Below are 57,671 nucleotides of genomic sequence, written 5' to 3' on the forward strand. Positions count from 1 at the left end.
GAGCACATCCGCAGCAATATGGAGATGCTGAAACCGGGCGTGAATCTGCAGGAGCTGTCGCGCAGCTGCCATCTGCTGGATGCTCAGTTCCAGAAACAGAAATACGGCTGCATGATGCACGGTGTCGGGCTCTGTGATGAATGGCCGCTGGTCGCCTATCCCGATCAAATGGTCGAGGGCGCTTTCGACTATGAGCTGGAGCCGGGCATGGTGCTCTGTGTCGAGGCACTGGTCAGCCCCGAAGGCGGCGATTTCTCGATCAAGCTGGAGGATCAGGTGCTGATTACCGAAACCGGCTATGAGAACCTCACCACCTACCCGTTCGATCCGGCGTTGATGGGCACGGCGGGCGGGAAGTGACCCGCAGGGCGTCGCGCAAAGAGCCTGGGCAGAGCGCCCACCGGCGGGCGCTTTCCCGCTGGGGGAGAGACCGCTGAACCCGTGGCGCCGTCAGGTGCCTCCGCTTTGCCACCGGGCGAGTTTATCTTTCAGGATCAGCACACTGGGCGCGGAACTATATTGCGACAGCTCTGCCAGCGGCACCCAGGCCAGCGCCTTTGATTCCGCAGTGGCCCGGATTTCGCCTGCCTCGGCGCGAAACAGGTAGCGCACATCGTAGTGCAGATGCGCCGCCTCGCGGCCATTGGCCGGGATTTCGTGAATGTCGATGTCGAACACCTGCTCCCCAATACGGCTGATCCGGCTGAGCCCGCTTTCCTCATAGGCCTCTTTCCAGGCGGTGAACCCTGCATCGGCGATGCCGTCGCAATGTCCGCCCAACTGTAACCACCGGTCCAGTTTGGCATGATGGGTGAGCAGCACCGCAGAGAGATCCTGCGACAGCACAAAGGCGGATCCGGTCACATGGCCGATTGCCGGATCCCGTTCAAACGCCCTTGGCTCGCGCGCGCAAAACGTGGTCAGGCGCTGCCACATCTGCCGGTCACGCGCATCCAGCGGGGTGAATGCGCCGATCCCCGCGCAGTGATCCAGGGTCGTATTTGTTGTCAATATCTCTCACCTTCCCGTGACGTCGGGGCCTGATGGCTTGTACCTGCCCGGCTGTCGCCGCACCTTAGGGCGACCCCCAGATAAAGGCCATTCCTATGCCCACCGAACGCATTTCCTTTTCCGGTCACTCCGGTGACCAGCTGGCTGCGCGACTGGATCTACCCGAAGGGCCGATCCTGTCAACGGCGCTGTTTGCGCATTGTTTCACCTGTTCCAAGGATATCCCGGCAGCGCGGCGCATCTCGGCCCGTCTGGCGGCGATGGGAATTGCCGTCCTGCGGTTTGATTTCACCGGTCTGGGTCATTCCGATGGCGAGTTTTCCAATACCAACTTCAGCTCAAATGTCGCCGATCTGGTGGCGGCGGGACAATATCTGGCGGGGCGCGGGCTGGCGCCTGCGCTGCTGATCGGTCATTCGCTGGGCGGCGCTGCGGTGCTGCGCGCCCGTGCAGGCCTGCCGTCGGTGCGCGGCGTGGTGACGCTTGGCGCGCCCTCCGATCCGGCCCATGTGGCGCATCAGTTTGGCGAGGCGCTGGAGCAGATCGAGACCGAAGGTGCCGCCGAGGTCTGTCTGGCCGACCGCCCGTTCCTGATCCGCAAGCAATTCGTCGACGACATCCGCAGCGAGGCGCTGACCAGCGCCGTTGCTGATCTGGATGCCGCGCTTCTGGTGATGCATGCGCCGCTGGATGCCACCGTCAGCATCGACAATGCAGCAGAGCTGTTCATGGCGGCCAGACACCCCAAGAGCTTTGTCACTCTGGACGATGCCGACCACCTGATTTCGCGTCCCCGTGATGCCGAATATGCCGCTGACCTCATCGCCGCCTGGGCCGGGCGCTATATCGACCTGTCGCCGCCTGCTCCGCCCCCCGGTGCCCCCGAAGGCGTGCTGCGCGTCACCGAAGCTGATCCGAACGGCTTTTTGCAGGATATCCAGTCCGGCCCCCGTCATCACACCTACGCCGATGAACCGCTGGCCTATGGCGGCAGCAATCGTGGCATGACACCCTATGGGTTTATCGCCGCCGGTCTCGGCGCCTGTACCTCCATGACCATCCGCATGTATGCCCGGCGCAAGGGCTGGCCGCTGGAAGGCGTCAGCGTCGATGTCTGCCATGACAAGGTCCATGCGCAGGATGCCCTGCCCTCGGGTCCGGCGCAGATCGACCAGTTTACCCGCGTGATCTATCTGACCGGCCCCCTAAGCGCAGATCAACGCGCCAAGCTGATGGATATCGCCGACCGCTGTCCGGTGCATCGCACGCTGGAACATGGCGCCAAGGTGACGACGCGGCTGGATCAGGCCGAGATTGAGGTGGATCCGGCACATCTGCCGTTCTGACCCTGCGCTGACGGCGGCATTTCTTGGGCGGGCGGATGTCGCCGCTGGCTGTCGGCCATAACCGGTGCCGCCTGCCTCCCTATCAGTGGCGCAGAACGCACCGATGCGCCGGATGCGGGGCATAAGACAGCTGAAATCGGGCGCTTTCTGTCGCGGGCTGGCTCCGCGCCCTTGCCCTGTGAGGCGCGCTGCTCTAAGACGCGCGGCATCATCCGCTTCCCTTCTGCCCTGCTACAATAAGGTGCTGCTGCCCATGATCCCCCGCTATTCCCGTCCTGAAATGGTTGCCATCTGGTCGCCGGAAACCAAATTCAAGATCTGGTACGAAATCGAGGCACATGCCTGTGAAGCCATGGCGAACCTCGGCGTGATCCCGCGCGAGAACGCCGACGCGGTATGGAAAGCCAAGGACGTGGAATTCGACGTCGCCCGCATCGACGAGATCGAGGCCGTGACCAAACATGACGTCATCGCCTTTCTGACCCATCTGGCCGAACATGTCGGCTCCGAGGAAGCGCGCTTTGTACATCAGGGCATGACATCTTCGGACGTGCTGGACACCTGCCTCAATGTGCAGCTGGTGCGTGCCGCCGACATCCTGCTCGAGGGCGTCGACAAGGTGCTCGCCGCGCTGAAGAAACGCGCGCTGGAGCACAAGGACACCGTGCGCGTCGGCCGCTCACATGGCATCCACGCCGAGCCGACCACGATGGGTCTGACCTTTGCCCGTTTCTATGCCGAAATGGACCGCAACAAGCAGCGTCTGCAAAATGCCCGCGCCGAAGTTGCCACCGGCGCGATCTCCGGCGCGGTTGGCACCTTTGCCAATATCGACCCCCGCGTTGAAGAACATGTCTGCGAACAGCTCGGCCTCAGCCCCGAGCCGATTTCGACCCAGGTGATCCCGCGCGACCGTCACGCAATGTTCTTTGCCACGCTGGGCGTCATCGCGTCGTCGATCGAGAATATCGCAGTGGAAATCCGCCACATGCAGCGCACCGAGGTGCTGGAAGGCGCCGAATTCTTCTCGATGGGCCAGAAAGGCTCCTCGGCAATGCCGCACAAGAAGAACCCGGTTCTGACCGAGAACCTCACCGGCCTTGCGCGCCTGGTGCGGATGGCGGTGATCCCGGCGATGGAAAACGTGGCGCTGTGGCATGAGCGCGATATCTCGCACTCCTCGGTGGAGCGCGGCATCGGCCCGGATGCGACCGTGACCCTGGATTTTGCGCTCAACCGTCTGGCCGGCGTCATCGACAAGATGCTGGTCTTCCCTGAGAACATGCTGGACAACATGAACAAATTCCCCGGCCTCGTTATGTCGCAGCGGGTGCTGCTGGCGCTGACGCAGGCGGGTGTCAGCCGCGAGGACGCCTATTCCATGGTGCAGCGCAACGCCCTGAAGGTCTGGGAAGATCGTGTTGATTTCCGCGAGCTGCTGCTGGCGGATGCCGATGTGGTTGCCGCCCTTGGCGAAGAGGCGATCAACGAGAAATTCGACATGGGCTATCACACCAAACACGTCGACACGATTTTTGCCCGGGTGTTTGGCGACTAAGCCAACCTGTGATCTCTGTGATTGCACAGGCCGCTCTGCCACACGCAGGGCGGCCTTTTTCGTGCCGCTGCGCCTCACTGTCTTGTTATCCCGCCCCGGTGGTCCACCCTCTAAGGTGAAGACACCTCAGGCCGCAGATCCGCGGCGCGCGCGACAAAAGGACAATCCCATGCCTGCCATCCCGACACGAACCGCCCTCTTCGCCCGCTCTCTGCCCGCATCGGTGCTGCGGGCCAGCTGTGCCGCGCTGCCTGCGCTGGCGCTCTCGGCCGCTTTTGCCACCGCCTTTGCAGGCCAGTCATTGGCGGCAGGGAGCGATGACAGCGCCGCGCCAAAGCCAACCAACACCACCAAGACCTGCAAGGGCGCCAAGGTCTGGGACGATCAGAAACAGCGCTGCGTCGCGCCCAAACACTCCTCGCTCGACCCGGATGAAATGTATGACGCCGTGCGCGAACTCGCCTATGCCGGGCGCTATGGCGACGCGCAGGCGGTGCTGGCGGCGATGCCTGACCAGATGGATAGCCGGGTGCTGACCTATTGGGGCTTTACCTATCGTAAGCAGGGCTATCGGGACCAGGCCATGTCCTATTACACTCGTGCCATTGCGCTGGATCCACAGAACCATCTGGCGCGGTCTTACATGGGGCAAGGGTTTGTAGCTGAAGGAAAATACGGTCTTGCGCTGGAGCAGTGGAAACTGATCCGCGCCGCTGGCGGCAGTGGCAGCTGGGCCGAGGTCTCGCTGCGCGAGGCGCTTTTGTCGGGGCAGACGCAAAGCTATTGATTTTCAGCATTTCTTTACGGCTTGCGCCCTAGATTGGAGACAACAGAAAGAGAATCTTTTTGGCTAGGGCTCATAAATGCAGAATGAAAATGCTTTGGCGCTTCCCATGGCGGCCTCCTCAGATGACTTTGGCGATTTCTCCGCCCCGGCTCCGCTTGGCGGGATGGATTTCGGCGGCGATTTCGGCGGCGGCGATATGGGGATGGGCGGCATGGGTGGCGGTGCGCTGGATATGCCCGCAATGGGCGGTGGTATGCCCGCCGCCAAATCCAAACTGAGCGGCAAGGCCAAAGCCGCCATTGTGGTCCGCCTGCTGCTGAACGAAGGGGCCGATATCCCGCTGGAATCGCTGCCGGACGATTTGCAGATCGAATTGACCCAGCAGATGGGCCGCATGGGGCTGATCGACCGTACCACCCTGCATGAGGTGGCCGGGGAATTTGCCGAAATGCTCGACAACGTCGGCCTCTCCTTTCCCAATGGTCTGGCTGGTGCGCTCTCCGCGATGGAGGGCAAGATCAGCCGCCAGACGGCCAGCCGCCTGCGCAAGGAGGCCGGCGTGCGCCAGTTTGGCGACCCGTGGGAGCGTCTGCGCGCCTTGCCGCCAGAGGAGCTGGCGGAGCTGGCTCAGGCCGAAAGCACCGAGGTCGCCGCTGTCCTTCTGTCCAAACTCGACACCACCAAGGCGGCGCAGATGCTGATCCACCTGCCCGGTCCCGTAGCCCGCCGCATCACCTATGCTGTCAGTCAGACCGCCGCCGTGACCCCGGATACGGTCGACCGGATCGGCCTGTCGCTTGCCGCGCAGATCGAGGCGCGGCCCGAGGTCGCCTTTGAAGAGACGCCGGGCCAGCGCATGGGGGCCATCCTGACCCAGGCGGCAGCGGGCAAACGTGACGAGGTGCTGACCGCGCTGGATGAGGAAGACGAGGAATTCGCCGGTGACGTCCGCAAATCGATCTTCACCTATGCTCTGATCTCACAGCGCGTCAGCCCCGTCGATGTGCCCAAGATCGCGCGCGTTCTGGCGCAGCAGGATCTGGTCACCGCCATCGCCTTTGCCACCGACGAGGACGATGTGGAATCCAGCGAATTCATGCTGGCCAATATGTCCAGCCGGATGGCCAACAACATCCGCGAGGAAGTGGCCGAACGGGGCAAGGTCAAGCGCAGCGTTGGAGAAGGTGCCATGGGCACGATCGTCAACGCATTGCGAGAGCTGGTGAATTCCGGCGAGATCGAGCTGCGCACCACTGACGAGGACGACGAGGACTGATCTCAGCGCCCGCAACGGCGGCGCGGCCCAGGGCCGCGTCCACCGGATCTGAGCGGACGTATGGCCAAGAGCTGCGTTGCCGATCACGGGGTCGGTTGCTTGTGCCTGTTGGCGCCGCCGTTTATGGTCGCGGCTGATTTTGCTTTCCTCAATTGCAGGCCGACCGGACATGCCCGTTGATCCCTCCACCCTGTCCCCAGGCCGCCGCGCCAGCTACTACGCCAGCAATCTGGCGCTGCGCGCGATCATCGGCGCGCTGGGTCTGATCCCCTATGACAAACGCATTCCGGCGATGGGCTGGGTGATGCGCAAGGCTGCACCGCTGGCGGGGTTTCACAAACGGGTGCGCGACAATCTCGCGCTGACCTGCCCCGAATTGCCGGAGGCGGAGGTGGCGCGTCTCTGCGATGAGGTCAGCGACAATGTCGGGCGCGTGGTGGCGGAACTCTACGCCGGGCAACCGTTTCTGGAGCGCGCCTGGGCGGCGCCGGTCTCCGGCCCCGGTCTGGCGGCGCTGGAACGCGCCCGCGCCGAAGGGCGTCCGGTCATTCTGGTCACCGGTCATTTCGGCAATTACGACGCCGCGCGCGCCAATCTGATCAAGCGAGGCTTTGCCATGGGGGCGCTCTATCGTCGGATGGCCAATCCCTATTTCAACGACCACTATGTGCGCGCCATTGAAAAGACCGGTAAGCCCATGTTCGAACAGGGAAAACGCGGCATGATGGAGATGGTCCGCCACCTGAAACAGGGGGGCATCATTGCCATCGTGGCGGATCTGCATGCCCATGGCGGGGTCAATATCGACTTCTTCGGCGAACCCGCCGTGACCTCCATCGTGCCAGCCGAACTGGCGCTGAAATACAAGGCTGCGATGATCCCGGTCTACGCCATTCGCCAGCCCAACGGGCTGGATTTCGAGATCATCGTGCAGGAAGAAATCGCCCCATCGGATCCTGTCACCATGACCACCACCGTCTGCAAACGGCTGGAGGAACTGGTGCGGCAACATATGGGGCAATGGTTCTGGATCCACCGGCGGTGGAAACCCTATGTGCCGATCCCGAAACCCACACCGGCAGACCGGAAACCGGACGCGACCTGAGCCTGCCCGGGGTGCTGCGGTGTGCGGTCTTCGTCTGGCCTGGCTCAGGTTTGCCCGGCCCACTTCAGCCTGTCTCAGTTCAGCCTGTCTCAGTTCAGCTTGGCTGCGGCCAGGATCGCACCATAGGGCGCCTGCTGTACCAGCAGCGCGGCCGGGCGGGCATCGGTCAGCGTCACAGTCAGCTCCAGCGTGCCCTGCCCGTCCCAATCCGCCACGCGGTCGATCTGTTCGACGACATTGGCGTAATCCAACCGACGGCCCGCCAGCTCCCCGCGTGAGATATCCACGGTTTTCAGCGGCGCATAACGCACCAGCTGCACCGAGATCGGCCCGGACAGAACCGGCGCGGTATCCGCCCGGCGCAACGCGACAGCGACGCCATCAGCGGCGCTGCCATCAATGCGGATCGACACCTGGCTGGGCCGGGTCTGATGGCTGGCGATCACCTCGGTCAGCTCCATCGCATTGGCGCCGACAACATCGTCCTGACCATTGACGATCATCTGCGGGGTATAGACCATCTGGCGCCCGCCGACGTGGGCGTATCCTTTCTGGCGGCGGGTGTGGGCGGGATCGGCGAACTGATCTTTCCAGCCGATATAATCCCAGTAATCCACATGCAGCGCCAACGGCAGCACATCAGGCCGCGCCGTCAGCTGCCGCAGCAGCGCATCAGCAGGCGGACAGGAGGAGCACCCCTGCGAGGTGAACAGCTCCACCACCACCAAATCGGTGGCCGCGCCAGCGCTCTGCGCGGCAGCCCCGGTTGGCAGCGTCATCCACACGGCCAGAAAAAGCGATGCGACCCATTTCATACAAGATACCCTTTTTGCTCTGGCTTATGGATCTAGCGGGCTGAGCCTGAAATGACCAATCAATCATTCTTGAGACGCCCGTGCGCGGTGCTGTTTAGGGTGAAAATTCCACCTTGGCGCAAATTTTGTGTACTATTGCATACAAAAATGCTGCCTGCGGCGTTTCAGCTATTGAATGCACGCCCGACCTGTTGCAGATAGCCGGTAGCGAATTCCCTGTTTTCACATCCCAGAGGGAGGCCAAACATGCCTATCACCGTCGGACAGGACAATGCCAAGACGCGCCGCAAACTGAGCGCGGGTGGCAAGTCGATCTCCTATTACTCGATCCCCGCCGCAACCGAAGCCGGTCTTGGCGATTTTGCCAAGCTGCCTGCCGCGCTGAAAGTGGTGCTGGAAAACATGCTGCGGTTTGAGGACGGCGGCTTCTCCGTCTCCACTGACGATATCAAGGCCTTTGCCGAATGGGGCGCCAATGGCGGCAAGAACCCCCGCGAAATCGCCTATCGTCCGGCCCGCGTGCTGATGCAGGATTTCACCGGCGTTCCCGCCGTTGTGGACCTTGCCGCGATGCGCGACGGTATCAAGGCGCTGGGTGGCGACGCCCAGAAGATCAACCCGCTGAACCCGGTTGATCTGGTCATCGACCACTCGGTCATGATCGACGAGTTCGGCAACCCGCGCGCGTTCCAGATGAACGTCGACCGCGAATACGAACGCAACATGGAGCGTTACCAGTTCCTGAAATGGGGTCAGGGCGCGTTCAACAACTTCCGCGTTGTGCCCCCGGGCACCGGCATCTGCCATCAGGTGAACCTGGAATATCTCGCCCAGACCATCTGGTCCGATGAGGATCAGAACGGTGAGATGGTCGCCTACCCCGATACGCTGGTCGGTACCGACAGCCACACCACCATGGTCAACGGCGCGGCCGTTCTGGGCTGGGGTGTTGGCGGTATCGAGGCCGAGGCTGCGATGCTGGGTCAGCCGATCTCCATGCTGATCCCCGAGGTCATCGGCTTTGAGCTGACCGGCGCCATGGTCGAAGGCACCACCGGCACCGACCTCGTGCTGAAGGTTGTGGAAATGCTGCGCGCCAAGGGCGTGGTTGGCAAATTCGTGGAATTCTACGGCACCGGTCTTGATACGCTGCCGCTGGCGGACCGCGCCACCATCGCGAATATGGCGCCGGAATATGGCGCCACCTGTGGCTTCTTCCCGATCGACGAAGAAACCATCCGCTACCTGCGCAACACCGGCCGCGACGAAGACCGTATCGCGCTGGTCGAAGCCTATGCCAAGGAAAACGGCTTCTGGCGTGATGCGGATTACGCCCCGATCTACACCGACACGCTGAGCCTCGACATGGGCACCATCGTGCCTGCGATCTCCGGCCCGAAACGCCCGCAGGACTATGTCGCCCTGACCGGCGCCAAGGCGGCGTTCCAGAAGGAAATGGAAGAGACCTTCAAGCGTCCCATGGGCAAGGAAGTCGCCGTCAAGGGCGAGGACTACACCATGGAAAGCGGCAAGGTCGTGATCGCCTCGATCACCTCCTGCACCAACACCTCGAACCCCTATGTGATGATCGGCGCGGGCCTCGTGGCGCGCAAGGCCGCTGCCCTCGGTCTGGATCGCAAACCCTGGGTCAAAACCTCGCTTGCGCCCGGTTCGCAGGTTGTGTCCGCCTATCTGGAGGCCGCAGGCCTGCAGGAAGATCTGGACAAGATCGGCTTTAACCTCGTGGGCTATGGCTGCACCACCTGTATCGGCAACTCCGGTCCTATCCAGCAGGAGCTGTCCGATGCCATCGCCGAAGGTGATCTAGTGGCGACCTCGGTCCTGTCCGGCAACCGCAACTTCGAAGGCCGTATCAGCCCCGATGTGCGCGCCAACTATCTGGCCTCGCCGCCGCTGGTTGTTGCCTATGCGCTGGCGGGCACCATGGATATTGATCTGGCGTCAGATCCGATTGCCCAGGACAAGGACGGCAAGGATGTCTACCTGAAGGACATCTGGCCGAGCCAGAAGGAAATCGCCGATCTGGTCGAAGCAACCGTGACCCGCGAAGCCTTCCTGTCGAAATACGCCGATGTGTTCAAAGGCGACGAGAAATGGCAGGCGGTGGACACCACCGACGCCGAGACCTACGACTGGCCGGCAAGCTCCACCTATATCCAGAACCCGCCCTACTTCCAGGGTATGGGCTCTGAGCCGGGTACCATCTCCAACATCAAGGACGCAAAAACGCTCTTGATCCTCGGCGATATGGTCACCACCGACCACATCTCCCCGGCGGGCTCTTTCGCGACCACCACCCCGGCAGGCCAGTATCTGCTGGACCGTCAGGTGCAGCCGCGTGAGTTCAACTCCTATGGCTCGCGTCGTGGCAACCACGAGATCATGATGCGCGGCACATTTGCCAATATCCGCATCAAGAACGAGATGCTCGACGGTGTCGAAGGTGGCTATACCAAAGGCCCCAATGGCGAACAGACCTCAGTCTACGAGGCCTCCATGGCCTATCAGGAACAGGGTACCCCGCTGGTTGTCTTCGGCGGCGAACAATACGGTGCGGGCTCTTCGCGCGACTGGGCGGCCAAGGGCACAGCCCTGCTGGGCGTCAAGGCGGTCATCGCCGAGAGCTTCGAACGTATCCACCGCTCCAACCTGGTTGGCATGGGCGTGATCCCGTTTGAGTTCACCGGCGGCGACACGCGCAAGACGCTGAAGCTCACCGGCGATGAGACGGTCTCGATCCACGGTCTGGACACCATCAAGCCGCAGCAGGAAGTTCCTTGCGACATCACTTACGGCGATGGCACCACCAAGACCATCACCCTGAAGTGCCGCATCGATACCGCGCCCGAGATCGAGTACATCGAACATGGCGGCGTGCTGCATTACGTGCTGCGCAACCTCGCCAAATCCTAAGGCAGGCGCAGGTCACAGCATCTGAGCGATCAACGCGGGTGCCCTTCGGGGCACCCGTTTTTGTTTTCAACACGATGAATTCAGGCATAAACTCGCGGGACCAATCGGAATCATCGCATCAAGATGCCGTTACGTAAACTTCGAACTGGACGGCGGGCTGCCGGCCCGTCTAGGATTTATCAACAGATCTAGCAGCCGCGTAACGACGGCACTGCCAGATGCAACAGGTTGTGCTCAGCCGCCCCCAAGACGCACTAAACTCAGACGGATGCCCAGTGAACGACACTCCTGAAAAAGAAGCTATCATTGTCACCATCACGGCGATCCCCGACCTCTACGACGAGCTGGTCGCGGCGCTGCAGAAACTGATGCCGGAAACCCGTCGTTTTCAGGGCTGTATCCAGGCCCATCTCCTGCTGGCACCAGAGCGCGGCGAGGTGGTCATTTTCCAGATCTGGGAAAACAGCGAGGTCCAGAGCGCCTATCTCACCTGGCGGGCAGAACGCGGTGATTTTGATCGGCTGGCAGAGTTCATACAGGACGAACAGATCTTCCGCACCTATGAGCTCGGCTAGGATCGGATCCTGCTTGCCCCGCCAGGCCTGCGCCGCCTGCCGATGGCAACCGCATCAGTTGGCTGCCGCACGCTCCAGTGCCGGGCGCAGGGTGCTGTCGATCACCCGCTGTGTGATGGGACCGGCAAAACGCAGGATGATAGTGCCCTTACCGTCGATGACATAGGTTTCCGGCACGCCATAGACACCCCAGTCCAGCGCCATCCGACCTGCCTCATCGCGACCGATGGCCGTATAGGGATTGCCCAGCTCGTTCAGAAAGCCAACGGCGTTGTCTTCCTGATCCTTGTAGTTCACCCCGTAAATCGCCAGCCCCTCCTTGGACAGCGCATCCAGGCTCGGGTGTTCCACCCGGCAGGGGCCACACCAGCTGGCCCAGAAATTCACCAGTTTCACGCTGCCGTCCCGCAGCGTGGCATCGTCGAACCCGGGTTCACCGGGAAAATCGGTCAGCACAACCGGCGGCGCGCTCTGACCTTCACGTGCTGACGGCAGGCTTTCGGGATCATCGCGGAACATGCCAGCCAGAAACAGGGCCACCAGCCCGCCAAAAACCAGAACCGGCAGCGCCATCACGGGAGAAATCTTAGCCACGGGGCGCACCTCCACGGGTCTGCATCTGTTGTTCCATTGCCTGCATCTCCCGCCGTATCCGGCGACCACGGGCAAAGGTGATCACCAGCAGTCCGGCCAGCAGAACCAGCGAGGCGCCGTAGGAAGACAGCACTTCAACGGCATATTTTCCAAGATCGGGCATTATGCGTCCATCCTTTCACGCAGCATCAGCGCACGGATCCGGCGAGCGCGGATTTCCGTGCCGGTCCGGTAGAGCACCAGCGCCAGAAACATCAAGCCAAAGCCAATCATGCAGACATAGAGCGGGTTGGAAAACGCATCGGCCACATTCTCCTCCTTGTCGAGCGAGAGCGACGCGCCCTGATGCAGACCCTGGTTCCAGAAGTTCACCGCATAGCGGCTGAGCACCGCAAAGACGGAGCCAACAAGACACAGGATCGAGGTGAGATCCGCCGCCGTGTCCGGATCCTCGATCGCCTCCCACAGGGCGATATAGCCAAGGTAGAACAGGAACAGCACAAGGAATGAGGTCAGCCGCGGGTCCCAGACCCACCAGGTGCCCCACATCGGCTGGCCCCAGAGCGCGCCGGTCACCAGCGCGATCAGCGTCATCACCACCCCAACGGGCGCTGCGGCACGCGCGGCCAGGGCGCTGACATGATGACGGCGCACCACCCAGATCAGTGAGGCCACCAGCATCATGAACCAGGCGTTGATGGCGATCAGCGCCGAAGGCACATGCAGGAAGATGATCTTCACCGTGGACCCCTGCCGGTAGTCATCTGGTGTGAAGAAGAACCCCCAGACCAGCCCCACACAGGTCAGCACGGCAGCTGTGACCCACAGCGCGGGCAAGACCCGCTCCGAGGTGGTCAGGAACTTCTTTGGATTGGCGTATTCCCAGATCGACATGGTGGCTATTTAGCTCTTGCTTGAAGGGATCTCAATTCATTCATCCTAGCGCAAATTGACGCGCAGCACGGCGGCACTGGCAAAGGGCAGCAGCGCCAGCGAGGCGGCCGAGATACCGGCCAGCATCAACAGCGGCGTCTCTACCGCCATGCCCTCGGCCCCCCGGCGCGCCGCCTCGGCTCCGAAGATCAGAGTCGGCACATAAAGCGGCAGCACCAGAAGCGACATCAGCAGACCGCCCCGCTTCAGCCCGACAGTGAGCGCCGCACCAAAGGTGCCGATCACCGACAGCGCGGGCGTGCCCAACAGCAGCGAAACCACCAGCCAGAGAAACCCCTGCCCCGGCAGGTTGAGCAGAACCGCGAGCACCGGTGCTGCCAGAACCAGCGGCAGCGAGGTGGTGATCCAATGGGCCAGCGCCTTGATCGTCACCACCGCCTCCAGCGGCAGCGGCGCCGTGGCCATCAGATCCAGCGTGCCATCCTCCCAGTCCAGCGCCAGCAGACGGTCCAGCGACAACAGGCAGGCCAGGAGCGCGCCCAGCCAGAGGATGCCGGGCGCGATACGGCTGAGCAATTCGGACTGCGGCCCCACCGAGAATGGCACCAGCACGGTGACAATCAGGAAAAACGCCAGCCCCAGCCCAAAGCCGCCGCCGGCACGCAGCGCCAGCTTCAGATCCCGCAGCAACAGCGCCCTCACAGGAAGGCTCCGTCAAAATTGTCGAGATCCGGCAGCCTGGCCCGAAAACGGCCCACATCCAGCGTGTCGCCATCCAGACCGAGATCGATATGCGTGGCGATCAGCGCCGCGCCGCCACCGGCCAGATGCTGCTGCACCACCTGTGCAAACTGCTGCACCGAGGCCCGGTCCAGACTGACGGTCGGTTCATCCAAGATCCAGTAGCGCCGCCCCGTCACCATCAGCCGCGCCAGACCCAGGCGGCGTTTCTGTCCGGCCGACAGCGCCCCGGCCTGCCGGTCGCGCAGACCTCGCAGCTCAAAGGCATCCAGAGCGGCATCAATCGCGCCGGTGGCAAAAATCGCCGCCCAGAACCGCAGGTTCTCCGCCACTGTCAGCGTCAGCTTGATCCCGTCGGCGTGGCCGGCATAGGCAAAATCCTCGGCGCTGCCGTCGCCGTCAAAACTGATCTCACCCGCCAGCGGCGGTTGCAGCCCGGCGATGGTGCGCAGCAGCGTGGTCTTGCCGCTGCCGTTTGGCCCCCGCAGGATCAGCGCCCGGCCCGGTGTCAGCGCAAAGCTCACCCCCTCCAGCACCGGAACGCCGCCGCGCGCGATGCTCAGCCCTGCGATGGTCACTGTCATGAAATCCGCCTACCCATTTGGTTCTGCTTCGAAAAAGCCGATCCGGCGGCCGCTGTCCTTGCGCCAGATCAAGCCCAGGCCTGCACGTGCGACAGTCAGACCGCAAGCGCCGCAAGCGCGATGCGGCGGCCCTCGGACAACAGCACGTTATAGGTCCGGCAGGCGGCGGGGGAGTTCATCGCCTCAACTCCGATCCCGGCCCCTTCCAGCTGCTGGCGCAGACCGGCGGGGATATGGGCCACCTCGGCGCCGGTGCCGACGAACAGCACATCCACATCCCCGACAAGCGCCAGCAATGGCGCGCTGTCCTCATAGCCGCCCCAGTCCGTGGTCCCCGTGGCCCCGGTCAGGATATTGCCGTGATGCACCTCACCGCCAACCCGAAAGAACCCCGGCCCATAGCCATCAATTGGCAGGGCATCCGTATAGGCTACTTCGTTCAAACGCATGGCGTGCATCCTTTGTACGTGGTCGGGTGGTGGGCGGGCGACCCTGCCCTGCCCGGCTGCATAACATGTCCGCCACCGCGACAAAATACCAGCGCCGCATATGCCGATAAAAAGAGGCCGCAACCCATGGGGCTGCGGCCTTTGATCCGTCGCGCGGTCTGAACCCTCAGGCGTCGATATTTGCGAACTGGTTGCCCGCGGTGTTCGACGGCTTGGTCCAGTCGCGTTTCACACCCAGCCACAACAAGATGGTGGAGGCCACGAAGATCGACGAATAGGTGCCGATGATGACGCCCCAGATCATCGCAAAGACAAAGCCCCGGATCACATCGCCGCCCAGCACATAAAGCGAGATCAGCGCCAGCAATGTGGTCACCGAGGTCATCACCGTCCGGCTGAGGGTTTCGTTGATCGAGATGTTCAGAACCTCGGCCAGTGGCTTTTTCTTGTAGCGACGCAGGTTTTCACGCACCCGGTCAAAAACCACCACGGTATCGTTCAGCGAATAGCCGACGATGGTCAGCAGCGCCGCGATGATGGCCAGATCGAACTTGATCTGCAGTTCCGAGAACACGCCAATGGTCAGCACCACATCGTGGACAAGCGCGGCAACAGCGCCAAGCGCGAACTGCCACTCAAAGCGCAGCCAGATATAGATCAGAACCGCACCAATCGCGAGGGCGACCGCCAGCACCGCCGTCTGTACCAGCTCACCCGAGACCTTGGGGCCTACAGATTCCACCGAGACGAATTTGATCCCCGGTGCCACCGTATCCAGTGCTGCATTCACATCCGCGATCACTGCGCCGGAAATCGACTCGCCATCGCCCTGCGCCTGAATGCGCACCATGGCCACATGCTGGTCCACGTCAAAGGTCGGATCGAACACCTCGCTGATGGTGATGTCCCCCAGCTCCAGCGGTTCCAGCGCGCCGCGATAGGCGCCCACGTCGATCTCGGTCGTGCTTTCGGTCCGGATGGTGGTGCCGCCGCGGAAGTCGATGCCGAAATTCAGCCCCTGCAAGGCAAAGGAGGCAAAGCCGACAACGATCATCAGCGCAGAGATGCCCAGCCACAGTTTCCAGAGTCTGAAGAAATCAAACGAGGTATTTTCGGGAATTAGTTTCAGCCGCATCTCAGACCTCGATTGTTTTCGGACGACGCCGTTCAAACCACATCACGATGATCACCCGCGTCACGAAGATCGCGGTGAAGACCGATGTCAGAATCCCCAGCCCCAGCGTGATCGCAAAGCCGCGCACCGGGCCAGAGCCCATGGCGAACAGGATCACAGCGGTGATGAAGGTGGTGATATTGGCGTCAAGAATGGCGCTCAGCGCCTTGGAATAGCCTTCGTCAATGGCCCGTGCAGGACCTCGACCGGCCTTCAGCTCCTCGCGGATCCGTTCAAAGATCAGCACATTGGCATCCACCGCCATACCGACCGTCAGAACGATACCCGCAATCCCCGGCAGGGTCAGCGTCGCACCAATCAGGCTCAACGCACCAAAGATAAGCGCGATATTGAGGATCAGCGCGATATTGGCAAAGATCCCGAACAGACCGTAGCTCAGCGCCATGAACACCAGCACCCCGACAAAGGCGACGATGGTCGCAACCTTGCCCGCGTCGATGCTGTCCTGACCCAGTTCCGGGCCAATCGTGCGTTCCTCAAGGAACTCCAGCCCGGCAGGCAGCGCACCTGCACGCAGCAGGATCGCCATATTGGTGCTTTCCTCGATGGTGAAATTGCCGGTGATAATGCCAGAGCCACCCGGAATATGCGACTGGATCACCGGGGCGGAGACCACCTCCTCATCCAGCACGATGGCAAAGGGCGAACCGATGTTTTCGGCCGTATAGTCGCCGAACTTGCGCGCACCGGTGGTGTTGAAACGGAAGCTGACCGCCGGGCGGCCGTTCTGATCAAACGACGGCTGCGCATCCACCAGCTCCTCACCGGTCACAACCGGTGCAGCCTCAACGGTGTAGAACACACCGTCTTCGTCCAGCGACGGCACGACTTTGTTGCCGACACCCGCATTGGCATCGGCGTCCGTGCCGCGCCCCACGACGGGGTTAAAGGTCAGCTGGGCGGTGGTGCCGATGATCGCCTTCAACTCAGACGCCGACCCGATGCCGGGCACCTGGATCAGGATCCGGTCGCTGCCCTGGCGCTGAATGGTCGGCTCGCGGGTGCCCACTTCGTCGATCCGGCGGCGGATGATTTCCAACGCCTGACGCACGGTGCGGTCATCAGAGGCCAGCTTCTCCTGCTCGCTCAGCTCTACGGTCAGAATGTCACCGGTCCCGGACACGGTGATATCCGTGGCCCCGGCGCCAGTCAGGCTGGTGATCGGATTGGCCAGACCACGCACAACCTCCAGCGCGCGGGCCATGCCCTCTGGCTGAGAGATCTTCAGACGAATCTGCCCCTCCGGTGCGGGCTGGCGCCGGAAGGTGCCGACCTCACCGCGCTCAGGGCGCAGCGCGTCGCGCACTTCAGGCCAGAGCGCATCCATGCGCGCGCCGTAGACGTCGGCCACCTTCACCTCCGCCAGAAGATGCGCGCCACCACGCAGGTCCAGACCAAGGTTGACCAGCGACGACGGCATGAACGACGGCCATTGGCCCGCCACGTCCAGCCGCGCGGGGCTTTCGCCCTTCGCGATTATTTCGGCGGCGGCGTCATTGGCCTGCTCGACGCGCGTGTAAAACGCATTTGGCAGGGCAAGCAAAAGGCCGGTCACACAGACCAGCCAGATGAGAACCCGCTTCCAGAGATCAATTTGCAGCATTGCCCTGCCTTTTCAGTTGGTTAAGCGGGGATGCTTACGCTGCCGGCTCGGTCTTGTTCAGAACCTGCGCGATGGTGGATTTGATCACGCGGATTTTCACACCCTCGGCGATTTCCACTTCGATCTCGCCATCGTCCTTGACCTTGGCCACCTTGCCGATGATGCCACCCTGGGTCACCACCTGATCGCCCCGGCGCAGCGCCTCGACCATCGCCTGATGGGTCTTCAGTTTTTTCTGCTGCGGACGGATCAGCAGGAAATACATGATCGCAAAGATCAGAATGAGCGGGAGAAACTGGGCGAGTGCGCCACCTTCCATGGGATATTCCTTCTGTGTGACAGGCGCTTCAGACGCCCTTAATTTTGCAGGGGAACCTATGCGCTGGCCCGGGGCTTTGCAAGGCTAACGGGGCCAGTTGCGATACCGCAAACGCAGTTGACCCATGGCGGGAGCGATGAGAGGGTTTTTACAACCCATTTCAGATCCAGATTGCCCATATGACCACGATTATCCTGCCGATTGATCCCAAGTATTTTTGGGCGATTGTTGCCCTTCCCGCTTTTACGCCGCGCTGCCGAGGACACCCGCCCTCAATGCGCCCTCCTGACAACAGCCTGCGCGCCGCAGCCTCGCGCCCCCTTCCCCTTCCCGCCCCCATCCGGCATATGCTGGCGGCACTGATTCAACGCTTTAGGAGCACCCCCATGCATGACATCCGCGCGATCCGCGAGAACCCTGCCGCTTTTGACGCCGCTTTGGCGCGGCGTGGGGATGCGGCGATGTCCTCTGACATCCTGGCGCTGGATGAAACCCGCCGGGCCAAAATCCAGGCGGCCGAAACCGCTCAGGCCGACCAGAACAAGGCGGCCAAGGCCATCGGCGCGGCCAAGGCCAAGGGGGACGATGCCGAATTCGAACGTCTGCGCGCGGAAGTGGCCGGCAAGAAAGCCGAAGTCGCCACCCTGCAGACCGAGGCCAAGGAACTGGACGCCAAGCTCACCGATGTGCTGGCCCGCATTCCCAACCTGCCCGCCGAGGACGTGCCCGAGGGCGCGGATGAGGACGACAATGTCGAGGTCAGCAAATGGGGGGCGATCCCCAATTTCGCCTTTGAACCGAAAGAGCACTTTGAAATCAAGGGCGTCGCAGCTGCGATGGATTTCGAAACCGCCGCCAAAATCTCCGGCTCCCGCTTTGTGCTGCTGAAGGGCGCCGTGGCCCGTATCCACCGCGCGCTGGCGCAGTTCATGGTCGACACCCATGTCGATGAGAACGGCCTGACCGAGGTGAATTCCCCGGTTCTGGTGCGCGATGAGGCGATGTATGGCACCGACAAGCTGCCCAAATTTGGCGATGACAGCTATCAGACCACCAATGGCTGGTGGCTGGTGCCCACCTCCGAGGTGCCGCTGACCTATTCCGTTGCGGGCGACACGCTTGATGAGGCGGCCCTGCCGATCCGCATGACCGCGCATACGCTGTGTTTCCGCTCCGAGGCGGGCAGCGCCGGCAAGGATACCTCCGGCATGCTGCGTCAGCACCAGTTCGAGAAGGTGGAGATGGTCTCTATCGTCCACCCCAGCCAGTCCGATGATGAGCAGAAGCGTATGCTGCGCTGCGCCGAAGGGATCCTTGAGAAACTGGGCATCCCCTATCGCACCGTCGTGCTGTGCACCGGCGACATGGGCTTTGGCGCGCGCCGTACCTTTGACATCGAGGCCTGGGTGCCGGGTCAGAACACCTACCGAGAGATTTCCTCGGTCTCCACCACCGGTGATTTTCAGGCCCGCCGCATGAACGCCCGGTTCAAACCTGCGGACGGTGGCAAGCCGGAATATCTGCACACGCTCAATGGCTCCGGTCTGGCGGTCGGGCGCTGCCTGATTGCGGTGCTGGAAAACGGCCAACAGGAAGACGGCTCCGTCAAACTGCCCGAGGTGCTTGCCCCCTACCTGGGTGGTCGCCTGACCCTAACGGCGGCAGGTGATCTGGTTTAACAGCGCACTGCAACCTGTTAATAAAATATAAAAACCGGCGCACCCCAGCGCCGGTTTTCCTTTTCTCGCGAGACGCGCCTCCGGTGAGGCCTATTTCTTCCTGGCCTTTCCGGCAGCGGCAGAATCGTCCAGTTTCTTCGCACTGGCCTTCTTGCGGCCTGCCTCCTTCTTGCCGGTCTCTTTCCGGGCGGAGGCTTTTTTGGCAGGTTCCTTTTTGGCGTCTTTCTTGGCGCCGTCTTTTTTACCGCCGTCTTTCTTTGGATTGTTCTTGGCCTCAAGGATCGCCTTGGCCTTGGCCTTTTCCTTCTCGATGGCGCGTTTTGCCTTGGCCTTCACCCGCTTTGCCTTGGCTTTGGCCTTCACCTTTGCGGCGGCGAATTCCTCGGCCAGGGCTGCGGCCTGTTTGGCGGCCTTCTTGGCCTTGGTGACGGCCCTCTCCGCCTTGGCCTCCGCCGCGCGGCGGGCGGCCTCGGCCGCAGCAAGCGCCGAGCTGAGCTGCGCGGCATCGCCCGTCTGGGTATCCGCGCCATTGCGCGCCGCTGTCGCGGGCGTGGCGCCATTGGCACGGTGATCCGGCCCGGTCCCGGCGCCCTTAGCGACCCGCTGCGCCTTGCGCGCCTCGGCCACAAGCTTCTGCGCGCGCAGCCGGCCGATACGCGGGATCCGGCTCAGCTCCTCCGGCGTTTTTCCGGCAACCGCCTCAACCGTGGCGCAGCCGTTTTGTGCCAGAACCTGCGCCAAGGCAGGACCGACACCGGGAAGTGTTGCAATGGATGTCATGAGGTCTCCTGCCTGTTGGTCGCCTGCATCCCACCCGCCACGGGGACCGATCCTGCCGCCTGCTGCGGGAATGGCACCAGCCGCTGCTGCTCCTCATCCCAGAGTTTCAGCCCCATGGCGCGGACCGCCTCGCCAAATTTGATCCTGCGCGGGGCAATCTCCGGCGGCAGATTGTGGTGGCACCGACGCAGCCGGTAGCTGGGAATGCGGGCGTTGAAATGATGAATGTCATGAAGCGTGATATTGGCGACTGCAAAGTCAAAAAACCAGCCAAAATCGAGGCACGATGATCCCTGAAGGGCGGCCACCTGCGGATTGAGGTCCGGCCGACGATCCCAATAGGTGTCCTCAAAATTATGCTGGAGATAGACCAGAAACACCCCGATCATCCCACCAAGAAAGGAAAACCCCAGCCAGATCAGCACCCCGGTCATCCCCGCGATGGCATAGAGCAGCGCGAGCAGCAGCACGATCACTACATTGTGCAGCACCACCCCCAGGACGCCAAAGCGCAGCGTATTCTTCGGCCAGCGATAGCGGATGAAATAGGTGAACGCCGCCCCCAGTGGCACCAGCACAAACGGGTTTCGATACAGCCGATAGACCAGCCGCTGCGCCCAGCCCGCCGCCTGCCATTCGCGCAGCGTCATGGTGTGGATTTCACCGGACTCGCGGTGTTCCAGATTGCCGATATAGGCGTGATGCTCATTGTGGTTCTGTTTCATCACCTCAAACGGCGCAAAGGTGAAGGGCGACAGCACATGGCCTGCGACTTCGTTCTGCCATCGGGTTTCGAACAGCGAATGATGCCCGGTGTCATGTTGCAGCACATAAAGCCGCACCGCCGCAAAGGCAAAAACCACCCCGGCAGGCGCCATCAGATACCAGATGTCGGCGTAGCGGATCGCCAGTGACAGCGACAGGAAATAGACCGCAAACGTCCCAAAATAGCTGAGCGCCGCCAGCCGGTTATCCTTCTCGCAATAAGTCCGCGTATATGCTCTCAGATCCATGAAATGTTCCTTAGAGACGCAGTGTGACGCTGAAATGACGATGGCCTGAGGCAGATTGCCCGTGGCCCGGCGACGCTCAGACCGCCACTGTGAATACCCCGCAATACCCCGACGCGGCGCCCCGCATCTGAGGGTCCGGCCGCCCGACCGGCATCAGATTGCGCAGAGAAGCCACCCCGGCTTTCAATAATCTATGGTGAAGCCTAGCAAAGCCAATGGCTTGCGGTCAAATGGGGCCAAGGTCGCAGGCGTGAAGCCGCGCGCCCCATGAAAAAAGGCAGCCCTCGAAGGGGCTGCCCGAAATCTCATCCTGCGGTCAGCACGGCAACGCTCAGCTGCGGCGGCCTTCCAGATGTTTGCGCAGCTTCGACGGCGGCGCTTTTTTCTTGCCCTTGTAGGGGTTCTTGTCCGACTGCGAGCGCAGCGTCAGACGAATGGGCGTGCCCGGCATGTCGAAATCCTGCCGCAGCCCGTTGACCAGATAGCGATTATAGCTCTCGGGCATCTTGTCGGGATGCGAACACATCACCACAAAGCCCGGCGGACGGGTCTTGGCCTGGGTCATATAGCGCAGCTTGATCCGTTTGCCCTGCGGGGCTGGCGGCGGGTGCTGTTCCAGCATCCCCGTCAGCCAGCGGTTCAGCGCCGCCGTTGGCACCCGGCGGTTCCAGACGTCATAAGCGCGCATGATGGCGGCGTGCAGCCGGTCCAGACCCTTGCCGGTCTTGGCCGACACGGTGATCAGCGGCGCGCCGCGCAGCTGCGGCAGCAGCCGGTCAAAGGCCTCTTTCAGATTGCGCAGTTTTTCCTGCTTTTCGTCCTCGATGTCCCATTTGTTCACCGCAACCACAACCGCGCGGCCTTCACGCTCGGCCAGATCGGCAATGCGCAGATCCTGTTGCTCAAACGGGATTGCCGCATCCAGCAGGACCACCACAACCTCGGCAAATTTCACGGCCCGCAGACCGTCGGACACGGAGAGCTTCTCCAGCTTTTCCTGCACCTTGGCCTTCTTGCGCATACCCGCGGTATCGAAAATCCGCATCGGCACATCCTGCCAGTCGATCTGCAGCGAGATCGCATCGCGGGTGATCCCGGCCTCGGGCCCGGTCAGCAAGCGATCCTCACCGAGGATCTTGTTGATCAGGGTGGATTTACCCGCATTCGGACGCCCGACAACCGCCACCTGCAACGGTTTGTTGCGGGTCGGCATCGGCACCGAGAGGTCATCCTCCTCGGCGTCCTCATCCAGCGCGACGTCAATCTCCGGGCTGTCGTCCTTGGCGCGTTTTTCAAACTCATCCGCCAGCGGCATCAGCTGCGCATAAAGGTCGTTCAGACCCTCACCATGTTCGCCGGACAGGCGGATCGGCTCTCCCAGCCCCAGCCCCCAGGCGTCCAGAACACCGGCGTCGGCGGCATTGCCCTCGGCCTTGTTCGCGGCCAGAATCACATGCGCGGATTTCTTGCGCAGGATTTCGGCAAACATCTGATCAACCGGAGTCACACCGACGCGGGCATCGACCATGAACAGACAGATATCGGCCATATCGACCGCCCGCTCGGTCAGGCGGCGCATCCGCCCTTCCAGCGAGTTGTCGGTGGCATCTTCCAGACCGGCGGTATCCACCACGGTAAAGCGCAGATCGCCAAGACGCGCTTCCCCTTCGCGCAGATCGCGCGTGACGCCGGGCTGGTCATCCACCAGCGCCAGCCGCTTGCCGACGAGACGATTGAACAGTGTGGATTTGCCCACATTCGGGCGGCCCACAATAGCGAGGGTAAAAGACATCAGACCAACTTTCTGCGATTCAGACGCGCCCCATAGCGCATCTGCGCGTGCCCTGCCAGAGCACATCGCTGTTTAACCCTCTCCTACCGCATCAAAGCGCTATCGGAAAGCGTGCAATTGTCCCTTGGTCGACACGACATAAAGCGTGCCGCCAGCCACCACCGGCGCGGTGCTGGCACCGCCCGGCACCGCAACCGTGCGCAGCAGTGCTCCGCTTTCGGGGCTGAAAAAGCGCAGCAGCCCATCATTGGAGGCGACAACCACCTGCCCCCCGGCCACCACCGGGCCGTGATGCGCCACGATGGCGCCCCGCTTGCGGGGTTTGTCCTTCAAGTATCCGGGCAGATCGGCCGCCCAGATCGCCTCGCCGCTGTCCGCGTCCAGCCGCAGCAGCTGGCCCAGATCGCTGATCAGGAAAACACTGCCCGCAACCGCCCAGACCGGATCCACCGCGCCATGGGGGGCGGTCCACAGACGATCGCCAGCTGCCAGATCAAAGGCCGCAGTGCGCCCGGACTGGTTGCCGACATACATGCGGTTGCCGGACACCACGGGCGAGCCGGTCACATCGCTGATCCGCGAAATCGTTCGCCCGATCCGCTTGCCCGCAACCGAGGCGTTCCAGCGGCGCAGGCCGCCCTTGCGGAAGGTCGCGGTAAGATCGCCGGATCCAAAGGCAAAAATCGCCAGATCGGAGGTCACCGCAGGCGCAGGCGCGCCCAGGATATTTGACGGGCTCGGGGTGGCCTGGATCTGCCAGGCAATCCGGCCATCCTTGGCATGGACCGCCCAGCCGGTGTCATCGCCGGCCACAAGATAGATCAGCCCATCGTGCACGGTGGGCTGCCCCGAGCCGGTCGCCTCAAGCTCCTGCCGCCAGAGGGTCGCGCCGCTCGCCGCATCCAGCGCGGTCAGCACGCCATACCCGGAGGAGACATAAACCACGCCATTGTCAAACGCCAAACCGCCGCCGGTGGCCTGACCGGAGCTGTCGGAGGCTGGCAGCAGCTCGCTCTGCCACTGCAAGGCCCCGTTTGTGGCAACGGCGGAAACTCTGGCGCCGCTGTCCAGCGTATAGATGCGGCCATCGCCGACAACCGGCGTGGCGGTGATGCGCTGACGACGGCTGTCGCCCGCGCCGATGGAGGTAGACCAGATCGCGTTTGGAGCGGCGGCAAGCGCCGGGTGGACCGGCCGCAGCCCTTCGACACCGGGGCCCTGTGGCCAGCTGGTATTGCTGCGTGCCGCAGGCAGGGCAATGGCGCGGGTTTCATTGGTCACCACGGCGACGCTGTCATCGCGCAGATCCAGACGTTCACCGCGCAGGATGACCTCAGGCTCGGTGCAGGCGGACAGGACCAACGCCAATGCGGTTCCTGCCAGAATGCCCCTTGCTCCCCAAAAGCTTGTTACTGCCGTCATTACCCTGCCCCGTTACTGCACTTATACTGCACGTTTCTCGCTGCGCCCGTCAGCGCAGATATTGTCCTCAGCCTTCTGGTGCCGCGGCCGGCTCCAGCGCTCCCCCAAGCGCCACAATCACTTGCGAGGCACGGTCTTTCAAGTCCGAGGTGACCGCCGCCGACGCAATAATGTCGCGCAGACGGGTGATGGCGCCCTCGGCATTGCCGTCTTCGATGTCGATCAGGGCCAGCTGTTCCTGCGCCAGCAGCGCCAGCGGCGCACCGGGCTGGGCCAGCGCCTCGAACTGGATCCGGCGGTCGGCGATGGGCAGGCTGTCCTGCTGCAGGCCAAGCGCCTTGAAGGTCGCGATATGGCGATAGATCACTGGCATCTCGCCATTGCTGGCCACGGCATTCAGCCGCTCAACAGCGGCCGCGCGCTCGCCTGCGTCGGCCAGAGCACCGGCCTGCAACAGCTTCAGCACCGTATCGCCCCCGGCGGTTTCAGCGGTGATGGCATCCAGCGCATTGGCACGGGCCGCGCTGTCGTCGCTGTCCAGCGCGGCGATCATCTGGTCACCCAGCGCCTGCGCGGCGGCCTCGGTCTGGGCGCGGTTGTATTCGCGCAGCGCCGCCCCACCCACGATCAGCACCACGGCCACGCCGCCAATCCAGCCATAACGTTTGAGTATCTTGAACAGGCGATCGCGACGGACCTCTTCTGTCACCTCATCGATAAAGCTGTCGGTGTCGCTCATGAAAATGTCCCTGGCAGATCCGGCAACCGCCCCCGCGCTTGCCGGAAAGTTTCCTGTGTTCTGCTTCTCTTACAGTGCAACCGGTGCCAAGCCAAGTGGCCCTGTTGTGCCCGATCCCGCACAAACCGCTCCAAAAAGGCAAAAAATGTGAACTGAACTACAGAGTTTAGTATGGACAATGCCTATATCGCCCATATCACTTAGCGCGAGTTCGCCTGAACATGCCGAATTAATGGTATGGTTGTTGAGTGGTTCTATATGTCCCGGATGGGATGACTATGAATTTAGGAAGGCCCAAGATGCGTGTAATTCCCCTGATAACTGCTGCTGTTGTAACGGCAGGCTTGTATTATGCCGTGATCGAGCGGGATGCGCTTCTTGCCTTCGCCCGGGGGGAGCAGAGCGACGTGGACGCGGTGGCTGCCCCATCTGATGCGGAGGCTGCGGCCCCAGCCGCTGACGCCGCTGATCCAACCGGAGCCGTTGCAGCGGCGGCGGCATATACCAAGGAGACCGGCAAATCGCCGGTCGGGGTGGTCGCCATCCGCAGTAGCGCCCGTGGTATCGACAGCGCTGTCGTGCTGCGTGGTCAGACCCAGGCCATCCGCGAGGTTGAGGTCCGGTCTGAAACCACATCCACCGTCCTGTCCGAACCGCTGCGCAAGGGTGCGCAGGTGAAGGCTGGCGATCTGCTGTGCAAGCTGGATCCCGGCACCCGCCCCTCAGCCCTGCTGGAGGCGAAGGCCCGGCTGAGCGAAGCGAAAATCCGCGTCCCCGAGGCCAAGGCCCGGCTGGAAGAGGCCCGCGCGCGGCTGCGCGAGGCGCAGATCAATCTGACCGCTGCGGCGAAACTCTCCGAAGGTGGCTTTGCCTCTGAAACCCGGCTGGCTTCGGCGCAGGCTGCCGAGCGCTCTGCGGTGGCGGGCGTGGCAACGGCGGAAACCGGGCTGGAAACCACCAGCGCGGGCATCGAAGCCGCCTCGGCACAGGTTGCCGCCTCTGAAAAGGAACTGTCGCGTCTGGATATCCTCGCACCATTTGACGGGCTGCTGGAAAGCGACACCGCCGAACTGGGCAGCCTGATGCAGCCCGGCAGTCTTTGTGCAACCGTGATCCAGCTCGAAACCATCAAACTGGTCGGTTACGTGCCAGAAGCCGAAGTCAACCGCGTCACCATTGGCGCCATGGCCCGCGCCGAACTGGCAAACGGGCGTCTGGCTGCGGGCAAGGTGACCTTTATCAGCCGCTCAGCTGATCCCACCACCCGCACATTTGAGGTGGAAATCACCGTGCCGAACCCGGATCTGGCGATCCGCGACGGCCAGACCGCCGATATCGTGATCTCCGCCGAAGGATCCAAGGCGCATTACCTGCCGCAATCCTCGCTGACGCTGAACAATGACGGCCAGCTGGGCGTGCGCGTGGTCAAAGAGGATCGGACGGTCGGATTTTACCCCGTCAGCCTCCTGCGGGATGAGGCCAGCGGTGTCTGGGTTAGCGGCCTGCCTGAACAGGCGGATGTGATTGTTGTCGGGCAGGATTTTGTTGTTGCGGGCGTCGCTGTTGAGCCCACGTATAAAGAGGTTACCCAATGACCGGTATCGTCAGCTGGGCCGCAGAACGGGCCCGTATGATCCTGGCGTTCATCGCCATTTCGCTGCTGGTCGGCGGCTTTGCCTATGCCAGCCTGCCCAAAGAGGGCGAGCCGGATATCGAAATCCCCGCGCTGTTCATCTCTGTCCCCTTCCCCGGCATCTCCGCCGAGGATGCCGAAACCCTGCTGGTCAAGGTGATGGAGACCGAGCTGGCCGATCTCGACGGGCTGGACAAGATGTCCTCAACCGCCGCCGAAGGCTACGCCGGTGTGGCGCTTGAGTTCGACTTTGGCTGGGACAAGACCGCGATCATGGCAGATGTCCGTGACGCGATGGATGCCGCCGAGGCCGATTTCCCCGAGGGGGCTGAAAAATACACCATCAACGAAATCAACTTCTCAGAATTCCCCATCGTCATCGTCAACCTGACCGGCGCCGTGCCCGAACGCACGATGGCCCGTATCGCCAAGGACTTGCAGGACGATCTTGAGGCGCTGGAACCGGTGCTCGAAGCCGGGATCGCCGGCAATCGCGACGAGATGGTCGAGGTGCTGATCGACCCGCTGCGGCTCGAAGCCTATAACGTCACCGCGCTTGAACTGATCACCGTTGTGCAGAACAACAACCAGCTGATCGCCGCCGGTGAGGTGGAAACCAATCAGGGCACCTTCTCCGTGAAGATCCCGTCGTCCTTTGATGATGTGCGCGACATCTACGAGCTGCCAGTGAAGACCAATGGCGACCGCGTGGTCACCCTGGGTGAGCTGGCAACGATCAATTTCACCTTCGAGGATCGTCGCGGCACCGCGCGGTTCAACGGCGAGGACACGGTGGCGTTGCAGGTGGTCAAGCGCAAGGGCTACAACCTGATCGACACGGTGGATCTGGTCAAGGTAACCCTGGCCGAGGCCAAGACCAAATGGCCACCCGAGCTGAAGGCCGCGGTCTCCGTCGGCACCTCCAACGACCAGAGCCGCGTCGTCGGCTCCATGGTGAGCCAGCTGGAAGGTTCGGTCCTGACCGCTGTTGCTCTGGTGATGATCGTGGTGCTGTCGGCGCTTGGCAGCCGTGCCGCGCTGCTGGTCGGTTTTGCAATCCCGACCTCCTTCCTTTTGTGTTTTGCCTTCCTTGCGGTGATGGGCGTGAGCATCTCCAATATCGTGATGTTCGGCCTGATCCTTGCAGTGGGTATGCTGGTGGATGGCGCCATCGTGGTGGTCGAATACGCCGACAAGCGGATCAAGGAGGGCACCGGCCCGATGCACGCCTATGTCGAGGCGGCGCAGCGGATGTTCTGGCCGGTGGTTTCCTCAACCGCGACCACGCTCTGTGCCTTTCTGCCGATGCTGTTCTGGCCCGGTGTCCCCGGTGAATTCATGGGAATGCTGCCGGTCACGCTGATCTTCGTGCTCTCGGCATCGCTGGTGGTGGCGCTGATCTATCTGCCCGTCATGGGCGGTGTCACCGGCCGCATGAGCCGCCTGTTTGAAAACCTCTCCGACGGGCTGCGGGCGGTTGCACCCTGGTGGCTGCGGGCCGCTCTGGTGCCGGTGATGCTCTGGGGTATGTTTGCAGGGGCGATGCAGATGCTCAACGGGGGCTATCTGCTGCCCGCTCAGGTGCCCGATACCGCCGCGCTGATCTTTGGTGCGCTGGTCTTTGTGCTGGCGGCCTTCGGGGCCTCGGTCACGCTGGGCGCGGCCAGTCTGCACCGGACCGAGAAATCCGTCGATGCCGGCTACAAACACACGCCCTTTGGCCATTTCATCAAATTCATCGTCGGCAATCCGGTCATGCCCATCGTCACCATCGGGGCGATCGCCTTTGCCATCATGACCGTCTTCACCATGTTCGGTCAGAACAACTACGGCGTTGAATTCTTCGTCGAATCCGAGCCGGAACAGGCCACCGCCTATGTGCGCGCCCGTGGCAATACCTCGCTGACCGAAGAGGATGAGATGGTGCGCCAGACCGAACAGGTGATCCTGTCGCATCCGGCGGTCGTGAATGTTTTCTCCTTTGCCGGTGAAGGCGGGCTGAACACCGATGCCTCAGGCGCCCAGACCCCGCCCGATACCATCGGTCAGGTCCAGTTCGAGATCATCCCATGGGAGGACCGGCCGACCCAGACCGAAAGCTGGTTCAACGGCTGGTTCACCCGCGAGGTGACGGCAACCGAGTTCGACGGCGATACGGTGATCGAGGAGATCAACGCCGAACTGGCCAAGCTGCCGGGCTTTGAAGCGGAAATCCGCGCGCTGGCGCAGGGGCCCGCCTCCGGCAAACCTGTGCACCTGCGTCTGAAAGGCGACAGCTGGGACACGCTGACAGCCGCCACCGAACAGGCCCGCGCCCAGTTCGAGGCAACCCCCGGTCTTGACCTGATCGAGGACAGCCTGCCGCTTCCCGGTATCGACTGGCAGATCGACGTCGATGTCGAAAAGGCCGGGCGGTACGGCGCCGATGTGGCGACCGTTGGCGCCATGGTGCAGCTGGTCACGCGCGGCATCCTTCTGGACACCATGCGCGTCGACAGCTCGGACGAGGAAATCGAAATCCGCGTTCGCCTGCCCGAAGAAGACCGCGTCCTCTCCACCCTTGATGCGCTGAAACTGCGCACCGAGGACGGGCTGGTGCCGCTGTCGAACTTCATCACCCGGCATCCTGTTCCCAAGCTGGAAAAAATCAGCCGCGTCGAACAGCAGCGCTATTACGACGTGAAGGCGGATATCGAACCGGGCCTGTCAAAGGTCATCACCACCGAGACCGAGGACGGCAAGGAGCAGACGCTGGCCTATGTCAAATCTCTCCCCGAAGGAACCGCAACCGGCGAGTTGACCGGCCCGGATGGCACAGCGTTCAGGCTGCGCAGTCTTGAAGGCGCGGCCACACAAGAGGCCCTGCAATCGGCGCTGGAGGATGGCGCCCGTGTTGTGGCGCTCAACGCCAACGAGCGCATCGCCAAGCTGACCGAGTGGCTGGAGAGCGATCCGCTGCCCGCCGATATCACCTGGGAATGGACCGGCGATCAGGAAGAACAGGCCGAATCCGGCGCCTTCCTGATGAAGGCCTTTGCCGGGGCGCTGGGGCTGATGTTCGTGATCCTCCTGGCGCAGTTCAACAGCTTTTACAATTCCATCCTGGTTCTTCTGGCGGTGGTGCTGTCCACCACCGGCGTGCTGATTGGCATGATGGTCATGCAGCAGCCGTTCTCGATCATCATGACCGGCACCGGCATCGTGGCGCTGGCAGGCATCGTGGTGAACAACAATATCGTTCTGATCGACACCTATCAGGAATATGCCCAGAAGATGCCCCGGATCGAGGCGATCATCCGCACCGCCGAGGCGCGGATCCGTCCGGTTCTGCTGACCACCATCACCACGATGGCCGGTCTGGCACCGATGATGTTCGGGCTCAGCCTCGATTTCATCAATGGCGGCTATTCCATCGACAGCCCGACCTCGCTGTGGTGGAAGCAGCTGGCGACCGCCGTGGTCTTTGGTCTGGGGATTGCCACCGTGCTGACGCTGCTGGTGACACCCTCGCTGCTGGCGATCCGGGTGTGGCTGTGGATCTATGTCGCCGCCCTTGGCCGCCTGCTTGCACGGCTTACCGGCGGGCGATCCAGCCAGATCGCGCGCGACATGCGCCTCGCGACCAAGGCCCGCACCCTGCCCACCACCGAGATCCTGTGGGAGCGTGAAGGCAGGCTGGACAATGAACGAGACCCAGCGATGTCGGCGCCCGAAGCCGCACAGACCAGGCCGGACGAGGGCTGGGAGGAAGAGAAGGGCAAACCACCTTCAACACCGCTGCGCGCCGCCGAATAACCAGCCAACGCCCCGCCTCCGCGGGGCGTTGTGCGTTTGTTGGGACCAAAGCGCAGCCATCGGCGGCCAGCGACCAATCCGCCGCATCTGCATATTTTGGTGGTAATGAGCGGCCAGCTGGGTCAGCCTGAAGACATTCCGCCGACCGCAGCACCAGCCGGGCGCCAGAAGACAGCCGCGCGGTTCCAGCCAGCCCCGCCAGCAGAGAGGACCCATCAGATGCCCGATTTCAACGATATGTTCGAACTCACCATTGCCGACGTCGATCTGATCGAAACCGCGCTGCAACGCACGCGGGACGCACTGGCTGACGGCAGTCAGACCGTGCAGGGCATCGCCGGTCACAACCGCGCCGACAGCCTGCGCCAGATCCACGATCTGCTCGGGCGGCTGCACAATCAAAAGATTTTCTACAAACCAAAGGACGGGGTCTACGTCAGCGGCTAGCCGCGCCGCAGACCCCTGTTATCCCCGCAGAGTAATCAGGCGGCGTCCTGATCCGATTGCTGGCGCTGCCACAGATGCGCGTAGCGGCCTTCGCTGGCCAGCAGTTCGTCATGGGTGCCGCGCTCGGCGATCTCGCCCTGTTCCAGCACAATGATCTGGTCGGCCTCTGCAACCGTGCTCAGACGGTGGGCAATGGTGATCACCGTCCGCCCCTGCCCGGCGCGCGACAGCGCCTCCTTGATCTCTTGTTCTGTGTCGCTGTCCAGCGCCGATGTCGCCTCGTCCAGCAGCAGGATTGGCGGGTTCTTCAGCAGGGTGCGGGCAATGCCCACCCGCTGCTTCTCACCGCCCGACAGCTTCAGCCCCCGCTCGCCGACCTGCGTCTCATACCCCTCAGGCAGCCGCATGATGAAGTCGTGGATCTGCGCATCCCGCGCGGCCTGTTCCACCTCTTCCTGCGTGGCTCCGGCCCGGCCATAGGCGATATTGTAGCGGATCGTATCGTTGAACAGCACGGTATCCTGCGGCACCACGCCAATCGCGGCATGAAGGCTCTTTTGCGTGACATCCCGCACATCCTGCCCGTCAATGCGCAAGGCCCCGCGGGTGACATCATAGAACCGGAACAACAGCCGCCCGATAGTGGATTTGCCCGACCCGGTAGACCCAACGATGGCCACGGTCTGCCCCGCCGCCACCTCAATACTCACGCCCTTCAGGATCTGCCGGTCGCTGTCGTAGCCGAACTCCACATTCTCCAGCGTGATCGCACCGCCGTTGACCTGCAACACCTTGGCATCACCCCGATCCTTCACATCCGGGTCCTGTTCGATCAGATCGAACATCTCGCCCATATCCACAAGGCTCTGACGGATCTCACGGTAGACGGTCCCGAGAAAGTTCAGCGGCACGGTGATCTGGATCATATAGGCGTTCACCATGACAAAATCGCCCACCGTCAGATTACCCTGCTGCACGCCGATCGCGGCCATCACCATCACCACCACCAGACCGCCGGTGATCACCAGGCTCTGGCCAAAGTTCAGGAATGCCAGCGAATAGGCAGTCTTCAGCGCGGCCTTGGCATAGGCCCGCATCGCCACGTCGTAGCGCTCGGTCTCACGATCCTCGGCGCCGAAATATTTGACCGTCTCATAGTTCAGCAGGCTGTCGATCGCCTTCTGGTTGGCATCGGTGTCCTGCTTGTTCATCTCGCGGCGCAGCTTCACCCGCCATTCCGTCACCGCAAAGGTGAACCAGACATAAAGCCCGACAGTGACCGCCACCACGACCAGATACCAGATGTCAAACAGCACCGCGAGGATGACGGCAACCAGCACCAGCTCCAGCACCAGAGGCCCGATGGAAAACAGAAGAAAGCGCAGCAGGAACTCCACGCCTTTGACGCCACGTTCGATAATCCGGCTCAGCCCGCCGGTTTTGCGGGTGATGTGATAGCGCATCGACAGGCGGTGAATATGGCGAAAGGTCTCCAGCGCCAGACGCCTCAGTGCCCGTTGACCAACAGGCGCAAACACCGCATCACGCAGCTGCTGAAACCCGGTGGTCAGAACCCGCGCCACGCCATAGGCCACCGTCAGACCAACAGCCCCCAACGCCAGAGGCGGCACGCCTTCTCCCGCAAGGCTATCGACCGCACCCTTGTAGAGCATCGGCGTATACACCGCGACCAGCTTGGCCAGGATCAGCACCGCCAGCGCCGCCACCACGCGGTATTTGACCCAGGCCTGATCCTTTGGCCACAGGTAGGGAAAAACGCGGCGCAGGGTGCGCAGGCCGGAACGGCGCTCCTCCTGCGCGGTGGTCATATCGCTGTCCGTCATCACATGTCCTTGTTGCAAGACCTCTGACATAGGGCCGTGCCGACCATTTGGCCAGCATGGCCCTGCGCCGTATCCCGACTTTTGGCCCGACTATTATCCCGGCCTTTGCGCAGGCCCCCCGCGCGGCGACAGTCGTCTTATTGCACCGGCACCGAGAATACCTGACCGGGGTAGATCAGATCCGGGTTGCGGATCGCCGCGCGGTTGGCATCAAACACCCGCACATACAGCAGCCCGTCGCCATAACGTTCGCGCGAAATCGCCCAGAGCGTATCGCCCTCCTGCACCGTGACCAGGCGCACCTGAGGTTGCGTGCCGGTTGGGGCGGCATCGGGGGCAGCTGCGGTTTCGACAGGCGGTTGCAGCACCTCCGGCGCTTCCCGTTTGAACGGGGTTTCAAGCCGGCTCAGCACCTTGCCCTCGGTATCCAACGCATCCAGTCGCAGCGCGTAGATCCCCGGCGCCACATTGGGCAGAATACCGGACCAGCGGCCTTCCTCATCCACCGGCAGATCGGCAATCGCCGCATTGTCGAGATAGGCGCGCACCACCGCATCCGCGCGCACCCGCCCGCTCAGCACCACGGAGCCCGCATCATCATAGGAAATGGTCTCCAGCGCCACGGTATCGGGCGCCTCTGCCAGTCGCGGCGTGGGGGGCTGGACCAGCGTCACGCCGCTGGCATCGGACCGCAGCACCGCCACCTGTTCCGGTGCGGCGGCGGCTGGCGCGTCCTGGCCCGTGGTCTGCGCCACATCCGCCGCAGCGGCCTCAGCCACCTCGACTGTGGTTTCCGCCACCTCGGCAGGTGCCACCGCACTATCCTCAGCCGGGCTGTCCACCGCAGCCTGCGCAACATCTGCGGGATCTGCATCCGGTTCTGCAGCCAGCTCTGCCACCACCGGTGCGGCAGGTGCAGCGCTCACAACAGGAGAGGCTTCAGCTGTTTCCGTTGCAGCGGTCGTGACCTCAGCCTGCACCGCCTCACTTGCCACCGCCTCACTCTGCACGGCCTCAGCCTGCGCAGCCTCGCTTTGAACGGCCACGGTCGCGGTTTCCTCGGCGGCCGCATCGGCTGCGACATCCGCTGCCACCGGCGCCTCGGCGACCGGGGCCTCAACCGCGTCGGCCTGTGCCACCTGCACCGGCGCGACGGGCACGACAGGTGCCAGAATGAACTCTGCATCAGAGGCCGCAACCGCCTCCCCCAAGCTGGCTGTCAGCGAAATCACCTGCGGCTGATCCGAGGGCGCAACCGAGGTGAACAGCACAAAGCTGCCATCCGACGGCACCGTCAGCGTCTCCAGCACCGCACCGTCCAGCATCAGCGAGATCACCGATCCCGGCGTCGCCCGCCCGACAACCATTCCGCTGCCATCGGTCTCAAATCGTGCAAGATCCATCTGCGGGGCTGTCAGCGTCACGGCGGGTGTTTCAGCAGACGTCTCATCTGCCGATGGCGCGGCCTCGACGGCGCTGGTCTCTGCTGCCCCTGCCACAACCACCTCGGCCGCCTGCTCGGCCTCGGCCGCCTGCTCCGCATCCGCGCGCGGCGCCGCTTCGACAGGCGCTTCACCGCCCGCAGGCTGATCGACCTCGGCCGGTGCCGCCACATCCGCCGCAGCCACTGTCACCTCGGTTTCTGCCACCGTCTCTTCGGGCGCATCGCTGCCCACCTCGGGCGAAGCCAGCTTGCGATCTGAGGCGGAGACGCTCGGCGTGATCACCACCTTGTCGCCATTGGCGGCGGAGCCATCGCCGCCCGCGCCGCGCTCACCACCGCCCCATTGCAGGAAAACCACCCCGCCCAGCACCGCGACCACCGCAGCAGCGCCCCCGATGGCGATGGCGGATATGCCACCTTTGCCCGTTACATCCGTCATTCCATTCCTTCCCTTCCGACCCCGAAAAGACCTCCACCGGTCGTCCTCGGGTCCGATCCTGCGGGATGTCCCCCCCGCTTGCTTGAGCCAGCCATACAATGCCGCTATCAGGGACCAAAGGACGACTTATTTCCCCGCCGAACACAACAAAAAAGGTGACTGCCATGCGTATTCATTCCGTCTGTGTGTATTGTGGATCGCGCGATGGGATCCGTCCGGCCTATGCCGAGGCCGCCGAGGCGCTCGGAACCGGCCTTGCCCAACAGGGCCAGCGGCTGGTCTATGGCGCCGGGGACGTCGGGCTGATGGGCCGGGTGGCGCGGGCGGCACAGGCGGCGGGCGGGCGCACCTTTGGCGTCATTCCCGAACATCTGGTCCGCCGCGAGGTCGCCAAGACCGACCTCAACACCTATGTGGTCACCGAAACCATGCACGAACGCAAAAAGGTGATGCTCTACAACGCCGATGCCGTGGTGGTGCTGCCGGGCGGTGCCGGCTCGCTTGACGAGCTGTTCGAGGCGCTGACCTGGCGTCAGCTCGACCTGCACCGGAAACCGATCCTGGTCCTCAACATCGACGGTTACTGGGATCCGCTGAAGGCCCTGGTGGAGCATGTGGTGGCCGAAGGGTTCGCGGGGGCCGAGACAACGGCGGCGCTCACCTGGGTCACCAGCGTCGAGGATGCGCTGACCGCGCTGCGCGGCTGATCTCGACAACAAATAACGCGGCGCATTCCTGCACCGCGTTGGTCTGTAAATTTGCCAGATAAATGCGTTTCGCGCACACCGCCGGGATCAGGCGGCCAGCTCCTGCTGGACAATCTTCTCGATCTCGTCGATCGGGTGGTTGGTCAGCGTCTTCGGGATCTCCGCCAGCACCAGATCCTGCACCTCCTTGTGCAGCTTGTCGCGCAGATTGCCGAGCACCTGCGGCGAGGCGACCAGAACGATCTTGCCCAGTTTGCCCTTGTGCGCCCGCTCATAGAGCAGCTCTGCGATATCGTCGGCAAAGCGCTCCTTGGCCAGTTCGTGCCAGTCGGTATCATCCAGCGCCGAACGGTGGCCAACACCGCCGTCGTGCATCCGGCCGGGACGGTTGGCCGATTGTTCGATATCGGAGGGATTGTCCTGCTCTTCCTTGCGGCGCACCTCCAGATGCGGGTTCTGCGCATCGGTGGTGTTTTGCAGCAGCAATGCCTTTTCGCTGTCGGTCACCAGAACATATGTGCCGTGGTCTAGCTGAGCCATTATTGGTCCTCCTGCTCGTTGGATTTGGTCACCCGTGTCGCACCGACAGGGCGTTCCTTGGCACGTTTTTCCTCGTCCTCGGTCGCCACCTCCCGGGCCAGTCGGCCACCGGTGCGCCCGCCATGCGAAACGCTGCCCTCGGCGCCCAGGATTTCCTTGGTTTCCTGACGGCCATCCTTTGATCTCACGCGGTCTGCCATGTCGGTCCTCCATTTTTATCGGGGTTCACCAACACAACCGCCAAAGAGGCGTTTTGTTCCCCCCTCGGCGCGCCCCCGCGCAATAAAGAAAGGCCCCGTCCGATACCGGACGAGGCCCAAGATCAATCACTGATCCCAAAAGATCACATGCGCGAAGCGACGTTTTCCCAATTGACCAGATTGTCGAGGAAGTTGGTCAGATAGGCCGGACGCTTGTTGCGGAAATCAATATAGTAGGAATGCTCCCACACGTCACAGCCCAGCAGTGCTGTCTGACCAAAGCAGACCGGGTTCACGCCGTTTTCGGTCTTGGTCACCTTCAGGCCGCCGTCGGTGTCCTTGACCAGCCAGGCCCAGCCGGAGCCGAACTGACCCGCGCCTGCGGCAGAGAACTCTTCCTTGAACTTGTCAACGGAGCCAAAGCTGTCGACCAGAGCCTTTTCCAGCTCGCCCGGCATCTTGCTGTCGCCCGGACCCATCATTTCCCAGAACTGGTTGTGGTTCCACAGCTGGGAGATGTTGTTGAAGATACCGCTCTGGGCGACGGCATTTGCGTCATAGGTGCCCTTGATGATCTCTTCCATGGACTTGCCGTCCCACTCGGTGCCGGCGATCAGCTTGTTGCCGTTGTCCACATAGGCCTTGTGGTGCAGGTCGTGGTGGTATTCCAGCGTTTCTGCGGACATGCCTTTGGATGCCAGCGCGTCATGGGCATAAGGAAGATCGGGAAGTTCAAAAGCCATCTGGGCCCCCTGTATTGTCTGTTTCGTTCCTAGGCAGATACATGCGGCTGGTGCCCCCATTGGTCAAGGCCAAGCCGGGGAAACAGCTAAAAAATAACCCGGTCAGCGCGAAAAGAGGCAGCCGCCGCAGGCCGTTAGACGATCGGCAACGGATCCTGCACTGCGGGCTTACTTGCTCAGCTTGACGTTGCTGCGGGTGCACGGCCCGCTGCCGGACGGACGGTTATCATAGCCATGCACGCGCGCTGTAATCGACAGCTTCATACGCGGCTCATCCATCGTGGCCGAATAGCTTGCCTTGGCAGACCCCGAACGCGCATCAATATTATTGACGGTCCACTTCAGCTTGAGCCGGTTTTTGGAACGCAGATCGTAAGGCACGATCATCGGGGTTTTCTGTACGCTGGCAATAACGCCATCCATCACGCCCGTGACTTTCTGGTCATGATCGACAAAGACCAGAACACGCGGCGACAGCCATCCGTATTTCTCATAGGAGGTGATCTGGCAATCATAGGTCACCGGTGCCGCGACAACGGGCGCTGCGGCAAATAGGGTGCAGGCCGCCACTGCGGCTCTGATCAAAGATTTCATCGGGAATGCTCGCGCTCTCAGGAAATGGATACAGCCGCTATATCGTCAATCGCGCGCAGGTTGTGAAGTCTTTTCTATGGAATTGCCGCTACGATGCAGCCGCGACATCATCAGCTAACTTGTGACCTGGGCGCATTGGCCGATGCCGCGTGGCGATTTCTCCCCGACGCCACCGGAGATCACCTTTACCGACAGTTTCTTGTTCTGGGTGTTGAACACCGCGCGATAATGGGTTTCCACCGCGCTCGCGCCATTGCCGACCGAGGCGCTGGTGACCGTCCAGCTGACCCGGTAGGAGATATCGCTGATGCGGAAAAACCCGGCCTTCAGCGGGCGGCCGGACAGCGCACTGACATTGCCGGAATGCACCACTTCCGCCGACCATTCATCGTGGAAACGCAGGCTGATCAGCGGCGGGATCCACCCTCGGCCAGACAGCGATTTCACCTTGCAGGTATAAATCCCTTCCAGCGCCGCCGCCGGGGTCGCCAGACCGGTGCCAAGTGCCACGCAGGCAGCAAAGCCCAGCGTCCTTGCAATTGGCAGCAGCAGGTCAGCGACCTTGAACATATTAACCTCCCACCAGTTAATACAGCATAGCCCGGCTATGCAGCAGACAGATAACTCCCGAATTGGCGGTGATCATGAATCACAAATGGTGAAGAACCAACAAAGCCAAGTAAAAAGTGCCCCCGGAAATCCAGAAGCACTTTACCTGCACGTAAAACGCACCACAAGGCTAAATTGCCTTAACCAGTTAACGCACCTACCTTAGATTGTGGATGAGCGGCGGTGCATAACAAGTTGTAGACATATCCGCCCACTGAACGGAAGCAAACGATGTGAAATGCACCGTTATTGTCCAGCCAGAAGGCCGCCGCCACCTGCGCCATGCGCGTGCGGCGAAACTGGCCCGGTTTAAAGGCCTCAGCCGACATATCGACCGGGCAGATTTTCGCCAGAACTTCGCGGGCGCTGTCACCGGACAGACGGAACAGACCACGGGCGTCGGAGACATTGACGGCCAGCGCATGTTCGCCTTTCAGCGCCTCTGCCAGATCCGCCACCTTGGCGTCAACCTCGCCGTAAGGCACCAGCAGCAGCAGCTCGTCCGGCGACATCCAGGCCACACCGCCCTGCTCGGTCAGGGAGATCTGACCGCTGGTCGGCACATCCGCGCCGGTGGCGGCCTTTACAGCCGCCTTCAGGGTGGCAGAGGCCAGATCGCCGCGCAGAGTGATCATACCCTGCAACCCGCTGTCCTCGACCTGTGCCAGACCGGAGAATTTCGCCCCATTCATTGCGCTGACAGGATCAGACATTCTGCTTCTCCCCTTCCTTGTCGTAAAAGACCTGATCGACGATCTTGGCCTTGTAGATTGTCCCGTCGGTGCCGGGGAACTCGATCACCTCGCCCATCCGCTTCGGACCATGCTTGACCAGACCCATGGCAATGCCACGGCCCAGATTGGCCGAATAATAGGTCGAGGTGACGCGCCCGATGGTGTTTTTCTGGCCATTGGCGTTGACACCATTGCCGACCGCATAGGCGCCATCCGGCAGGACCGACCCGTCTACGGTTTCCAGACCCACCAGCTGCCAGCGGTCGGGATCGGCCATGTGGCTGCGGGAATGCGCGCGTTTGCCGAGGAAATCCTCTTTCTTCTTCGACAGCGCCCAGTTGAGCCCCAGATCCTGCGGGATAACGGTCCCGTCAGTCTCGTCGCCGATCATGATAAAGCCCTTTTCGGCCCGCAGGATGTGCAGACATTCGGTGCCATAAGGCATCACCCCGAATTCCTTGCCCGCCTCCATCAACGCAGTCCAGAACGCCTGACCTTCGGAGGCCGCAACCGCGATCTCGTAGGACAATTCGCCCGAGAAGGAGATGCGGTAGGCCCGCGCCTTGAAGCCGCCGATTTCCCCATCACGCCATTCCATGAAGGGCAGCGCCTCCTTGGAGACATCCATACCGCCGCCCGCTTTTTCATTCAGCTTTTCCAGCACCTTGCGGGCGTTGGGGCCAACGACGGCGACCTGCGCCAGCTGTTCGGTGACATTGGCAACATAGACTTTCCAGTCCCACCATTCGGTCTGCAGCCATTCTTCCATGTGGCCATGGATCCGCTCGGCACCGCCGGTGGTGGTGTGGCAAAGCCAGGTGTCATCATCAATACGCGCAACCACGCCGTCGTCGATCAGGAAACCGTTCTCCGAACACATCAGACCATAGCGGCATTTGCCCGGCTTCAGCGTCGACATCATGTTGGTATACATCATGTCTAGGAACTTGCCCGCATCCGGCCCTTTGACGACCAGCTTGCCGAGGGTCGAGGCATCCAGCAGGCCGAGGTTCTCGCGGGTGTTCCTCACCTCGCGGTTCACCGCGTCATGCACGCTCTCGCCGGAGCGAACATAGGCGTAGGGGCGACGCCACTGGCCAACCGGTTCCCAATCCGCCCCATTGCTGTCGTGCCAGTCATACATCGGCGTCTTGCGCAGCGGCTGGAAGATCTCCCCGCGGGCCTCACCGCCGATCGCCCCCATCGAAATCGGGTGATAGGGCGGACGGAAGGTGGTGGTGCCCACTTGCGGGATTTCAGACCCCAGCGCATCAGCAAGGATCGCCAGACCGTTGATATTGCTCAACTTCCCCTGATCCGTCGCCATGCCCAGCGTGGTGTAGCGCTTGGTATGTTCGACGCTTTCGAACCCTTCGCGCGCGGCCAGCTGCACATCCGACACTTTGACGTCGTTCTGATAGTCCAGCCAGGTTTTCATCCGCAGCTTGATGTCGGCCTTGGCAGGCATCAGCCAGACCGGCTCCATCGCCGTCTCTGTCGGGGCATCACCAACGGGCGCGGTGCCTGCCTTGACCTTGCGGCCAGCAGCCTTCGCCGCCGCCTCGCCTGCGGCCTGCGCATCGCTCAGCGCCTCCGCCAGACCAGCGGCACCATTGGCAGCTCCCGCCGCAATCACAAAACCCTTGCCATCCGCACCCAGCGGCGGACGGGTTGCATCGGGGCGGAAGTTCGCATGGGTCTGATCCCAGACCAGCTTGCCGCCGCAGTGGGACCACAGATGCACCACCGGCGACCAGCCGCCGGACATCGCGACCGCATCGGCCTCGACCTCCTCCTGCGCACCACCTTCGCCGTTCTGGGCACAGATCGCCACCGAGGTGACGCGCTTGCCGCCTTTCACCTTGGCAATGGCCCGGCCACATTCGACGCGGATGCCCAGCTGACGAACCTCTTCCATCAGCGCGCCGCCGCCGCTGTCGCGGGCATCCAGCACGCGCACCACCTCGACACCCGCAGCATGCAGCGCAATCGCGGTGCGATAGGCGTCATCATTGTTGGTGGCCACAACCACTTTCTGGCCGGGTGTCACCCCCCAGTTCACCGCATAGTCGCGCATCGAGGCCGCCAGCATCACGCCCGGCACATCATTGCCCGCAAAGGACAAAGGCCGTTCAATCGCACCGGTCGCCGTCACAATCTGGCTGGCCCGGATCCGCCACAGACGGTGGCGCGGACCACCCTGCCCCGGCGCATGATCGGTCAGACGCTCATACCCCAGCGCATAGCCGTGATCATAGACGCCCGCGCCCATGCAGCGGTCGCGCAGCAGCACATTGTCCATGCCCCGCAGCTCGGCGAGGGTTTTCTCGACCCAAGCGCCGGGTTCCATCCCGTCGATGGTGCCGCCATCAACCGGCGCGCGGCCGCCCCAATAGTTGTGCTGCTCCAGCAGCAGAACCTTGGCACCGGACATCGCCGCAGCCTTGGCCGCCTGCAAACCCGCAACACCACCACCAATCACCAGCACATCGACGAAATAATAGAAATGCTCGTAGGTGTCGGCGTCCTTCAGCTCCTTGTCGGGCGCTTTGCCCAGACCGGCGGACTGGCGGATGATCGGCTCGTAGACATGTTTCCACAGCGGACGCGGGTGGATGAACATCTTGTAGTAGAACCCCGCAGGCAGGAACCGCGCCAGCGCGTTATTGGCCACGCCCACGTCGAACTCAAGGCTCGGCCAATGGTTCTGCGACTGCGCCGACAGGCCCGAGAACAGCTCGGTCGTGGTGGCGCGCTGGTTGGGTTCAAACCGGTCGCCGGTGCCCAGACCAACAAGGGCGTTGGGCTCTTCCGGGCCAGCCGCAACCAGACCGCGCGGGCGGTGATATTTGAACGAGCGGCCAACCATCATCTGGTCATTGGCCAACAGGGCCGACGCCAGCGTGTCGCCTGCATAGCCCTTCATCCGCTTGCCGTTGAAGGTGAATTCGATCGGTTTGGAGCGGTCGATCAACCGGCCGTTTTTGGCAAGGCGCGTGCTCATGTGGCGGACCTTTCGCAAGAGAGGGCGACGAAAAGGGAGGTAACGTTCAGACAGGCGATCATTTCAGATCCCGCCATGTCCAACCGGGGCGCTTGGCCGTGACCGCATCCAGAATGTCCTTGGGCGGCTCGGTGGTCTGGGCGCTGTAGGTGCCAAAAACCTCAAGCGTGGTGGTGCAGCGCGCAGCATGGAACCACTTGCCGCAGCCATTGGCATGGCGCCAGCGCTCAAAATGCACGCCCTTGGGGTTTTCGCGCATGAACAGATAGTCATGAAACTCGTCATCCGACGAGCCGGGACCAAAACGCTTCAGATGCGCCTCGCCACCAGCGGCCAGTTCAGTTTCTTCGGCTTTGACGCCGCAATAGGGGCATTCAAGGATCAGCATTGTGCTTGCTCCGTAAAATTGAATTCTGCAGCGTTAGTGCGCCACACCGGCGGCGACGCTCTCGTCGATGAATTTGCCTTCCTTGAAGCGCATCATCGAAAACTCTTCGGCCAGCGGCGAATGACCTGTGGCCATCAGCTCCGCCATCGCCCAGCCAGAGCCCGGGATCGCCTTGAAACCGCCGGTACCCCAGCCTGCGTTGACAAAGATATTGCCAACCGGCGTCTTGGAGATCAGCGGCGAGCGGTCGCCGGTCACATCCACGATCCCGCCCCACTGGCGCAGCATCTTCAGACGGCTGACCATCGGGAAGGTCTCGTTGAGCGCGCGCACGGTTTCCTCGATATGATGGAAAGATCCGCGCTGGGTGTAGTTGTTGAACCCGTCGGTGCCGCCGCCGATGACCATCTCGCCCTTGTCGGACTGCGACATGTAGCCATGCACGGTATTGGCCATCACAACCACATCCATGCAGGGTTTGATCGGCTCGGACACCAGCGCCTGCAGCGCCACGCTTTCCACCGGCAGACGGAAACCCGCCATGTCCGACAGATGCGAACAATTGCCCGCAACCACCATGCCCAGTTTGTCGCAGTCGATGGCGCCCTTGGTGGTGTCGACGCCAACCACGCGGCCATTCTCATTGCGCACGCCGGTGACTTCACACTGCTGAATGATGTCCATACCCATGTTGGAACAGGCCCGCGCATAGCCCCAGGCCACCGCATCGTGGCGCGCGGTGCCGCCGCGTTCCTGCCAGAGGCCGCCCAGAACCGGATAGCGCGGCCCTTCGAGGTTGATGATCGGCACCAGCTCCTTCACGCGCGCAGGCTCGATCCATTCGGTCTGCACGCCTTGCAGGGCATTGGCATGGGCGGTGCGCTTGTAGCCGCGCACCTCATGCTCGGTCTGCGCCAGCATGATCACGCCGCGCGGGCTGAACATCACGTTGTAGTTGATGTCCTGGCTCATCGTCTCATAGAGCGAGCGCGCCTTCTCATAGATCGCCGCCGAGGGATCCTGCAGGTAGTTGGAGCGGATGATGGTGGTGTTACGCCCGGTATTCCCGCCGCCCAGCCAGCCCTTTTCCAGAACGGCGACATTGGTGATGCCGAAATTCTTGCCAAGGAAATAGGCTGTGGCCAGACCATGCCCCCCGGCCCCGACGATGATCACATCATAGTGGCGTTTCGGTTCAGGCGAGCGCCAGGCGCGTTCCCATCCGGTGTGGTAGCGCAGCGCCTCACGCGCGACAGCAAAGGCAGAATAACGTTTCATGGGCGAATCCGTGGTTCGAGACTGCTACCGGGTATGCACCACAGATCGCCCCGGGCTGCGCCGTTTATCGTCGCAATCGTGCATGGTTGCGACATGCGGACCCAAAGACGACGCGCCGCCGCCGCTATGCCCGCCGCTTTGCCCGAAGCTGTAGGCTGAGCTTTGCCTGTGCTTTGGCGCGCAGGCGGCCCTCCGACCAGCCGGGACAGCGCGCCGCAGCAGTTAGGCCTTTTTTCCGCGCCTGCGCCCCTATACATGAGTGTGAAACTGCGGGAGCCGCCATGACCTTCTGGATTGTCATCAGTCTTATCACGCTGGCCACGGCCATTCTGCTGTCCCTTGTGCTGTTGCGGGGCCGTGACAGCGGCGCGCCTGCTGCGGCCTATGATCTTCAGGTCTATCGCCAGCAGCTGCGCGACGTGGACAAGGATCTGGCGCGTGGCGTGCTGCAGGAGGGCGACGCCGAACGGGTCCGCACAGAGATTTCGCGCCGCATCCTGACCGCCGATGCCCAGGCGCAGGCCGCCGCCACCGGCCGCTCGCAGCCGCGCCTGCTGACCGGCGCAACCGCTGTTGTGCTGACCACTGTGATCTGCGCCGGCACCTATCTGCTCTATGCCAATCTCGGGGCACCCGGATACAGCGATCTGGGCCTGCAGCTGCGGATTGATGCCGCCGCCGAACGCGCCGCCAGCCGCCCCTCGCAGGCCGAAGCCGAGGCCGATGCCCCCGCCCGCCCCGAACGCGTGGTGGAACCCGGATACGCGACCCTGGTCGATCAGCTGCGCGACACCGCCGCCGCCCGCACCAACGACGCCCAGGGCCAGGCGCTGCTCGCCCAGCATGAGGCGAACCTCGGCAATTTCGCCGCCGCCGCGCAGGCCAAGGCCAATTACATCCGCATCATGTCCGGCGACGTCGAGGCGCGTGATTTCGGCGAGCTGGCAGAGCTGCAGATCATGGCCGCAGGCGGCTATGTCTCCCCAGAAGCCGAGGACGCCCTGCGCACCGCACTGACGCTCAACCGCTTTGATGGCGGCGCGCGCTACTACTGGGGGCTGATGATGGCGCAGATCGGCCGCCCGGACCTCGCCTATGAGGTCTGGAGCGAGACCCTGGCCATGGGACCGGAGGGCGCCCCCTGGATCACCGCCATCTCCGCCCAGATCGAGGATATCGCCTATCGCGCCGGGGTCGACTATACGCCGATCGCCCCCGGCAGCAGACCGGCCCCCGGCGGAACCCCGGCGCTCTCCGGTCCCAGCCAGGACGATATCGCCGCGGCCGGGGAGATGAGCGCGCAGGAACGCCAGCAGATGATCCGCGGCATGGTCGAGGGGCTGTCGCAGCGGCTGGCCGACAGCGGCGGCACACCGCAGGAATGGGCGCGGCTGATCGGCGCCCTTGCCGTGCTGCAAGAGACCGAGCGCGCGCAGGCGATCTACGCGGAGGCACAAGAGGTCTTTGCCGAGATGCCAGAGGCGCTCGCCACCATCACCGAAGCCGCGAAAAATGCAGGACTGACCCAATGATCCATGACGACTTCGAAGCCTTCGCCGCAGCCGTCCCCGCCTTCACCCCGATTGCGGGGCTGGATTTTGGCGACAAAACCGTTGGTGTCGCCATCTCCGACCGTATGGGCACCGTGGCGACGCCGCTGGAAACCATCCGGCGCAAGAAATTCACCCTGGATGCCGACCGCCTGTTCGAGATCGTCAAGACCCGCGAGGTCGGCGCCCTGCTGCTGGGGCTGCCGCGCAATATGGACGGCTCCGAAGGGCCGCGCTGCCAGAAAACCCGCGCCTTTGCCCGCAATCTGGCCAAGCTGACCGAACTGCCGATCGGCTTCTGGGACGAAAGGTTGAGCACGGTCGCCGCCGAAAGGGCGCTTCTGGAGGCGGATACGAGCCGAAAGCGTCGCGCAGAGGTGATCGACCATGTTGCCGCATCGTATATCCTGCAAGGGGCGCTGGATCGCATGCGCCATATCAAGGCGGGATAAAACGCATGAGTGACGAGGTCTGGAAACGTGACGAGGTGCAGTCCCCCTGCATCCAAATCTGTGTCGTCCACCCCGAGGCGCGGATCTGCACCGGCTGCTATCGCTCCATCGACGAAATCACCCGCTGGTCAAAGATGAGCAACGAAGAACGCGCCGAGCTGCTCGCAGCCCTGCCCGACCGCGCCAAGGAGCTGACCAAGCGCCGCGGCGGCCGCAGCGCCCGCCTAAACCGCAGCTAACGCGGCGCGCGGCACATGTCGTGTGGCAACGGATAGCGGGCTGACAGCGCTCGGCTTTTGCCCGCCAATGGTTGCGCACGCCCCGGTAACCTTCTGAAAATCATGCGGAATAACTGCTGACCCATTGTTTCGCACGCGAAACATTCAGGCAGGGATGCTGACCTTTTATCTGCCGGCACCTCATTCATCGGTACCTTCGATTCTTACCGAAATGCTCCTGACGGTGGCAGTTCGGACAGAGGGCAATCATGTTTTCCTCAACATCAGCACCGCCTTCGCTTAGCCATTTTTTGTGATGCACCTCCAAAAACCACCCACCATTTGGGGTTTCGAAAGACTTGTTTTGACACGCGCCACAGATACCGTTGGCCCTCTGTCTCACTCGTTGACTAACTTCGGAGTTTCGAACGAACCGGTTGCTCACGCCCTTTCTGAAAGCTGGCCCCGCTTGACCACCTGTAACATCGGGAAAAGCAAATCCATTGCGTTTCTCCGCCATGAAGGGTGGTACGTATACACGATGCGGAGCAATCAATTCATCTGCATCGAACCCTCGCATGCCAAGGCGGCGCTGCCGGAGTTCATCGAACCGAACAATATGATATCCAAGGGTCGATAACTCGCCTTGGAACCGTTGAGATGTAAAATTGTTCGGATCAATATTTTCGCCCACTAGGCGCAATGCCATACGCACCACCGGTTTTAGATCCCATAGCTCAAAATCAATACGGCATAGAATGTAGGTGCTGGTTGACGGCGTGTATTTGACACCATGGTGGTTCCCGGCCTTAAAGCTCTCCAAAGCCTGCCGCAGGTGCTGAGCCTCGACACCATATTCTCTAAGTGACTTCACCCAACGTCCTTCCCAACTAAAGTGATCTCAACACTGAAGAACCCAATGATGCCCTCTACTCCCACTCCGCCAGCCACCTCTGGGTCCAATTCGCCAGCTCGGGACGGAAATAGGCGATCATGCGGCCCTCTTCGGGGGCGCTGGCCCCCTCGGCCCATGGCGCGACACCATGCAGGCACAGCCGGTGCATCAGATAGGCCTCACCGGGGCGGGCTGAAACCGTGATCCTTGGGCAGGTGTCAAACACCTCCCGGCGCGCAGCGGTATAGGCGTCGGTCACATCCACTTCGCCCCATTGCTGCGCAGGGACGCCCTGAAACAGCGCTGCAAAGGCGCGGCGCATGATCACATGGCTGCCCTCCCAGATCACCAGCGGCGAAGCATCGGGACTGCTGACATTCAGCGGCAGCCCCAGCACCCAGGCATGGGGTTCCTCGACCCGGCGGCGACGGGTCTCCCCGAACATCTTCACCCCGTCCACATGCGCCGCGTCGCGGTTGATCCGGTAGCGCAGCGCCGCCTCCCCCTCACCTGGGCGCGGCCGTGGATAGCCCGGAAAGACAGAGGAGACCTGCGCGCGATGCAGATCCGGCAGGCCGCCAAGATGGGCGCTGATGAAGTCGATGGCGGGGCCGGCCAGCGGCGGCCCCTCGGGCAGCTGGCCGCGCCCGTCATTGGGCAGCGCATCAACACCGATGAACCAGGTGCCCTCACATTGCAGCCAGTCGGCATTGGTCGGATCGTTGAGGGCCTGGATCCCGGCCTGATGGGCGTGGCGCGCCCAGGCCAATGTGGCAGCATGGGCCGGAAAATCACACCACCCCTTTGTCAAGAACCGCTGCCAATCCATTGCAAAACCTTACCAATACCTGAAATCAGAAGCCCAGAGACTTGCGCAGCATATTGAGCGCGACAAGGATCAGAAAGACCGCAAACACCCGTTTCAGCGGTTTCGGATCCATCGCATGGGCCAGCTTCACCCCCCAGGGGGCGGTGATCAGCGTCATCGCGATCACCACGACAAAGGCGACGAGATTAACCGCTCCAACGGTGAGTGGCGGGCGCGCTGCGGCCTCAACCGGCAGGAACAGAAAGCCAATCACCGACGGCACCGCGATGATCACACCAAAGCCCGCCGCCGTGGCCACAGCCCGGTGAATGGGCGTGGCATGCAGGCTCATCAATGGCACGCCAAAACTGCCGCCGCCGATGCCCATCAGCACCGACAGGAACCCGACCATGGGGGACAGGATGATGCGGCGCGCGCCCTTGGGCATCTCGTTGCCCAGCCGCCAATCGGAGCGGCCAAAGGCCATGTAACAACCAATCACCAGCGCCAGCACGCCAAACAGCGCCTGCAATGTGGTTGACCGCAAAGACGCCGCAACGGTGACGCCGACGATGGCGCCGATGGCAATTCCGGGCCCCCAGCCGCGCAGGATGTCCCAATCCACGGCCCCCTTCTTGTTGTGGCTCATCACCGAGCGCAGAGAGGTCACGATGATCGTCGCCAGAGACGTTGCCAGACACATCTGCATCAGCTGGTCGCCCCCATAGCCCAGCGTCTGAAACACGTAGAAAAACGCAGGCACCAGAACGATGCCGCCGCCAACCCCCAGCAGGCCCGCCAGAACCCCGGCCACCGCGCCTGTCACGATCAAGAGACCGGCCATCTGCGCCAGCACGGCAGGCTCCGGCCAGAGGGTGGCAGTGGTCACAAGACTGGTTGTCAGGGCTGACATCGGCGGCTCTCCTCTTACCCGGATCAGCGGCCGCAGACCGACCCCATCCGCAGCGGATATGGGCGGCTGTCTTGCGCTGACATTCCCATCCCCTAGCATGGGCGGGCAAAAATTGTCTCAGGAATTCGTGCGGCTTAGCAGCTTGTGGCGGTGACCCGTGGTCGCAGGGCTGCGCCGGTGGATCCGCGCCCTGCCCCTCCGCGCGCCGGTGGATCAGGCCGCGAGGCCTGTCACCTGCTCCAGGGCGGTCTCCACCAACCTTGTATCTGCGCCCGGTCGGCTGGCGCCTTCGGACAGCACCCGCCGCCAATTGCGCGCTCCCGGACGGCCTGCAAACAGCCCCAGCATATGCCGGGTGATCTGATGCAATCGCGCACCTTGCGCCATCTGATCGTCGATATACCCCAGCATCTGCCCGACAACCGCGACCGGATCGGTTCCGCTGCCGCTGCCAAAAATGAGCGGATCCGCCTGTGACAGGATATCGCTGGGCTGATGATAGGCGGCGCGACCGATCATGACGCCGTCAAGGCCCCGTTCCAGATGCAGAAGCGCATCCTCCAGCCGTGCGACCCCTCCGTTGAGCGAGATATGCAGCTGCGGGAATTCCGCCTTCATCTGATGCACGATCTCGTAGTCGAGGGGCGGGATATCGCGGTTTTCCTTGGGGCTCAGTCCCTTTAGCCAGGCTTTGCGCGCGTGGATCGTCACCCGCTCGCAGCCCGCCGCCGCGATCCGTTCAAGAAAGGCAGGCAGCACCTCCTGCGGGTCCTGGTCATCAACGCCAATGCGGCATTTCACCGTCACCTCGACATCGACCTTTGCCCGCATGGCAGCAACACAATCGGCCACCAGATCCGGCGTTTTCATCAGCACGGCGCCAAAGGCCCCCGACTGCACCCGGTCGCTCGGGCAGCCACAGTTCAGATTGATCTCATCATAGCCCGCCTCGGCGCCGAACACGGCAGCCTGCGCCAGCTCCTCCGGGTCAGAGCCGCCCAGTTGCAGCGCCACCGGATGCTCTTCGGCACTGAAGTCCAACAGATGCAGCGCCCCGCCCCGCACCAAGGCAGGTGCCGTTACCATCTCGGTATAAAGCAGCGCCTCACGGCTCAGCAGCCGGTGCAGATACCGGCAATGGCGGTCGGTCCAGTCCATCATGGGAGCCACGGAAAGACGCGCCGCGTTCCCAACTTCGGAAAACCTTATTTCTTCTTGGTTTTTCGAGTTTTCCATTGTCACCGTTTCCCTCGATCTGGCCCGATTCAGCCCCGTTATCGGGTGCGGCGCTACAGACTGTAGCACCGACGGCGCCGTGTAGCACTGTTTCCACCCCAAGTTCCAGCACTCCGGTTCGGACACTGCCGGGCTGCCATCCTACCCAATCAGTCCCGCCCCTGACGACGATAGCGGACTGATCAGCTCGGGCCGATCAAATGGATTGGGCGCGTTCTGGAAACAGTCCGGGTTTTCTAGAAAAATTTAGCTAAACATTGATCATTATTATTAACCATTTCCGGGCAATTTGGCCCAATTTTCTCCATAAATCTATTGATGCCCTGCTTTCGTGCTAGACGGATTTGAAATCCGTTAATTCACGATTTCCGTTGTACGAAGGAAAGATGATGCCAGTAAATCCGGTGAACCCCGTCAGAGGAACAGTCAACGCAGACACGATCATCGGCACGGCGGGCGCGGATACGCTCGTTGGGCTGGGGGGCGACGACAGCCTGATCGGAGATGCGGGCAATGATTCACTTGTCGGCGGCAGCGGGAATGACACGCTGCGGGGGGGGCACGGCGACGATACCCTCATAGGCGGTGACGGCGATGACGAAATCGAGGGGCTATACGGCAATGATGTGATCGACACAGGCGCGGGCAATGACCATGTTTTTGGCCGCGACGGTGATGATCTTATCTTTGGGCGCAGTGGTGACGACCATCTGATTGGCAGCATTGGCACCGACACTGTCTATGGCGGCGACGGCAATGACGTGCTGGCCGGCAGCCAGGGCAATGATGAGATCCATGGCGGGAACGGAAACGACATCGCGTTCATCGGTACGTTCGAAGACTCCGACCGGATTTTCATGGATGCGGGCGATGATATTGTCGATGGCGCCTTGGCCGGTTCGTCGTTTTATGCAGAAGGCGGCTCGGGCAGCGACACGATGACCGCAGGTGTTGGCAACGACACGCTGCTGGGCGGCAGCGGAGATGACCTGCTGAGCGGCGGCAGCGGCAATGACCTGCTTTCCGGTGGCGGCGACAGCGATACAATTTCCGGCGGGGATGGCGACGATATCTTTCTGATCCAAGACGTGCCGGGCCGCCTGTTGATCACCGATTTCGGCGCAAATGGCGCTGCGGATATGATCGATCTGTCGGAGCTGACTGGCTATGGTTCAGCGGAGGCGGTGTCGTCCGGCATGACCTTCGGTCCCTATCAGACCACGTTGAACCTCAATGTCACCGGTGGGGAGCTGGTGATCACGATCCAGCATCAAACACCCCTGACAGCGGCGGATCTTGGGCTGTCGGGCGCCTTGACCGGTACCGACACCGGCGAAGGTCCGACCGAATTCGGCGGCGGTGATACCGGCAGCGGTGGCGCAGGCCCCGACACACCTCCGCCTGATGTCGACACAGGCACCGGCACAGGCGGAACTGGCGGAACTGGCGGAACTGGCGGAACTGGCGTCACCTATACGCTGGCCGGGCAGGACGCTGCGATATTCGTGGTTGATCCTGACACTGGCGATGTCTCCTATCAGGATTGGTTCACGCCAAATTACGAAGAGGTCTGGGACCTGGACCGGGACCATATCTATGAAATCTCTGTCATCGGGACCGATGCGAATGGTGCCGAAGTCAGCCAGCAGAATCTGGAACTGGTTGTCAGCGAAACCGGTGCCACCTGGCAGGACGCCACTGGCGACATCCCCAATCCTGGCAACGGCGGCTCGGATCAGCAAGACCCCGGTGCAGGCGTCTGGGAGGGGGAAAACGCTGCCGGTGTAACCTACACGCTGACGGGGCAGGACGCCGCGATATTCCTGGTTGATCCTGATAGCGGCGATGTCTCCTATCAGGATTGGTTCACGCCCAACTACGAAGAGGTCTGGGATCTGGACCGGGACCATATCTATGAAATCTCCGTCATCGGGACTGATGCGAATGGTGCAGAAGTCAGCCAGCAGGACCTGGAACTGGTTGTCAGCGAAACCGGTGCCACCTGGCAGGAAGTCGGAGGAGACACCTCCGATCCTGACGACGGTGTTACCGACCCGGGTGATCCTGTGCTGGAGACGGATTACCTCAATGGCGATGCTGATGATGAGCTGTTGACCACCTTTGATGCGTTGGCCGACCGGTATCTTGACGCAAGGGGTCATGCCACAGCGCCGATTTTCAATGGCTCGGTTGACTGGCATTCCAGCGTGCATGCTCATCTGGCCAATGTTGCGGCCTACGAGGCCACTGGCGATCAAGCCGGGTTGCAGGCCTTTGCCGATGACCGTTTTTCCGCCGAGGACGTGCAGGGCGAAATCGACCTCACCCATAACGACCCTTATGGCTGGGCGTGGCTGCTGAAACTGGACACCAAGCTTCAGGACAATGGCATCGACAACCTGGCACCTGCCGGCGATCATTTTTCCGCCGAACTGGAGGCCCGTCTGTCCCAACGCATTGAAGCCGGAACTTCCGATGCGGGTACGGGCTCCTACGGTGATGCAAACTGGCAGATCGCAAATCTGATCCAATACGCCCAGCATCAGAACGATGCGCCGGCTGAAGCACGTTACATGCAGATGTTTGAGCAAATTCAGTCGGATACGAATGTATCCGGGGAGACGGAAATTGATGACGGCGATTTCTTTTCGTCGCTTTCGCTCTCGGCCTATGCCCATGTGATTGCGGGAGAAACAGATACGGCGCTGTTTGACGACATCCATGCCCAGATGTTGCAGAGCGTCACCGATGGTTCGCTTGAAGAGCTGCTGGATACCGAAGGTGCACGTCTGGATGCGGGGATCGGGTTTTCGCATTCGGCTGGTATCGCGATCTCTTCGGCCTATGGCTATTGGGCGATGTTTGCCGAAACAGAGAACCCGGCCTTTTATCATGCCTATTCGAATGTTGTGGAATGGACCGAAACTTATGCTGCGGAAATGGGCGCCAACATCGGGCCTGGCCATTGGCTGCCGAACTTCGCGTCTTTTGCAGCCGACCTGCCGACGCAGCTGCCGGTGGCTGACCCGGATGGCAGCCTGACCACGCAGATTGATGACTGGGTGCCCGGCGCCGGCGGCGATGGTGCCGATATCCTGATCGGCGGCAATGACAATGATCTGCTTTCCGGAGGGGCGGGCGATGATCTGCTGGACGGCCAGGGCGGCAAGGATACCCTGGACGGCGGCACTGGCGATGACACCCTGCGTGCCGGTTTTGACGATGGCACCGGCGATGTCTTTATCGGTGGCGCGGGCAGAGATACCTATGACATCGCAAATTCCGATGTCAGCGTTTATGGGTTCAATATCGATCTCCGGGATGGCACGGATCAATACGGCAATACCTACTCCGGTATCGAGAACATTCTGGGCAGCGATACGAATGATCGGTTGCTTGGCAACGGCTCGCGCAACTATCTGCATGGCGGCAATGGCAATGACACGCTTTCCGGGCGGTATGGCGCTGATGTGCTCGACGGCGGCAACGGCAAGGACATCCTGCGGGGCGGCCACGGCAACGACACGTTGCGCGCGGGTTTTGACGACGGAACCGGCGACGTGTTTGATGGTGGTGCGGGGAGCGATACCTATGACATCGCGAATTCAGATGTTCGCGGCTATGGCTTCAACATTGATCTCAACACGGGAACGGATCAGTACCACAACAGCTACACCCGCATTGAAAACATTCTGGGCGGCACCGCCGATGACACATTGCGTGGCGACGATGCGGACAACTACCTGAATGGCGGCGACGGCGATGATATCCTCAATGGCCGCGCGGGTGACGATGTTCTGACCGGCGGCGCAGGGAACGACGTCTTTGCCGTGACGGCGGATACCGGGTCAGTGCAGATCACCGACTTTGGGCAAAACGGCGACGCTGATCAGATTGATGTCTCTGCTCTGACTTCTTTCTTCGCCGATCCCCAAGCCCTGATGGCAGCCTTGAGCCATTCCGACGGGCAGACCAGTTTCAATATTGAGCTTGATGAGGGAACCAGACTGGTGACGATCCAATCCGATCAGGAGCTTGAGGAAGAAGACTTCATCTTCTGATCGGGAGAATGGCAGGCAGGGTTCGAAAGCTGCTGCGGTCGCTGTAGGCGCCGCACCCTGCCTGCGTCCAGGCCGCTGATCGGTCAGATCAGCGGGCGCGTTTCGGGTTTTTCCAGATCGACAAGCGCCAGGTCTGCCAGCGCCTGAAGATCCGTGATCGACAAGAGCCCGTTCTGCCATTCGGCAAGGCCCGCATCCCGCAGCACCTTAAGCCGCTTGTTGGTGTGGACCAGCGACAGACCAAGGGCATCCGCCAGATCCTGCTGGCGATAGGCCAGCGGAACCGTATTGCCGACCTCAAGACCGACAGCGCGCAGCCGCAGGTAGATTTTCACCAGCGCCCAGGCAATCCGCTGCGAAGCGTCGCGCTGCCCGAGCGAAGCGATGGTCTCGCCGAGGAAATGCTCCTCCACGGCGGCGATCCAGGTCAGATCATAGGCCCGCGCCGGGTTCTGTTCAAACAGGCGAAAGGTCTCGGACCGGCGAAACACGCAGAGCGTCATCGCGGTTGTGGCCTCGACCGAATGTTTCATCTCCCCCATAAGACCGGCCTGCAAACCGATGAAATCACCAGGAAAAATAAAGTTGATCACCTGCCGACGGCCATTCTCCAACGTGGTGTAGCGGGTCCCCATCCCTTTTAGCACGGTGTAGAGCTGCGGGCTGTTTGACCCTTCCAGCAGGATCGTGGTGCCCGGATCGACAACCAGTTCGCCGGTCTTGAACCCTTGGGTAAACGCCAGCTCCTGCTCCGTCATCGGCGTGAACACATCACGATGCCGCAGGGGACAATCTTTGCAATCGGTGGTCGACACTGGATTATTCCCTAAATGGTATGTCACAGATTAATGCGAGCAGGCTGAATTCGGCGCAGAATGCACGAAACGAAGGTCTATCAGCTTATGCAAGACGATGTTCCGGTCAATACGACCGCTGCGGAAACCCAAATTTATATCATTGCAACACAGGATCATCTGACCACCTGCGATATCTCAGATACAATTCATGAATGCGAGACCAACGCCGAGGTGCTGTGCCATCCGTCGATCGACGCGGCCATGCCGGATATCTGCAAGAGCCACACTCTGGCCGTGGTCTTTGCCGAGGTCGGCAGCGCACAGATCGACCAGCTGAAACTGGACGAGATCATTGCGGCGCGGTCTGGCACATTGGTTCTGATGGGCACCCGGGCCGAGGCTGAACTGGAGCTTGCCGACATAGGCACCTACCCCTGGCCCGTGCTGTTTCGCCCGTTTTCGGCGTCAATGATCAAGAGCTGGCTGACGCCGCGGCGCAAGGGGGCCAGGAAACCTGCCGGGAACAATTCGCAAGCTGAAACGTTGTCTCCTCATCTGCGGATCGTGGACTAACCTTTTGGAGGAGAGAGAGAATGCTTGGTTGGGCAATTACATTTCTGGTCGTGGCGCTGATCGCGGCCCTACTCGGATTTGGCGGCATCGCCGGGGCATCGGCAGGCATCGCCAAGATCCTGTTCTTCATATTCCTGGTGCTGTTCGTCGTGGCCATGGTCATGCGCGCACTCAAGGGTAAGCCGCCGGTCTAAACGCCGTCTGGCCAAATGCCGCCGGTTTACGCCCCGCATGGGCTGGCATCTCATGACCTGATAGCCGGTGTTACATGTCTTGGCGCGCCAATGCCCCTTCTGGGTCAGCGGCGCGCCGTTTTTGCTTTTGCACGCGGCTGCTCAGCCGGCCGCCTTGCCGGGAAGATATCCACCGATTTCCGCGCTCACCTGTTCCCACTCGGCCATGAGGGGCATCAGATCGGGCATGGCGTCCATCTCCGAATGTTCAAGCGTCAGCAGGGCCTCCCGCAGCGCGGTAAAGCCCAGCACCGCGGCGGAACCAGCGAGCCTGTGTGCCTCCTGCCGGTGCGCCTGCCCCAGCTCATCTGCCGCGCGCAGATCGGTCAGGAACTGATCGACCTCGTCACTGTAGCCGTGCAGGAACTGCGCCCCACGTTCAGCACCAAGTGCATGAAAAAATTGCGTTATGTCCGATTGCCCCTCGGCTGGCTGCGGTGCAGGCTGCGCCATGGGCATTGGGCTGGGAGGCGCGGCAGGCAGCTGTGCGGGCAGCTGTCCGGCGACCTCTTTTGCGGCGCTGCGTTGCATTCTGGCGCGGCGTGAAATCACCTCTGTCAATGCCTGCTTGCTCACCGGCTTGGTGACCACTTCGGCAAGCCCGCCTGCCAGGATTCGTGCGTGATCCTGCTGCCCGACATGGGCCGTCAGCGCGACAATCTGCGTGCCCTCCGCCAGCGCCTCGGCGCGGATGCGGCGGGTGGCCTCGATCCCGTCCACTTCAGGCATGCTGATGTCCATCAGGATCAGATCAAAATCCTCGCGCCGTGCGGCCTCCACCCCTTCGGCGCCCCCCTCAGCCAGCACCACCTCATGCCCAAGCGTGATCAGCATCCGTTCGACAAGAATGCGATTGATTTCATTGTCTTCGACCACAAGGATCCGCGCGCACTGTGCCTCATCCGCGGCTGTATCGCCGGGCTGCGGAGACGTCTGTTCCGCATTCGCAATCAGCGGCGTATCGGGGGTCGCCTGACCGATCCGCCCGCGCCCGTCCGAGGCCGGCAGTGGCAGCGAAATGGTGAACAGGCTGCCCTCCCCCAGCTCACTTTCGCAGGTGATCTCGCCCCCCATCGACACCACGATACGACGGGTGATCGCAAGACCCAGACCGGTGCCTTCGCTGCTGCGCGCATAGCTGGCGTCCAGCCGGATGAAATCTTCAAAGATCCGGTCCAGATCATGCTCAGCGATGCCGGCCCCGGTGTCGGCAATGCAGATCTCCACGGTATCGCTGCCCCTCACCCGCAGCACGTCGATTGACACCGCGCCATCGGTGGTGAACTGCAACGCGTTTTCAACAAGGTTGACCAGCACCTTCTTCAGAGCGACGGGGCGGCCGAGGACTTCGTCACAGGGGCCAAGGCTGCAATGCAGGCTGAGATCGTTGCGGCCGCGGCGCGCCACGGCCTGATGGGAATCGACCAGTTCCTGCACCAGATCGCAAAGATCGAAGATGCGCTGATGTTCATATTCGACGCCGGTTTCCAGGTGTGACAGCTGCAGGACGTCGTTGACATGGGCCATCAGGCGATCGCCGGAGTCGCGGATCGCCGACAGGTATTCACGCTGATCAGCGGTGAGCGGCGTGCCGTCCAGCAGCTCAACCGCGCCCAGAACACCGGTAAGCGGCGTCCGCATTTCGTGGCTCATCACCGTGAGGAGATCCGCCTTTGCCCGTTCACCGGCCAGCGCCTCATCGCGGGCGCGCGTCAGCGCCTCCTCCGCAGCGATGCGGTCAGAAATATCGCGCAGGTAGCTGACAAAGACGGTTTCTTCTGCCGACTGGCTGGCGGTAATCGACAGTTCCACCGGAAAGACCTCGCCGGATTTACGCTTTGCTTCCAGCTGGATACGCCCCTGCCCGATGACCTTGGGCGTCGCCCCGGACCGATAGGCCTGCATGCCCTGCTCATGGGCGTCGCGCAGGTGATCGGGGACAATCAGATCCGCCATATCGGCGCCCGTCGCCTCGCCCCGCGAATAGCCAAAGATCGTCTCGGCGGCGCCGTTGACCTCCTGAATGCGCCCGTCGTCACCAACCACCAGAATGGCATCCAGCGATGATGTGATCATGGCGCGCATCCGGCTGACGGCAAAGCGTGTGCGCTCCGCCAGCCGCTTGCCGCGCTGGTAAAGCCGCCCCATCATCAATGCCGTCAGCCCCAGCGCCACACAGAGCGCGAGGACCACCCACGCCAGCCGTGACAGGATCGCAAAGAGGTTGAGGCGTTTATCCTCGGTTGTGCGGGCATGTTCCGTCAACCCGGCCAGCGCCAGAACACGCAGATCGGCGCGATTGTCCCGCAGCATGTCCCGCACCTG

The 57,671-nt window shown here is 62.2% G+C and carries 52 protein-coding genes (2 of these 52 only partly in view); 19 read left to right on the forward strand and 33 right to left on the reverse strand.

Annotation, left to right across the window (positions count from 1 at the left end; all coding sequences use genetic code 11):
* Positions 1-360: the 3' end of a dimethylsulfonioproprionate lyase DddP gene (gene dddP / locus VWY75_RS10820; protein ID WP_416538914.1), read on the forward strand. The gene continues 993 nt to the left of window position 1, outside the view; 360 of the gene's 1,353 nt are visible here — the last part of the coding sequence; its start codon lies off the left edge, out of view; it ends in the stop codon at positions 358-360.
* Between the two features lie 90 nt (positions 361-450).
* Here dddP and VWY75_RS10825 read toward each other — a convergent pair whose 3' ends face one another.
* Entirely contained in the window at positions 451-936 is a 486-nt protein-coding gene (locus tag VWY75_RS10825) for an NUDIX hydrolase (RefSeq protein ID WP_416539168.1), read from the reverse strand.
* A 170-nt stretch (positions 937-1,106) separates the two neighbouring features.
* Between VWY75_RS10825 and VWY75_RS10830 the strand changes: the two genes are divergently transcribed.
* The 5 genes from VWY75_RS10830 (at position 1,107) to VWY75_RS10850 (ending at position 7,083) form a co-directional block, all read left to right on the forward strand.
* Positions 1,107-2,357, forward strand: a complete 1,251-nt coding sequence (locus VWY75_RS10830; protein ID WP_416538915.1) for an alpha/beta fold hydrolase — start codon at positions 1,107-1,109, stop codon at positions 2,355-2,357.
* A gap of 253 nt (positions 2,358-2,610) precedes the next feature.
* Positions 2,611-3,915, forward strand: coding sequence for an adenylosuccinate lyase (gene purB / locus VWY75_RS10835; protein WP_340545820.1), 1,305 nt, complete (start codon positions 2,611-2,613; stop codon positions 3,913-3,915).
* Positions 3,916-4,084: 169 nt separating this feature from the next.
* The gene (locus VWY75_RS10840) at positions 4,085-4,702 is read left to right on the forward strand and encodes a tetratricopeptide repeat protein (protein ID WP_416538916.1); all 618 of its coding nucleotides are present in this window, start codon (positions 4,085-4,087) and stop codon (positions 4,700-4,702) included.
* A gap of 76 nt (positions 4,703-4,778) precedes the next feature.
* Positions 4,779-5,978, forward strand: a complete 1,200-nt coding sequence (locus tag VWY75_RS10845; protein ID WP_416538917.1) for a flagellar motor switch protein FliG — start codon at positions 4,779-4,781, stop codon at positions 5,976-5,978.
* A 169-nt stretch (positions 5,979-6,147) separates the two neighbouring features.
* Entirely contained in the window at positions 6,148-7,083 is a 936-nt protein-coding gene (locus VWY75_RS10850; protein WP_416534177.1) for a lysophospholipid acyltransferase family protein, read from the forward strand.
* 89 nt (positions 7,084-7,172) lie between these two features.
* Here VWY75_RS10850 and VWY75_RS10855 read toward each other — a convergent pair whose 3' ends face one another.
* Positions 7,173-7,898 (reverse strand): DUF1223 domain-containing protein, encoded by a 726-nt coding sequence (locus VWY75_RS10855; protein ID WP_416534178.1) that lies wholly within the window; start codon positions 7,896-7,898, stop codon positions 7,173-7,175.
* A gap of 246 nt (positions 7,899-8,144) precedes the next feature.
* Between VWY75_RS10855 and acnA the strand changes: the two genes are divergently transcribed.
* Positions 8,145-10,832, forward strand: a complete 2,688-nt coding sequence (gene acnA, locus VWY75_RS10860; RefSeq protein WP_416538918.1) for an aconitate hydratase AcnA — start codon at positions 8,145-8,147, stop codon at positions 10,830-10,832.
* A gap of 275 nt (positions 10,833-11,107) precedes the next feature.
* A complete protein-coding gene (locus VWY75_RS10865) occupies positions 11,108-11,407 on the forward strand; it encodes a putative quinol monooxygenase (RefSeq protein WP_416534180.1) in 300 nt (99 codons plus the stop codon).
* Positions 11,408-11,461: 54 nt separating this feature from the next.
* On the opposite strand, the gene VWY75_RS10870 is transcribed toward VWY75_RS10865, so the two are convergent.
* From VWY75_RS10870 to yajC, 9 genes are all read right to left on the reverse strand, one after another.
* Positions 11,462-12,001, reverse strand: coding sequence for a DsbE family thiol:disulfide interchange protein (locus VWY75_RS10870; RefSeq protein ID WP_340545827.1), 540 nt, complete (start codon positions 11,999-12,001; stop codon positions 11,462-11,464).
* Entirely contained in the window at positions 11,994-12,164 is a 171-nt protein-coding gene (ccmD, locus tag VWY75_RS10875) for a heme exporter protein CcmD (RefSeq protein WP_416538919.1), read from the reverse strand. The genes VWY75_RS10870 and ccmD overlap by 8 nt, the downstream gene beginning before the upstream one ends.
* Positions 12,164-12,895 (reverse strand): heme ABC transporter permease, encoded by a 732-nt coding sequence (locus VWY75_RS10880; protein ID WP_416534182.1) that lies wholly within the window; start codon positions 12,893-12,895, stop codon positions 12,164-12,166. Before VWY75_RS10880 ends, ccmD begins: the two co-directional genes overlap by 1 nt.
* Before the next feature lie 45 nt (positions 12,896-12,940).
* Positions 12,941-13,597 carry a heme exporter protein CcmB gene (gene ccmB, locus VWY75_RS10885; protein ID WP_340545830.1) on the reverse strand — a complete coding sequence of 219 codons (657 nt, stop codon included), beginning with the start codon at positions 13,595-13,597 and terminating at the stop codon, positions 12,941-12,943.
* The gene (gene ccmA / locus VWY75_RS10890; RefSeq protein ID WP_416538920.1) at positions 13,594-14,220 is read right to left on the reverse strand and encodes a heme ABC exporter ATP-binding protein CcmA; all 627 of its coding nucleotides are present in this window, start codon (positions 14,218-14,220) and stop codon (positions 13,594-13,596) included. The genes ccmB and ccmA overlap by 4 nt, the downstream gene beginning before the upstream one ends.
* Before the next feature lie 95 nt (positions 14,221-14,315).
* Entirely contained in the window at positions 14,316-14,669 is a 354-nt protein-coding gene (locus VWY75_RS10895; protein WP_416538921.1) for an Mth938-like domain-containing protein, read from the reverse strand.
* A gap of 166 nt (positions 14,670-14,835) precedes the next feature.
* Entirely contained in the window at positions 14,836-15,804 is a 969-nt protein-coding gene (gene secF / locus VWY75_RS10900) for a protein translocase subunit SecF (protein ID WP_416538922.1), read from the reverse strand.
* Between the two features lies 1 nt (position 15,805).
* Positions 15,806-17,467, reverse strand: coding sequence for a protein translocase subunit SecD (gene secD, locus VWY75_RS10905; RefSeq protein ID WP_340545834.1), 1,662 nt, complete (start codon positions 17,465-17,467; stop codon positions 15,806-15,808).
* Positions 17,468-17,501: 34 nt separating this feature from the next.
* Positions 17,502-17,786, reverse strand: a complete 285-nt coding sequence (gene yajC / locus VWY75_RS10910) for a preprotein translocase subunit YajC (RefSeq protein WP_340545835.1) — start codon at positions 17,784-17,786, stop codon at positions 17,502-17,504.
* Positions 17,787-18,172: 386 nt separating this feature from the next.
* On the opposite strand from yajC, the gene serS reads away from it, so the two are divergent.
* On the forward strand, positions 18,173-19,465 hold the full coding sequence (serS, locus tag VWY75_RS10915) for a serine--tRNA ligase (protein WP_340545836.1): 1,293 nt from the start codon (positions 18,173-18,175) through the stop codon (positions 19,463-19,465).
* A gap of 90 nt (positions 19,466-19,555) precedes the next feature.
* Here serS and VWY75_RS10920 read toward each other — a convergent pair whose 3' ends face one another.
* The 5 genes from VWY75_RS10920 to VWY75_RS10940 all read right to left on the reverse strand — a co-directional run bounded on the left by VWY75_RS10920 (position 19,556) and on the right by VWY75_RS10940 (position 25,211).
* Positions 19,556-20,245 carry a helix-hairpin-helix domain-containing protein gene (locus tag VWY75_RS10920; protein WP_416538923.1) on the reverse strand — a complete coding sequence of 230 codons (690 nt, stop codon included), beginning with the start codon at positions 20,243-20,245 and terminating at the stop codon, positions 19,556-19,558.
* Entirely contained in the window at positions 20,242-21,258 is a 1,017-nt protein-coding gene (locus VWY75_RS10925) for a fatty acid desaturase (protein ID WP_416538924.1), read from the reverse strand. The genes VWY75_RS10920 and VWY75_RS10925 overlap by 4 nt, the downstream gene beginning before the upstream one ends.
* A 331-nt stretch (positions 21,259-21,589) precedes the next feature.
* The gene (der, locus tag VWY75_RS10930) at positions 21,590-23,050 is read right to left on the reverse strand and encodes a ribosome biogenesis GTPase Der (RefSeq protein ID WP_416538925.1); all 1,461 of its coding nucleotides are present in this window, start codon (positions 23,048-23,050) and stop codon (positions 21,590-21,592) included.
* Between the two features lie 99 nt (positions 23,051-23,149).
* Positions 23,150-24,472 carry a PQQ-binding-like beta-propeller repeat protein gene (locus tag VWY75_RS10935; protein ID WP_416538926.1) on the reverse strand — a complete coding sequence of 441 codons (1,323 nt, stop codon included), beginning with the start codon at positions 24,470-24,472 and terminating at the stop codon, positions 23,150-23,152.
* Positions 24,473-24,539: 67 nt separating this feature from the next.
* The gene (locus tag VWY75_RS10940; RefSeq protein ID WP_416534186.1) at positions 24,540-25,211 is read right to left on the reverse strand and encodes a hypothetical protein; all 672 of its coding nucleotides are present in this window, start codon (positions 25,209-25,211) and stop codon (positions 24,540-24,542) included.
* Between the two features lie 299 nt (positions 25,212-25,510).
* Between VWY75_RS10940 and VWY75_RS10945 the strand changes: the two genes are divergently transcribed.
* The 3 genes from VWY75_RS10945 (at position 25,511) to VWY75_RS10955 (ending at position 31,086) form a co-directional block, all read left to right on the forward strand.
* Complete coding sequence (locus tag VWY75_RS10945; RefSeq protein WP_416538927.1) at positions 25,511-26,806, forward strand: efflux RND transporter periplasmic adaptor subunit; 1,296 nt, start codon at positions 25,511-25,513, stop codon at positions 26,804-26,806.
* Positions 26,803-30,639, forward strand: coding sequence for an efflux RND transporter permease subunit (locus VWY75_RS10950; RefSeq protein WP_416538928.1), 3,837 nt, complete (start codon positions 26,803-26,805; stop codon positions 30,637-30,639). Before VWY75_RS10945 ends, VWY75_RS10950 begins: the two co-directional genes overlap by 4 nt.
* A gap of 219 nt (positions 30,640-30,858) precedes the next feature.
* Positions 30,859-31,086, forward strand: a complete 228-nt coding sequence (locus tag VWY75_RS10955; protein ID WP_340545844.1) for a hypothetical protein — start codon at positions 30,859-30,861, stop codon at positions 31,084-31,086.
* 35 nt (positions 31,087-31,121) lie between these two features.
* On the opposite strand, the gene VWY75_RS10960 is transcribed toward VWY75_RS10955, so the two are convergent.
* Both VWY75_RS10960 and VWY75_RS10965 read right to left on the reverse strand, forming a co-directional pair.
* The gene (locus VWY75_RS10960; protein ID WP_416538929.1) at positions 31,122-32,930 is read right to left on the reverse strand and encodes an ABCB family ABC transporter ATP-binding protein/permease; all 1,809 of its coding nucleotides are present in this window, start codon (positions 32,928-32,930) and stop codon (positions 31,122-31,124) included.
* A gap of 137 nt (positions 32,931-33,067) precedes the next feature.
* Positions 33,068-34,813, reverse strand: a complete 1,746-nt coding sequence (locus VWY75_RS10965; RefSeq protein WP_416538930.1) for a LysM peptidoglycan-binding domain-containing protein — start codon at positions 34,811-34,813, stop codon at positions 33,068-33,070.
* A 164-nt stretch (positions 34,814-34,977) separates the two neighbouring features.
* Here VWY75_RS10965 and VWY75_RS10970 point away from each other — a divergent pair, with 164 nt between their 5' ends.
* Complete coding sequence (locus VWY75_RS10970) at positions 34,978-35,520, forward strand: TIGR00730 family Rossman fold protein (RefSeq protein ID WP_340545847.1); 543 nt, start codon at positions 34,978-34,980, stop codon at positions 35,518-35,520.
* 87 nt (positions 35,521-35,607) lie between these two features.
* Here the strand turns inward: VWY75_RS10970 and VWY75_RS10975 are convergent, their stop codons facing one another.
* The 9 genes from VWY75_RS10975 to VWY75_RS11015 form a co-directional block, all read right to left on the reverse strand.
* Positions 35,608-36,060 carry a host attachment family protein gene (locus VWY75_RS10975; RefSeq protein WP_340545848.1) on the reverse strand — a complete coding sequence of 151 codons (453 nt, stop codon included), beginning with the start codon at positions 36,058-36,060 and terminating at the stop codon, positions 35,608-35,610.
* Positions 36,060-36,260, reverse strand: coding sequence for a hypothetical protein (locus VWY75_RS10980; RefSeq protein ID WP_416538931.1), 201 nt, complete (start codon positions 36,258-36,260; stop codon positions 36,060-36,062). Before VWY75_RS10980 ends, VWY75_RS10975 begins: the two co-directional genes overlap by 1 nt.
* Before the next feature lie 143 nt (positions 36,261-36,403).
* Positions 36,404-37,003 (reverse strand): superoxide dismutase, encoded by a 600-nt coding sequence (locus tag VWY75_RS10985; RefSeq protein WP_102896828.1) that lies wholly within the window; start codon positions 37,001-37,003, stop codon positions 36,404-36,406.
* Between the two features lie 168 nt (positions 37,004-37,171).
* Positions 37,172-37,597, reverse strand: a complete 426-nt coding sequence (locus VWY75_RS10990; RefSeq protein WP_416534192.1) for a hypothetical protein — start codon at positions 37,595-37,597, stop codon at positions 37,172-37,174.
* 114 nt (positions 37,598-37,711) lie between these two features.
* A complete protein-coding gene (locus tag VWY75_RS10995; protein ID WP_340545851.1) occupies positions 37,712-38,167 on the reverse strand; it encodes a hypothetical protein in 456 nt (151 codons plus the stop codon).
* Positions 38,168-38,346: 179 nt separating this feature from the next.
* Positions 38,347-38,919 carry a sarcosine oxidase subunit gamma gene (locus tag VWY75_RS11000; protein WP_416538932.1) on the reverse strand — a complete coding sequence of 191 codons (573 nt, stop codon included), beginning with the start codon at positions 38,917-38,919 and terminating at the stop codon, positions 38,347-38,349.
* A complete protein-coding gene (locus VWY75_RS11005) occupies positions 38,912-41,944 on the reverse strand; it encodes a sarcosine oxidase subunit alpha family protein (protein WP_416538933.1) in 3,033 nt (1,010 codons plus the stop codon). Before VWY75_RS11005 ends, VWY75_RS11000 begins: the two co-directional genes overlap by 8 nt.
* Before the next feature lie 58 nt (positions 41,945-42,002).
* Positions 42,003-42,332: a sarcosine oxidase subunit delta gene (locus tag VWY75_RS11010; protein ID WP_340545854.1), complete on the reverse strand. Its 330-nt coding sequence runs from the start codon at positions 42,330-42,332 to the stop codon at positions 42,003-42,005.
* 33 nt (positions 42,333-42,365) lie between these two features.
* Positions 42,366-43,610 (reverse strand): sarcosine oxidase subunit beta family protein, encoded by a 1,245-nt coding sequence (locus VWY75_RS11015; RefSeq protein WP_340545855.1) that lies wholly within the window; start codon positions 43,608-43,610, stop codon positions 42,366-42,368.
* A 281-nt stretch (positions 43,611-43,891) separates the two neighbouring features.
* Here VWY75_RS11015 and ccmI point away from each other — a divergent pair, with 281 nt between their 5' ends.
* From ccmI to VWY75_RS11030, 3 genes are read left to right on the forward strand one after another with little or no spacing between them, the layout of a single operon-like run.
* A complete protein-coding gene (gene ccmI / locus VWY75_RS11020; RefSeq protein WP_416538934.1) occupies positions 43,892-45,142 on the forward strand; it encodes a c-type cytochrome biogenesis protein CcmI in 1,251 nt (416 codons plus the stop codon).
* Entirely contained in the window at positions 45,139-45,612 is a 474-nt protein-coding gene (gene ruvX, locus VWY75_RS11025) for a Holliday junction resolvase RuvX (protein ID WP_340545857.1), read from the forward strand. The genes ccmI and ruvX overlap by 4 nt, the downstream gene beginning before the upstream one ends.
* A 5-nt stretch (positions 45,613-45,617) precedes the next feature.
* Positions 45,618-45,851, forward strand: a complete 234-nt coding sequence (locus VWY75_RS11030) for a DUF1289 domain-containing protein (RefSeq protein ID WP_340545858.1) — start codon at positions 45,618-45,620, stop codon at positions 45,849-45,851.
* 184 nt (positions 45,852-46,035) lie between these two features.
* Here VWY75_RS11030 and VWY75_RS11035 read toward each other — a convergent pair whose 3' ends face one another.
* From VWY75_RS11035 to dusA, 4 genes are all read right to left on the reverse strand, one after another.
* Complete coding sequence (locus tag VWY75_RS11035; protein WP_416538935.1) at positions 46,036-46,704, reverse strand: HNH endonuclease; 669 nt, start codon at positions 46,702-46,704, stop codon at positions 46,036-46,038.
* A 55-nt stretch (positions 46,705-46,759) separates the two neighbouring features.
* Positions 46,760-47,554 (reverse strand): hypothetical protein, encoded by a 795-nt coding sequence (locus VWY75_RS11040; RefSeq protein WP_416538936.1) that lies wholly within the window; start codon positions 47,552-47,554, stop codon positions 46,760-46,762.
* A 25-nt stretch (positions 47,555-47,579) separates the two neighbouring features.
* Positions 47,580-48,446, reverse strand: coding sequence for a sulfite exporter TauE/SafE family protein (locus VWY75_RS11045; RefSeq protein ID WP_416538937.1), 867 nt, complete (start codon positions 48,444-48,446; stop codon positions 47,580-47,582).
* 213 nt (positions 48,447-48,659) lie between these two features.
* Positions 48,660-49,682 (reverse strand): tRNA dihydrouridine(20/20a) synthase DusA, encoded by a 1,023-nt coding sequence (gene dusA, locus VWY75_RS11050; RefSeq protein WP_416538938.1) that lies wholly within the window; start codon positions 49,680-49,682, stop codon positions 48,660-48,662.
* Between the two features lie 386 nt (positions 49,683-50,068).
* On the opposite strand from dusA, the gene VWY75_RS11055 reads away from it, so the two are divergent.
* Entirely contained in the window at positions 50,069-53,743 is a 3,675-nt protein-coding gene (locus VWY75_RS11055; RefSeq protein ID WP_416538939.1) for a DUF2891 family protein, read from the forward strand.
* Between the two features lie 83 nt (positions 53,744-53,826).
* Here VWY75_RS11055 and VWY75_RS11060 read toward each other — a convergent pair whose 3' ends face one another.
* Positions 53,827-54,501 (reverse strand): Crp/Fnr family transcriptional regulator, encoded by a 675-nt coding sequence (locus VWY75_RS11060; protein ID WP_416534243.1) that lies wholly within the window; start codon positions 54,499-54,501, stop codon positions 53,827-53,829.
* Positions 54,502-54,645: 144 nt separating this feature from the next.
* On the opposite strand from VWY75_RS11060, the gene VWY75_RS11065 reads away from it, so the two are divergent.
* Positions 54,646-55,113: a hypothetical protein gene (locus tag VWY75_RS11065; RefSeq protein ID WP_416541680.1), complete on the forward strand. Its 468-nt coding sequence runs from the start codon at positions 54,646-54,648 to the stop codon at positions 55,111-55,113.
* 20 nt (positions 55,114-55,133) lie between these two features.
* A complete protein-coding gene (locus tag VWY75_RS11070) occupies positions 55,134-55,307 on the forward strand; it encodes a DUF1328 domain-containing protein (RefSeq protein WP_340545865.1) in 174 nt (57 codons plus the stop codon).
* Between the two features lie 141 nt (positions 55,308-55,448).
* Here the strand turns inward: VWY75_RS11070 and VWY75_RS11075 are convergent, their stop codons facing one another.
* Positions 55,449-57,671 carry the 3' portion of an ATP-binding protein gene (locus VWY75_RS11075; RefSeq protein WP_416538941.1) on the reverse strand. It continues 417 nt past the right edge of the window, so the window shows 2,223 of its 2,640 coding nt (coding positions 418-2,640); its start codon lies off the right edge, out of view; the stop codon is at positions 55,449-55,451.

The sequence above is a fragment of the Phaeobacter sp. JH20_08 genome (assembly GCF_048056635.1).
Lineage (GTDB): Bacteria > Pseudomonadota > Alphaproteobacteria > Rhodobacterales > Rhodobacteraceae > Phaeobacter > Phaeobacter bryozoorum.

Coding starts and splice junctions, on each gene's coding strand:
- VWY75_RS10880 (WP_416534182.1), bottom strand. CDS start 12,895: ATGTCGATCTGGGAATACGCCAATCCAAAGAAGTTCCTGACCACCTCG.
- VWY75_RS10970 (WP_340545847.1), top strand. CDS start 34,978: ATGCGTATTCATTCCGTCTGTGTGTATTGTGGATCGCGCGATGGGATC.
- serS (WP_340545836.1), top strand. CDS start 18,173: ATGCATGACATCCGCGCGATCCGCGAGAACCCTGCCGCTTTTGACGCC.
- ccmI (WP_416538934.1), top strand. CDS start 43,892: ATGACCTTCTGGATTGTCATCAGTCTTATCACGCTGGCCACGGCCATT.
- purB (WP_340545820.1), top strand. CDS start 2,611: ATGATCCCCCGCTATTCCCGTCCTGAAATGGTTGCCATCTGGTCGCCG.
- VWY75_RS11070 (WP_340545865.1), top strand. CDS start 55,134: ATGCTTGGTTGGGCAATTACATTTCTGGTCGTGGCGCTGATCGCGGCC.
- VWY75_RS10895 (WP_416538921.1), bottom strand. CDS start 14,669: ATGCGTTTGAACGAAGTAGCCTATACGGATGCCCTGCCAATTGATGGC.
- VWY75_RS10990 (WP_416534192.1), bottom strand. CDS start 37,597: ATGAAATCTTTGATCAGAGCCGCAGTGGCGGCCTGCACCCTATTTGCC.
- VWY75_RS10995 (WP_340545851.1), bottom strand. CDS start 38,167: ATGTTCAAGGTCGCTGACCTGCTGCTGCCAATTGCAAGGACGCTGGGC.
- secF (WP_416538922.1), bottom strand. CDS start 15,804: ATGCGGCTGAAACTAATTCCCGAAAATACCTCGTTTGATTTCTTCAGA.
- VWY75_RS11040 (WP_416538936.1), bottom strand. CDS start 47,554: ATGGATTGGCAGCGGTTCTTGACAAAGGGGTGGTGTGATTTTCCGGCC.
- der (WP_416538925.1), bottom strand. CDS start 23,050: ATGTCTTTTACCCTCGCTATTGTGGGCCGCCCGAATGTGGGCAAATCC.
- VWY75_RS11065 (WP_416541680.1), top strand. CDS start 54,646: ATGCAAGACGATGTTCCGGTCAATACGACCGCTGCGGAAACCCAAATT.
- VWY75_RS10975 (WP_340545848.1), bottom strand. CDS start 36,060: ATGGCTCAGCTAGACCACGGCACATATGTTCTGGTGACCGACAGCGAA.
- ccmD (WP_416538919.1), bottom strand. CDS start 12,164: ATGCCCGATCTTGGAAAATATGCCGTTGAAGTGCTGTCTTCCTACGGC.
- VWY75_RS10965 (WP_416538930.1), bottom strand. CDS start 34,813: ATGACGGATGTAACGGGCAAAGGTGGCATATCCGCCATCGCCATCGGG.
- VWY75_RS11030 (WP_340545858.1), top strand. CDS start 45,618: ATGAGTGACGAGGTCTGGAAACGTGACGAGGTGCAGTCCCCCTGCATC.
- VWY75_RS10960 (WP_416538929.1), bottom strand. CDS start 32,930: ATGACGGACAGCGATATGACCACCGCGCAGGAGGAGCGCCGTTCCGGC.
- VWY75_RS10855 (WP_416534178.1), bottom strand. CDS start 7,898: ATGAAATGGGTCGCATCGCTTTTTCTGGCCGTGTGGATGACGCTGCCA.
- ccmA (WP_416538920.1), bottom strand. CDS start 14,220: ATGACAGTGACCATCGCAGGGCTGAGCATCGCGCGCGGCGGCGTTCCG.
- yajC (WP_340545835.1), bottom strand. CDS start 17,786: ATGGAAGGTGGCGCACTCGCCCAGTTTCTCCCGCTCATTCTGATCTTT.
- ruvX (WP_340545857.1), top strand. CDS start 45,139: ATGATCCATGACGACTTCGAAGCCTTCGCCGCAGCCGTCCCCGCCTTC.
- VWY75_RS10825 (WP_416539168.1), bottom strand. CDS start 936: ATGTGGCAGCGCCTGACCACGTTTTGCGCGCGCGAGCCAAGGGCGTTT.
- dusA (WP_416538938.1), bottom strand. CDS start 49,682: ATGGAAAACTCGAAAAACCAAGAAGAAATAAGGTTTTCCGAAGTTGGG.
- VWY75_RS10920 (WP_416538923.1), bottom strand. CDS start 20,245: ATGACATCCATTGCAACACTTCCCGGTGTCGGTCCTGCCTTGGCGCAG.
- VWY75_RS10935 (WP_416538926.1), bottom strand. CDS start 24,472: ATGACGGCAGTAACAAGCTTTTGGGGAGCAAGGGGCATTCTGGCAGGA.
- VWY75_RS11000 (WP_416538932.1), bottom strand. CDS start 38,919: ATGTCTGATCCTGTCAGCGCAATGAATGGGGCGAAATTCTCCGGTCTG.
- VWY75_RS11015 (WP_340545855.1), bottom strand. CDS start 43,610: ATGAAACGTTATTCTGCCTTTGCTGTCGCGCGTGAGGCGCTGCGCTAC.
- VWY75_RS10945 (WP_416538927.1), top strand. CDS start 25,511: ATGCGTGTAATTCCCCTGATAACTGCTGCTGTTGTAACGGCAGGCTTG.
- VWY75_RS10840 (WP_416538916.1), top strand. CDS start 4,085: ATGCCTGCCATCCCGACACGAACCGCCCTCTTCGCCCGCTCTCTGCCC.
- secD (WP_340545834.1), bottom strand. CDS start 17,467: ATGCTGCAAATTGATCTCTGGAAGCGGGTTCTCATCTGGCTGGTCTGT.
- VWY75_RS10830 (WP_416538915.1), top strand. CDS start 1,107: ATGCCCACCGAACGCATTTCCTTTTCCGGTCACTCCGGTGACCAGCTG.
- acnA (WP_416538918.1), top strand. CDS start 8,145: ATGCCTATCACCGTCGGACAGGACAATGCCAAGACGCGCCGCAAACTG.
- VWY75_RS11005 (WP_416538933.1), bottom strand. CDS start 41,944: ATGAGCACGCGCCTTGCCAAAAACGGCCGGTTGATCGACCGCTCCAAA.
- VWY75_RS10955 (WP_340545844.1), top strand. CDS start 30,859: ATGCCCGATTTCAACGATATGTTCGAACTCACCATTGCCGACGTCGAT.
- VWY75_RS11060 (WP_416534243.1), bottom strand. CDS start 54,501: ATGACGGAGCAGGAGCTGGCGTTTACCCAAGGGTTCAAGACCGGCGAA.
- VWY75_RS10850 (WP_416534177.1), top strand. CDS start 6,148: ATGCCCGTTGATCCCTCCACCCTGTCCCCAGGCCGCCGCGCCAGCTAC.
- VWY75_RS11010 (WP_340545854.1), bottom strand. CDS start 42,332: ATGCTGATCCTTGAATGCCCCTATTGCGGCGTCAAAGCCGAAGAAACT.
- VWY75_RS10940 (WP_416534186.1), bottom strand. CDS start 25,211: ATGAGCGACACCGACAGCTTTATCGATGAGGTGACAGAAGAGGTCCGT.
- VWY75_RS10845 (WP_416538917.1), top strand. CDS start 4,779: ATGCAGAATGAAAATGCTTTGGCGCTTCCCATGGCGGCCTCCTCAGAT.
- VWY75_RS10925 (WP_416538924.1), bottom strand. CDS start 21,258: ATGGATCTGAGAGCATATACGCGGACTTATTGCGAGAAGGATAACCGG.
- VWY75_RS11055 (WP_416538939.1), top strand. CDS start 50,069: ATGATGCCAGTAAATCCGGTGAACCCCGTCAGAGGAACAGTCAACGCA.
- VWY75_RS11045 (WP_416538937.1), bottom strand. CDS start 48,446: ATGTCAGCCCTGACAACCAGTCTTGTGACCACTGCCACCCTCTGGCCG.
- VWY75_RS10985 (WP_102896828.1), bottom strand. CDS start 37,003: ATGGCTTTTGAACTTCCCGATCTTCCTTATGCCCATGACGCGCTGGCA.
- VWY75_RS10950 (WP_416538928.1), top strand. CDS start 26,803: ATGACCGGTATCGTCAGCTGGGCCGCAGAACGGGCCCGTATGATCCTG.
- VWY75_RS10980 (WP_416538931.1), bottom strand. CDS start 36,260: ATGGCAGACCGCGTGAGATCAAAGGATGGCCGTCAGGAAACCAAGGAA.